Here is a 56,120-nt window from a genome sequence, read left to right as displayed (position 1 = left end):
GCCGGAAATGGCGCGGCAACGGGCACGCGCCGCCTTGTCCTTGGGCAGCATGCCCGCCTTCGGGAATTGCTCGTTGAGGTGCTCGGCGATCGCGAGCGTGTCCCAGACCGAGATGTCGCCCTGCACCAGGCAGGGCAGCAGGAAGGAGGAGGCCCGCATCAGCAGCTCGGCCTTGGCCACCGGATCCTCCGGCGAGACCACGGACACCTCGAAATCCAACCCCGCGAGCCGGCACAGCAGCCAGCCACGCAGCGACCAGGAAGAGTAATTACGGCTGCTTATGAGCAGCTTCGCTTCCGCCATGCGGCCGGCTCCCTCGTTCACACCCCATCACGGCGATGCCCGGCGGGTGCCGCGGACGGCGCCGCGCACGATTCCGGGTCATCACAGGGCCGTTCGCTGTAGCACGAACGGTGCCGTCGGCACGAACGGCGCTGCCAGCACGAACGGCGCTGCCAGCACGAGCGGTGCCGCCGGCACGAACGGCGCCATCATCACGGGCGGTGCCATCAGCACAAACGACGCTCTCAGCACGAACGGTGCCACCGGCACGAACGGCGCCGCCGGTGCGGGCGACGGCGACGCGGATCGCAACCCTGCCCATGCCGTTTGGGCTTCCCCGGACGCTGCACTGCGATAGAGTGGCGCCAGCATGCAGGAGCGGCGGCGCAGCCGGAGCGCCGCCCGCGCTGATCCCGGGACACCGCCCTCGAATGAATTACGAGCTATTCCAGGCGCAGGCCGATTTCATGGCCCCCTACCAGGACTACGCACGCGGCATGGCGCGCCTGCTGTGGCCCTCCCACCCGCACCAGTACGGCGCCTCCAGCATGCGCCGGATGTCGGCGGCGCTGGACGTGATGGGGAATTTCCGGGTCACCCACAGCCGGCCGGACTTCGGCATCAGCCGCGTGCGCGTGGGCAACCGGATCGTGGACGTGCGCGAGGAGGTGGCGCACACCACGCCCTTCGGCAAGCTCCTGCACTTCCGCAAGGACATCGACGTGCGCCAGCCGCGCCTGCTGGTGGCGGCGCCGATGTCGGGGCACTTCGCCACGCTGCTGCGCGGCACGGTGCGCACCCTGCTGCAGGACAACGACGTCTACATCACGGACTGGACCAACGCGCGCGACGTGCCGCTTTCCGCCGGGCGCTTCGACCTCGATGCGTTCGTCGACCACATCATCACCTTCCTCGAGGTGATGGGCGAGGACCCGAACGGGCAGGGCACCGAGGGCCCGGGCAGCCACGTGCTGGCGGTGTGCCAGCCGACGGTGCCGGTGCTGGCCGCCGTCTCGGTGATGGCGCAGACGCGCAGCCGCTTCCAGCCGCGCTCCATGACGCTGATGGCCGGCCCGATCGACACGCGCATCAGCCCGACCAAGGTGAACGAGCTGGCCCGGGAGCATCCGATCGAGTGGTTCGAGCGGAGCATGATCGACACCGTGCCCTGGCGCTTCCAGGGGGCGGGGCGGCGCGTCTATCCCGGGCTGACGCAGCTCACCGCCTTCATGTCGATGAACATGGAGCGGCACATGCGCGCGCACCTGAACCAGTACAAGGCGCTGGTGGAGGGCGAGCTGGCGGCGGCCGAGGCGCACCGGCGCTTCTACGAGGAGTACTTCGCGGTGATGGACCTGCCGGCGGAGTTCTTCCTGCAGACCGTCAAGGCCATCTTCCAGGACGACGACCTGCCGCTCGGCCGCATGAAGCATCACGGCGAGACGGTGCGGCCGGCCGCGATCCGGCGCACCGCGGTGCTCACCGTGGAGGGGGAGAACGACGACATCTGCTCGGTGGGGCAGACCATGGCGGCGCTCGACCTGTGCGAGGGCATCCCGGTGACCATGCGCCGCCACCACCTGCAGACCGGCGTCGGCCACTACGGCGTGTTCAACGGCAAGCGCTGGAACGCCCAGATCTATCCGGTGGTCCGCGACCTGATCCAGGCGACGAACTGACGCCCGCCCGCGGCCGCCGCGGGCGGTTCGCCGCAGCTCGTTGTTCCCGGCGCCCGCCTCTCGCCCGCCCCCCGCGCCGTCCCGCCCGCCCCGCTCCCCCGCCCCCGCCCCCCCCCCGCACGCGGGGATCGCGCAGCCGTGACCCCTGGCCGCGCCCGCCCGCCATCATCGCGCCGCGATGCCGAACGATATTGCCAGGCGTCACACGGTCCGCCCGAAGGGCTGGCACGGGAGCGCCCGCCCCCGGCCGGTCGCAACGGTTGCGCAACGCGCACGCTTGTCGCCAACTGGGGGCGCTGCTAGGCTAAGATTATGGAAAGTCTCGATTAAGCAAGCGGCCGGTAAGCTCCGGCGACGATGCTGGGACGACCCGGGGGCAGGCCGCCGATCTGGCGGATCGTTTCCGTCGTCACGGGCCGCCCCCCGGCAGGGCGGGACGGCGTACAGGCCGGGAGGGATGAGCAGGTGAGTACGACCGTCGATCTGGAAGCCGAAGTCGCGAAGCTGATCGTCGAATCGCTGCATCTCGAGGTGCAACCCGCCGAGATCGCCCCCGACGCCCCGCTGTTCGGCGAGGGCCTCGGCCTCGATTCGATCGACGCGCTCGAGATCGCGCTGGCGATCTCGCGCCGCTACGGCTTCCAGCTCCGCTCCGACGACGAGCGCAACCACCGCATCTTCGCCTCGCTCCGCTCCCTCGCCGCGCATATCGAGCAGCACCGGACCCGCTAGGCCATGGATGGGCCGGCAACGGCACCGCACACGCCAGGGGACACGCCAGGGGAACGGAACCGGGACCCGGCGCCGGCCTCGGCGCGGCACCCGGTATCCTGCCCACCCCGCGCCGACGGCCCCAGCCACCCGCCGGCCCTGTCCCCGCGGCCGACGGGGCGGATGCCGGGCAGGCTGGTCGTGGCGGCGCTGGGCGGCCTGCTCCTGTTCCTGGCGCGCCTCGCCGGCGTGGCGGATCTGGCCGTGGCCGTGCTGGCCGGGCTCGCCGTGGCCTTCGCCCCCTCCTGCATCCCCTGGAGCCCCATCGGGAGTGCCGCCGGCGGCGTCCGGGAAAGCGCCCGGGCGGGCCGGGCGCGGCTGCTGGCGGGCCTGGCGACGGCGCTGGCGCTGGCGCTCTGCGGCCACTGGCTCTGGCCGCGCCTGGCGGAACGGGCGCTGCCCCTGCTGCCGGCGCTGGGCCTGCTGGCGGCGTCGCTGCATTTCGCCTCGACGCTGCGGCCGGGACGGGAGGCGCTCATCATCCGCTACATCCGCCTCGACCACGGGCGGGTGCCGCCGGAATGCGTCGCCTATGCGCGCGGGCTGACCGGCTTCTGGGCGGCCGTGCTCCTGGCCCTGGCGGCCTTCCAGGGGGCGTCGCTGCCCGCGTCCGCCGGCACGGCGGGCCCGGTCCCGGCGTTCACGCCGGTCCTGCTGGCGGGGCTGTTCCTCGGCGAGCACCTGGTGCGCCGGCGGCGCTTCCCGCACCTGGCCGCCTCGCCGCGGCGCACCCTCGGTGCCGTCTGGCGGTTCCATGCCGGGCAGGGCCGGGCCGCCCCGGGCGCGCTTCCCCATGCCGGCTGAGCTGCCCCTGCTGGGCCGCGCCGCCGACGCGGTTCTGGTGCGGCGCACCGCCGGCCTGCCGGCGGGGCAGGCCGAGGCGATCACCGGCCATCGCTTCCTGGCCGAGGTCGCGCTGCTGTCGGCGCGGCTGCCCGCGGACGGCGCACCGGCCTCGGTGGCCGACGACGCCCCGGCTGCCGGGGGCGCCGCGCGTCACGCCATCAACCTCTGCGCCGACCGCTACCACGCCATCCTCGGCTTCGCCGCCGCGCTCGCCCGTGGCCACGTCACGCTGCTCTCCTCGGACCGCTCGCCGCGCCGCCTGCGCGAGCTGGCCGCGGCCTATCCGGGCGCCTACGCGCTGTGCGACGAGCCGATCGACGACGCGCCGCTGCCGGTGGTGCCGGTGTCCTCGGCGCCGCAGCCCGGCGGGATGCCGGCCGGAGCGACGGCCCCCAACCCCGCCATCCCGGCCGGGCGCGTGGCCGCCATCGCCTTCACTTCCGGCAGCACCGGCGTGCCGGTGGCGCACCGCAAGCCCTGGGGCTCGCTGGTCACCGGCGCCGGGGCCGCGGCGGCCCGCTTCGGGCTCGACGACCCGGCGGACCCCGCCACCGTGGTCGCCACCGTGCCGCCGCAGCACATGTACGGCTTCGAGACCTCCGTGATGCTGCCGCTGCAGGCCCCCTGCGCCGTGCATGCCGGGGCCGCCTTCTATCCGGACGACGTGGCGCGGGCGCTCCGGGCGATGCCGGGCCGGCGCGTCCTGGTCACGACGCCGCTGCAATTGCGCAGCCTGCTGGTCGCCGCCGAGGGCGCGACCGACCGGGCGGCGGGAGAGCGGGGCGGGTCCGGCCAGGGCGAGGAGGGCCAGGATGAGGGGAGCCGGGGCACGGGCGGCCTCTCCCTGCCGCCGCTCGGCGCGCTGATCTCCGCCACCGCGCCGCTCGCGGCCAGCCTCGCCGAGGCGGCGGAGGCCGCCCTCGGCGCGCCGGTGCTGGAGATCTACGGCGCCACCGAGGTCGGCTCGATCGCCAGCCGCCGCACCCTCGCCGGGCCGGACTGGCTGCCCTACCGCGGCACCACGCTGCGCCTCGACGGGGCGGGCGAGGCCTGGGCCGCCGTGCCCGGCCTGCCGGAAACCGCGCTCGCCGACGAGATCGCCCTGACCGATTCCGGCGGCTTCCGCCTGCTCGGCCGACGCGCGGACATGGTCAAGCTGGCGGGCCGACGCACCTCGCTCGGTCATCTCAACCGGCTGCTGAACGCGATCCCCGGCGTGCAGGACGGCGCGTTCATGGCGCCGGACGATCTGGAGCGGAACCCGGCCGCGCGCCTGGCCGCCTTCGCCGTGGCCCCGGGGCTGACCGCCGCCGACATCCTCACCGCGCTGCGCGAGCAGGTCGAGCCCGTCTTCCTGCCGCGCCCGCTGCTGCTGCTGCCGCGCCTGCCGCGCGACGCCGTCGGCAAATTGCAGCGCGGCACGCTCGACTCGCTGCGACGCGGTGCCCTGTCGGGCGTTCCGGCCTTCCCATGACCCCGCCCCCGGCAACGGTCCCGATGCCCGGGAAGGGCGGCACGCGCCGCGCGCAATTCACCGTGCCGGCCAGCCATCCGTCGCTGCCCGGCCACTTCCCCGGCCATCCGGTGGTGCCGGGCGTGGTGCTGCTGGACGCGGTGCTCGCCGCCCTGACGGCCCCGGGGGCGCTTCCAGGGGATCTCCCAGGGGATCTCCCGGGGGCGGTCCCGGAGGCGGGACCGGCGCCAAGCCTGCCGAGCGGCCCGGTCCGGCTGCACCGCGCCAAGTTCCTGGCCCCGGTCGGCCCCGGAGAGACGGTGACGCTGGAATTGCGCGTCGGCGCGCCGCGCATCGCCTTCACCGCGCTCTGCCGCGGCACGGTGGTGCTGACGGGCGAGTTGGAGGCGGCGGACCCCGCCCCGGCGTGGGGCGGGGCGTGAGCCGCTCCCTCACCCTGCCCGCCGCCACCCATGCCGGCTGGGCGACGCAGCGCGAGCGCGGCAGCCTGGGCGGGATGCGGCTGATGGCCCGCCTCGCCCTGCGGCTCGGCTGGGGCGCCGTGCACTGGCTGCTCTACCCCGTCACCGCCTACTTCCTGCTCTTCTCGCCGGCGCCGCAGCGCGCGGCGGCGCGCCGCTACCTCGCCCGCGCGCTCGGCCGCGCCCCGGCCCGGCGCGACCTGTTCCGGCTCTACTTCACCTTCGCCTCCACCATCCTCGACCGCGTCTTCCTGCTCAGCGGCCGCCTGCGGGGCTACGAGATCCGGGTGAGCGGGCTGGAGGCGGTGCAGTCGCGGGTGGATGCGCGGGAGGGCTGCATCCTGCTCGGCGCGCATCTCGGCTCCTTCGAGGTGCTGCGCGCGCTGGCCGCCTCGGGCTGCCCGGTCGAGGTGCGGGCGCTGATGTACGAGGACAACGCGGCGCAGGCCAACGCCTTCTTCAACGCCATCGCCCCCGGCGTCGCCGCCATGGTGATCCCGCTCGGCCGGCCGGACACCATGCTGCGCGCCAAGGAGTGCCTGGAGCGCGGCGGGCTGATCGGCATCCTCGCCGACCGGGCGCCGCACGGGGAGCGGACGGTGCCCGTGCCGCTGCTCGGCGCCCCCGCCGCCCTGCCGGTCGGGCCGCACCTGCTGGCCAGCGTGCTCGGCGCGCCCGTGGTGCTGGCCTTCGGCCTGTGGACCGGCCCGCGTCGCTACGAGATCCGCTTCGAGTCCTTCTCCGAGCGCATCCGCCTCGACCGCGCCGACCGCGCCGCGGGCCTCGCCGCCAGCGTCGGCCACTACGCCGCGCGCGTCGAGGCGCTGTGCCGGGAACACCCCTACAACTGGTTCAACTTCTACGACTTCTGGCAGGAGCTCGACCCGCCATGCGCGCCCGCCGACGCGACCTCCTGAGGGCGGCGGCCCTGCTCGCCCTCCCCGTGCCGGCAGCGCGCGCCCGGGCGGGGGGAGCCCCGGCAGCGGCCCTGGAACCGGCCCCGGAAACGACGAGGATCGAGACGCTGATGCGCCGCTTCGCCGCGGTGCGCGAGAGCCGCGCCACCTTCACCGAGGAGAAGGCGATCCCGGAGCTGGAGCTGCCGCTGCCCAGCCGCGGCACGCTGCGCTGGTCCGCGCCCGACCACCTGGAGAAGATCACCACCGACCCGAGCCCGGAGCGGCTGATCGTCGCCGGCGACCGGCTGCTGCTGGAGCGGCCGGACCAGAACGTCCGCACCGAGCTGAGCCTGGACCAGGCGCCCGAGATCCGGCCGCTGGTGGAGGCGATCCGCGCCACCCTGGCCGGCGACCTCGCCACGCTGCGCCGCTACCACGAGGTCGGCTTCACCGCCTACGCCGACGACAACTGGAAGATCACCCTGGTGCCCCTCTCGGTGCGCGTGCGCGCCGTGGTGCAGCGGATCGTGCTGAGCGGCACGGGGCCCTTCGTGGCGGCGATGGAGACGGACGGCTCGGGCGGCACCACGCGCATGTGGATCCGCCCGGCGGGCTGAACCCCGCCGCCGCGCGGGAGACGGAGGCAAGGGCCCCGCCCGCGCCCGCCGCCTGCCCGCCCCGCCTGCCCCCCCCCTGTCCGTCGGCCTCCGCTCAGCGCCCGCGGAACCGCGGCGCCCGCTTCTCCATGAACGCCGCGCGCCCCTCGGCGGAATCCTCCGTCGTGAACAGCAGGCCCTGGGCGTCCGCCTCGGCGCGCAGCGATTCCTCCAGCGGCGCCAGCGCGCGGTTGAGCAGCGACTTGCTCATCGCCGCCGAGAGCGGCGCCGTGGCCGCGAGGTCGCGCGCCAGCGCCCGCGCCGCCTCCAGCGCCCCGCCCGCCTCGGCGAGCCGGTCGACGATGCCGAGGCGCTCCGCCTCCGCCGCCTCGACCGACTTGCCCAGCAGCATCAGCGTCTTGGCGCGGCCGAGCCCCATGCGCCGCGACAGCGTCCAGGCGGCGCCGAGATCCGGCACCAGGCCGATCCTGTTGAAGGAGCAGGTGAAGACCGCCGCGCGCGAGGCCACCACGATGTCGCAGGCCGCCGCCACCGAGAGCCCCGCCCCCGCCGCGTGCCCCTCCACCGCCGCGATCACCGGCTTGTCGCCGTTGACCAGCAGCTTGATGAGGTCGTGGCCCCAGCTCAGCCGGTTGCGCGTCTCGATGCCGGAGTTGCTGCTCATCCCGGAGATGTCGCCGCCGGCGCAGAAATGCCCGCCCGCGCCGGTCAGGATGATGGCGCGGCAGTCCGGGTCGGCCATGCCGCGCTCCAGATGCGCCACCAGCGCCTCGCGCAGCTCGCGCGCCAGCGCGTTGCGCCGGCGCGGGTAGCTCATGGTCAGCTCGAGGATGCCGTCCTCGCGGTGCGCCAGCGTGGTCGGCGCCTCGTCCCTGCTCTCGCTCATGCCTGTCTTCCTCCCCTGTCGGAAACGCGGGATCGCCCGCCCTGCGCCCTCGGCCGGCGGCGTCTCCTCCGATGGCCGCTCCCGGGGGGCGCTGCTATGCTGGCCGGACGCCAGCGGAAGGGAGCCGCATGCACGAGGACGTCGCCGCGATCCGGGCCGTTCGGGCCATCATGATCCTGTACCGCGAATTCGAGCAGGCGGCACGCGGCAGCGAGATGAACACCGGCCAGTACCGCACGCTGCTGTTCCTGCGCTCCGGCCCCAAGCGCGCCGGCGAGATCGCCGAGGCGGCGATGCTGAAGAAGCCCACCGTCACCAGCCGCCTGAACGGGCTGCGCGAGAAGGGCTGGATCCGCGACAGCGCCGACCCGCGCGACGGCCGCGCCGCGCGCATCGAGATCACCCGCGCGGGCGTCGCGGAGATGAAGTCGTTCGAGCGGCTGCTGCTGCGCCGCTTCGCCGAGCTGTTTCCCGGCGACGAGCTCGACGGGATGCTCGCCATGCTCTCGCGCATCTACATGCTGCTCGGCGAATCCAAGGAGGCGCGCATGCTGGAGGTCGAGGAGCTGTGGCTGCGCTGAACGCGCGCCGCGCCGAAGCATCCCGATCGCCCCCTGCCGCAGCCGCCTCGCCGCATCGATGACCAGCCTCTCCCCGGCAGGCCGCCGTTTCCCCGGCGCGGCCCGGCGCGGACCGTCCGCGGCCGGCGGCCGCGCCGCGATCCGCCGTCCCGGCGGGCACGGCATGCCGCTGTAGAGGCAACCGGTTCCAAGCAGCAAACTATTTTTTGCGCGGGCCACGGCCCTGTCCTACGCTTCGCCGCCGCGGCCGCCCCTGGCCGGCGAGGTCGGGCGGAGCCTGCCTGCGCCCGCCGATTCGCAGGGTGGCGGACACCCCCGACCAAGCGGGGCCCAGGCAGCGGCGCACGGGAGGAGAACGGCATGATCGACGCGCGAGGCCCCGGGGGCCGACCATCCGCAGCCTCGTCGGGGCGGCCCATCCGCACCCCGGCGCGCCGCCGGTGAGCGCCGACCAAGGCGTGCCCGCCTCCACCCCGGCCGCGCCGGGCCCGCTTTCCGGCCTGCGCGTGGTGCAGATGGCCGCGATCGGCCCGGTGCCGCTCTGCACCATGCTGCTGGCCGATCTCGGTGCCGAGGTGCTCTGCATCGAGCGGCCCCAGGCCGATACGCCCCAGGCCGGCACGTCCCAGCCCGGCACCTCCCAGGCCGGCACGTCCCAGCCCCGCCCCCCCGGGACCGGTCCGGGCAGCGCCGGCGGCCCCGCGCGCATCGACATCATGCGGCGCGGCCGCACCTTCGTCGCGGTCGACCTCCGTCGCGACGAGGGCCGCGCCCTCGCCGCCGCGCTGCTCGACCAGGCCGACATCGTGCTCGAGGGCTTCCGCCCCGGCGTGATGGAGCGCCTCGGCCTCGGCCCCGAGACTGCGCTCGCGCGCAACCCGCGCCTCGTCTACGGCCGCATGACCGGCTGGGGCCAGGAAGGGCCGCTCGCGCGCAACGCCGGCCACGACATCAACTACATCGCCCTCTCCGGCGCGCTGCACGCGATCGGCCGTGCCGGCGAACGGCCGGTGCCGCCGCTCAACCTCGTCGGCGACTACGGCGGCGGGGCGCTCTACCTCGCCTTCGGGGTGGTGTGCGCGCTGCACGAGCGCGCCCGCTCCGGCCGCGGCCAGGTGGTGGACGCGGCGATGGTGGATGGCGCCGCGAGCCTGATGACGGCCTTCCAGGGCATGCTCGCCGATGGCCGCTGGCGCGACGAGCGCGGCGTGAACCGCCTCGACGGCGGCGAGCCCTGGTACGACACCTACGAGACCGCCGATGGCCGCCATGTCGGCGTCGGCGCGCTGGAGCCGCAATTCTGGGACGAGCTGCTGCGCCGGCTCGACATCGACCCTGCGAGCCTGCCGCCGCGCGACGACCGCGCCGGCTGGCCGGCGATCCGCGCCCGGCTGACGGAAACCTTCCGCGCCCGGCCGCGCGACCACTGGGCCGCCGTGTTCGCCGAGAGCGATGCCTGCGTCGCGCCCATCCTCTCGATCGGCGAGGCGCCGTCGCACCCGCACCACCGCGCGCGCGGCACCTACGCGACGGTGGACGGCGTCACGCAGCCTGCCCCGGCCCCGCGCTTCGGCCGCACCCCCGGCGCCATCCGCCCCGCCACCGTTCCCGACGCCGCCGGATTGCCGGCGCTGCTGCGGGACTGGCAGGTACCGGAGGCCGTCATCGCCGCCGCGCGCGACGCCGCGGCGCTGCCGGGCGGGTAGCAACGGGGGCGGCGTTCGCGCCGGCCCGTCCCCGTGCACCCCACCCGCGGCCAAGGCGATGCGGCGGGCAGGAACGCAGGCCCGCCGGAGCCGCGAACCGGGCAGGCGGCCCGGCGACGACCGCCCGCGCCTGCGGCGGCCGGGCCGCTACGGTTCCGGCCGCAGCGGCGCCTCGAAGCCGCGCAGCGCCAGGATCGCCTGTCCTTCCGGCGAGAGCAGGAACAGCGCCAGCCGCGACGCCTCCGGCCGGTCCGACAGCACCGCCATCCCGTATGCCGACACCACCGCCAGCTCGGCCGGCAGCGGCAGCACGCGCGCTCCGGCCACCTGCCGCGCCGCGGCGGCGGCGGCCGAGCAGCGCGCCAGCACCAGGTCGGCGCGGTCGGTCGCCAGCGGGGCCGCCTCCGGCAATTGGCCGGGCGGCGGCGGCGGGCTGCCGACCAGGCGAAGCGCCTTCTCCTCCAGCATGACACGTGCCCCGGTCCGGACCGCCTCGGCACGGGCGAACAGCGCGAGCGCGTCGTCGCCGGCCGGATCGCTTCCCGGCGGCGCGATGGCGAGGCGCGTGCCCCGGTTCAGCAGCCTGTCCAGCAGCCCGTCCTCCTCCACCAGCAATCCCTGGCGCACCAGCACGCAGAGCCGGTCCCGGGCGAGCAGCACCGCCGGGCGTCCCTGCGCCTCGGCTAGCGCCGCCGCCGGCGCCATCCCGGCGGAGAGGAACAGGTCCGGCCCGTCCCCGGCGGCGATGCGTGCCGCCACCGCCGGCGCGCCGCCGAAGGCCACGCCGATCGGCGCGGTGGGCGCGCCCTGCCGGAACGCCTCGATCGCCTCGGTCAGCGCGGTGCGCAGCGGCGCGGCGGCGACGACCCGCAGCGGCGCGGCCACGGGCGACGCCGCGACGGCCGGCGGCGCGCCGCGCGCCTCACCGCCCGTTGTCTCCCGGTCGGGCGTCTCCCGGTTGGGCGTCTCCCGGTCGGGCGCCTGCCCATGCGCCGGTGGCGGCAGCGCGGCCAGCAGGAACAGCGGCAGCAGGGCCGCCCGCAGACGCGGGCGTGGCGACGTTCGGCGGCGGATCATCCTCGGGACTCCGGCTCGGGCGCCGGCAGGGCTATCACGGCGCTTCGCCGGGCCGGAAGGCGCCGGGATGCACGGCGCCGCCTCCCGCGACGGCGCGGGGCGCCGCTACGCTCCGGCCCCGCCCGACAAGGCCCCGGCTCCCACGCGCGGCCGCGCCGGCTGCCCCACGCGCGATCGCCCCGCACGGGTCGGGGCGTGTGCGGGGCGGTGTCCGGGACCCGCGCGGACCGGCCTCAGCGCCTGAAGTCCACCTTGGCGACCTCGCCCGGATGCGGCGGCTCGCCGGTCAGGCGCGCCTTCAGGTAGCCGTAGGCGTAGACCATGGTGGAGGAGGGCGCGTCCCAGTACTCCGCGCCTTCCACCGTCACCTTGAGCAGCGCGAGGCCCGGATCCTCGGCACCCTTGGGGAACCAGGTCCGCATCCCTTCCGACCACAGCTTCTTCTGCATCGCCGCGTCGCGCACGATCTCGCCCTTCCCCGCGACCGAGACATAGTCCTGCGAGGAGGGGTTGCTGTAGCTCAGCAGCAGCTGCGGATCGCTGCCGATCTCGTCGGCGACGCCGCCTTCCGCGGGCGTGAAGAACCAGAGCGTGTCGTTGAACGGCTCGTCCTGCACCGCGACCATCGGGCGTCCGTGCAGGTGGCCATCCGCGCCGTTGGTCACGAGCACCGCGACCTTCACGTCGCGGATCATCTCCCAGACCTTGGCCTTGGCGTCGCTGTCGCTGCGTGTCTCCGGCATGGCTTCCTCTCCCGGATGTCGGTCGGGAGAAGGAGCGTCGGGAGCGGGGCCCGGTTCCCTGGGAGGGGCGCGGGTGGCGTCGCGTCAGCCCGCGGTGGTGACGTATTCGCGCAGCGCCTGCGCCTCGTGCTCGGCCGCCTCGATGCGCGCCTTCACCAGGTCGCCGATCGAGACCATGCCGCACAGCTTGCCGTCCTCCAGCACCGGCAGGTGGCGGACGCGCCGTCCCGTCATCATGCCCAGCGCCTCCACCACGCTGGTCTGCGGCGTGACGGTGTGCAGCACCTTGGTCATCAGGTCGTCGGCGCTCATCTGCAGGGTCGCCTCGGCGCGACCGGCCAGGGCGCGGACGACGTCGCGCTCGCTGACGATGCCGAGCACCGCGCCGGCCGCGTCGCGCACCAGCGCGGCGCCGATCCGGTGCTGCGCCAGGGTCCGCACCACCGCGGCGCAGGTCTCGCCGGGCCCGATGGAGACGACCTGCGAGCCCTTCTGCTTCAGGATCATGGCGATGTTCATGGAAGGCCTCCCGATTATGGCGGCCGGCATCCTCCGCCTCGCCCGGAGCCGGGCGGGCACGGGCCGGCGGGGCGACGCAGGGCGATCACCGGTCATGGGTGGATGCGCATGGGCGCACGCCCTGGACCACCCCCGGACCGCCCCCTGGACCGCCCGGCTGTCGATACGCGTGCGAGCGTGCCAGGATCGCGGCCGGCAATGCAAGCATCGCGCGACCGGCCGGAAGGAAAATCGCCTTGTCGTGCGAGGCACGATGCCGAAAGCGTGAAGCGCGGCGGGAGAGGCGCGCGGCCCGTCGCCCCGGCCGCTGCCGGGTCGCGCGATTCCGCCGACGCGGCCCGGGCGCCGGCGGCGGACCGGGCTGCCGGCCGGACGCGAGAGCCCGGCCCCGGCGGGTGGACGGTAAGGGCAGGCCCGCGGGAAGGCGGCGCCGCCCCGCCGTCACGCCGCCGCGTGCGCCTGCGCCGCCGGGTCGGTGGCGAGCTGTGTCCTCACCAGCTCGGCGAAGCGGCCGCCCTGGCGCACCAGCGCGTCGAAGGTGCCGCGCTCCACGATCCGCCCGCCCTCGAACACCATGATCTCGTCGGCATCCCGCACCGTGGAGAGCCGGTGGGCGATGATGAAGGTGGTGCGCCCGGCCATCAGCGCCTTCAGCGCCCGCTGCACCCGCGCCTCGGTGGCGGCATCGAGCGCGCTGGTCGCCTCGTCCAGGATCAGCACCGGCGGATCCTTCAGCAGCGCGCGCGCGATCGAGAGGCGCTGCCGCTGGCCGCCCGAGAGCGTGGCGCCGCGCTCCCCCACCATCGTGTCGTAGCCCTTGGGCTGGCGCAGGATGAAGTCGTGCGCCTCGGCCATGCGGCAGGCGCGCTCGATCTCCTCCTGCGTCGCGTCCGGCCGCCCGACCAGCAGGTTCTCGCGGATGGTGCGGTTGAACAGCATGCTCTCCTGGAACACCACGCCGATGTTGCGCCGCAGCGACTCCAGCGTGATGTCGCGCAGGTCGTGCCCGTCCAGGGTGATGCGCCCGTCCACCGGGTCCCACATGCGCTGCAGCAGCGCCATGGCGGTGGACTTGCCGGCGCCGGTCTGCCCCACCAGCGCCAGGGTCCGCCCCGGCGCCGCGGCGAAGGAGACGTCGGCCAGGATGCGCGGCCCGCCCGGATAGGCGAAGGAGACGTTCTCGAACGCCACCTCCCCCTTGATCCGGCCGATGTCCACCGCGTCCGGCTTCTCCGGCACGGAGGAGCGCGCATCCATGATGCCGAAGAAGTCGCGCAGCGAGGGCATCTGCAGCACGAGGCGGGAGATGAAGCCGACCGCCCCCTCCAGCTTGCCGATCAGCAGCGTCGCGAAGCCCATGAAGGAGACGATCTCGCCCACCGTCGCCTGTCCGCGCAGGTGCAGCACGGTGCCGAGCATGAAGATCGAGATCACCGTGATGGTGCTGGCCGCGCGCGTCATCACCGTGACCACGGCCCACCAGTTCAGCACCGGGAACTGGTTCGCCAGCACGTTGCGGCTGATCTCGCCGAACTGCCGCGCCTCGTACGTCAGGCGCGTGAAGGACTGCACCACCACCACGTTGGAGAGCGCGTCCTGCACGTTCCCCGCGAGCTGCGAGTGCAGGTCCTCCACCCGCCCCTGCGCCGCCTGGGTGCGGCTGATGACGTAGGCCGTCAGCGCCGCGAACAGCACCACCAGCACGATCAGCAGCAGCCCGAGGCGCCAGTTCATGGTCAGCGTCAGCGGCAGCAGCACCAGCACGCCGATGATGGTCATCAGGTGCTCGCGGAACAGCGCCAGCCACAGGCCGAACAGGTTCTCCGCCCCGACCAGCATCATCTTGATCAGCCGCCCGGACTGCGTGTCGCCGTGGAAGGAGAGCGGCAGCGCCAGCACGTGCTGGAAGTAGCGCGCCATCACCGCCAGCCGGTTGCGGTGCGACATGCGGTCGGCCAGCAGCGAGACCGCCACGTTGGCGCCGATCGCCGAGAGCCCCACCGCCGTCCAGAGCGAGAGCAGCGACAGCGCCTCGGACCACACCATGGCCGGCGTCTGGGTCGCCGCGTGGGCCAGCACGTCCACCACCCGGCCGAACAGCACCGGTTCCAGGAATTGCAGCCCGGCCAGCGCCAGGTTGGCGAAGGCCAGCCCGATCGCCACCCCCTTGTCCGGCGCCAGGGTCGCGAGACCACGGGCGTACACCTTGACGAACTGCATCTGGTCCCAGTCCCCCGCTGCGCCGCCCGGCGGGCGCCGCCCTGTTGCCATGCCCCTTCGCCGCGACGCCGCGCGCCACGGATCGTTCCGTCCCGCCACCGGGCCCGCCACCGGGCCCGCCACCCTGGCCCGCCACCCTGGCCCGCCACCCTGGCCCACCGCCCCGGACGGACGATCCCGGAGCGACCGCCCCCCGGGACGACCGGCCCTGGGGCGGCCGGCTCCGGAACGGATGGCGGCGCCGGGCCGCGACGGTGTGGCCGCAGCGGCATTCCCGGCCATTGCGCGGCGTTCCGCCGGCATGGACTCTGCGGCCGACAGCCCGGCGGGCCCGCGCGCGGGCAGCATCCGGTGAAGGTCCGGCCAGCGCAACCCGGGCCGGCGGCCGCACCGGTCGCCGGCCGGCCGCCAAGTCCGCCCGGGCCGGATGACGGCCACATCAGGTCCGGGCCGGATGACGGCCACATCAGGTCCGGGCCGGATGACGGCCACATCAGGTCCGGGCCGGAGACGGCCACACTAGGTCCGGGCCGGAGACGGCCACACCAGCAGGAGGAAACCATGCACCCGACCCACCGCGACGCACTCGGAACCATCCTGGGGACCACCCTGTGGACCGCCCTGGGCGCCGCCCTCTCCGGCGGCCGCCCCGGCGCCGCCGCCGCCCAGGAGGCCCCCCGGGACGCGTCGAGGGACGCGCCGTGGCCGTCCCGCCCGATCCGGCTGATCGCCCCCTTCCCGCCGGGCGGCACGGTGGACCTGATGGCGCGCCTGGCGGCGGAGCGGCTGCAGCCGCGCCTCGGCCAGTCCATCGTGATCGAGAACCGCGCCGGCGCGGGCGGCAACCTCGGCACCGAGGTGGCGGTGAAGGCCGAGCCGGACGGCTACACGCTGGTGCTGGCCACCATCGGCGGCAGCGCGATCAACTACGCGCTCTACGGCGCCCGCATGCCCTACCGGCCGGAGGACCTCGCGGCGGTCGGGCTCATCAGCACCGTTCCCAACGTCCTGCTCGCCACGAAGGACCTGCCGGCGCGCGACGTGGCCGGGCTGGTGGCGCTGGCGAAGGCGCGGCCGGGCGCGCTCAACCTCGGCAACACCGGCGTCGGCGCCAGCACCCATGTCACGGCGGAGATGTTCAAGCTCGCCGCCGGCATCGACATGGCCAGCGTGCCCTTCCGCGGCGCCGGCCCGATGCTGACCGAGCTGATGGCCGGCCGCGTCGAGGCGGGGGTGGACAACCTGCCCTCCTCGGTCGAGCACATCCGCGACGGGCGGGTGCGCTGCCTCGGCGTCACCTCGGCCACCCGCTCCTCGGCGCTGCCCGACGTGCCGACCCTGCGCGAGCAGGGCCTCGCCGGCTTCGAGGCCACCGCCTGGTTCGGCCTGCAGGCGCCGGCGCGCACGCCGCGCCCGGTGGTGGAGCAGGTGGGGCAGGCGCTGGACGCGGCGCTGCGCGAGCCGGCGATGCGCGCGCGCCTCGCCGCCCTCGGCGCGGAACCCGCCGCGCTGCCCCCGAACGGCGGCACCTCGCCGGCGGGCTTCGAGGCCTTCCTGGAGTCCGAGCGCGGGAAATGGGCCGAGGTGGTGCGCCGCGCCCGCGTCACGGTGGAATAGCGATGGCGGCGCCCGCACGATCGATCCCGAAGGCCGTGGCGATCCCGGAGGCCGTGGCGATCCCGCCCGGCCGCTTCCGCATGGGCTCGCCGGACGACGAACCCGGCCACGAGGACAGCGAGTCCCCGGTGCGCGAGGTCGCCATCCGCGCCTTCGCGCTCGGCCGCACCCCCGTCACCTTCGCGCAATGGGATGCCTTCGCCGACGCGACCGGCGGCTGGCGCCCGCCCGACGAGGGCTGGGGACGCGGCGGGCGCCCGGTGGTCAACGTCTCCTGGCACGATGCGCGGGCCTACTGCGCCTGGCTCGCCGACCGCACCGGGCAGCCCTGGCGGCTGCCGGGCGAGGCGGAATGGGAATACGCCGCCCGCGCCGGCACCGGCACGCCCTGGTACTGGGGCGCCAGCTTCGAACCCGGCCGCGCCCACTGCTTCGCGCCGGGCTGCGCCCTCGGCGGCGAGCGCACCGTGCCGGTCGGGCAATTCCCGCCCAACGCCTTCGGCCTGCACGACATGCTCGGCAACGTCTGGGAATGGGTCGAGGATTGCTGGAACGAGTTCCACCTCGGCGCCCCGCCCGACGGCACGCCCCGGCTGGAGGGCGATTGCGGCCGCCGGGTGCTGCGCGGCGGCTCCTGGCTCGACGTGCCGCGGCAGATCCGCTGCGCCGCGCGCAACCGCAACGGGCGCGACTTCCGCTGCGACGACTACGGCTTCCGGGTGGCGCACGACACCTGAGCCGCGCGACCGGCGGCAGGCGTCGCGCCGCCCCGCCCCGGCGCGGCCGGCGACGGCCCGCGCCCCCGCCGGTTGACATCGCCCCGGCCGGCTCCTTGGCTGCCCACCCGCCTTCCCCACCAGCGGAGTCCGCCATGACCACGCTCGAACGCATCCGCGTCCCCGGCCACTTCAAGGTGTCCGCGCCGATCACCCCGGCGGTCCGCGCCGGCAACCTGCTGTTCGTCTCCGGCATCCCCGCCTACGACGCCGAGGGCCGGCTCGCCATCGGCGACTTCCCGGCGCAGATGCGCCAGGTGATGCGCAACGTCGGCGAGATCCTGGCCGAGGCCGGCACCGGCTGGGAGCACGTCGCCAAGGTGAACATCCTGCTCACCCGGCGCGAGGACTTCGAGGAGATGAACCGGATCTACGCGGCGCACTTCCCCGACGGCCAGTACCCCGCCCGCACCACCGCCATCGTCTACTCGCTGCCGCGCGCCAACTTCCTGCTGGAGATCGAGTGCACCGCCGTGATCCCGTGACGGCGGCCCGCAGCCCCGCCCGCAGCGCCTCTGGGATCGCCCCCGACGGGGACGCCCCTCAGCCCGCCTCCAGCATCGGGCAGCCGCCCCAGGCGGCGGCGCGCTCGTAGGCCGCCGCCACGCCGAGCAGCCGCGCCTCGGCGAAGTACGGCGCGACGAACTGCACCGAGAGCGGCAGCCCGCCGGCCGACAGCCCCGCCATCATGGCGACCGCGGGATGGCCGGTGACGTTGAACGGCGTGCGCGCCTGCCGCGGATAGGTGCGCGCCACCTCGGCCGCGTCGTCGATCGGCGCCGAGGCGTGCATCGAGCTCGCCGTCAGCAGCAGGTCCGCCTCGCCGAACGCCGCCTCCACCGCGGCGATCATCCGCCCGCGCGCCCGCTGCGCCCGCACGTAGTCCTCGGCGGTCAGGAAGGCGCCGGTCAGCAGCGCGGTGCGGGTGATGCGCGCGTAGTCCCCCGGCCGCCCGCGCAGCCAGGGCGCGTGCAGCGCGAAGGCCTCGGCGTGCAGCAGCACGCGGTTCACCGCCGCGAATTCCCCGAGCGGCGGCAGCGACACGTCCCGCACCGACGCCCCCGCCTGCCGCAGCCAGCCGGCCACCGCTTCCAGCGCCGCCGCCACCTCGGCATCCGCCGGCAGGTCCGTCTCGTGGAAGTGGCGCACGAAGCCGACGCGCAGGCCGCGCACCCCGCCCGCCGGCAGCGCCGCCGGTACCGCCGCCGGCGGCGCGACGCTGCCCGGGTCCAGCGGGTCGTGCCCCGCGATCGCCGCCAGCAGCAGCGCCACGCCCGCCACGTCGCGCGCCATCGGCCCGACATGGTCGAGCGTCCAGGCCAGCGGGAACACGCCGCGCCGCGAGACCAGCCCGTAGGTCGGCTTCAGCCCGACCACGCCGCACTGGCTCGCCGGGTTGCGCACCGAGCCGCCCGTGTCGGTGCCGAGCGCCAGCGGGAACAGCCCCGCCGCCAGCCCCGCGCCCGAGCCGGAGGAGGAGCCGCCGGGATGGTGCGCCGTGTTCCACGGGTTGCGCGCCGGCGGGAAGGGCAGGTCGAAGGCCGGCCCGCCGATGGCGAATTCGTGGGTCGAGAGCTTGCCGAAGGGGATCGCGCCCGCCGCGCGCAGCCGCTCCACCACGGCCGCGTCGGCGGCGGCGACGTCGCCGAGCCGCAGGCGCGAATGGCAGGTGGTGGGCAGGCCGGCGACGTCGATGATGTCCTTGATGCCGACCGGGATGCCGTGCAGCGGCCCGCGCCGCCGCCCCGCGCGCAGCTCGCCCTCCGCCACCGCCGCCGCCGCCAGCGCCGCCTCTCCCTCGACGCGGATGAAGGCGTTCAGCCGCGGGTCGAGCGCCGCGATCCGCTCCAGCAGGTGCCCGACCAGCCGCGTCGGCGTCAGCGCGCCGGAATCGTAGGCGGCGGCGATCTCGGCCGCCCCGAGCCGGTGCGGCGGCCTCACCGCGCCGGTCCCACCCGCAGCGGCGGGAAGGGCTCGGCGGCCGGGTCCGGCGCCGCCGGCGCCGCCCCGGGCAGCGCCCGCCGCAGCGCCCCGGCCTTCGCCGCCGCCTCGGCGACGTCGGCGGGAAAGTCGCGCAGCGCGGTCCCGAGCCCGAGCGCCCGGGCCTGCGCCTCGATGAGGTCCCTGTCCATCGCCGCAGGCTGGCCCGGCGCGGCCGGGGAAGGCAAGCCGACCGGGAAAAGCCGCGCGGGGAATGCCCGCGCGGGCCCGCCCGGTCGGCGCGTCGCTCAGGCCAGGTAGTCGTGCAGCACCCGCCCGAAGGGCAGCACGAAATCCACCACCTGGTGCCGCCCGCCGACGACGCGCCGCACCGGCAGGTCCGCCACCCGGCAGTTCACGTGCGGGATCAGGTGCAGCCGCGCCTCGCCCTCCCAGGCGCCGTGCACCACGATCTCCTCGAGGTTGTAGCCGACGAGCTGCGCCACCTTCGGCTTCCCGTCCACGTCCGGTATCAGCTTCAGGTTCACCTGCAGCTTGCCGAGGCCCTGCCTCACCTCGTCCAGCCGGTCCGCCAGGCTGTGGTGCTTGTAGGTCATGGTGCCGAGCGCCACGCGCTCCTCGTCGTAGTACAGCGCGCCGGTCAGCGTGTCCTTCATCACCTTCAGGCGCGGCTGCCCCCACTTCTTCGGAAAGCCCCAGATCTCGCGCCCCGCCGTGATCGGCGGCTCGTCGTCGACGTACATCTGCACCGAGAACAGGCAGGGCTCGCCCTTGTACAGCGCGTGGATGCCGCTGCCGCTCTCCTCGTAGTCGCCGAAGCCCGAGGAGTCCGGCATCTTCATCCACTCGTAGAAGGCGAGGTTGCCCGGCGCCGGCTCCAGCGGCTCCGGCAGCGCCGCGCGCAGCGCCGCCGGGTCCGTCTCGTAGGTCACGATCAGGTACTCGCGCCCGACGAAGCGGTAGGGCCCGTGCGGGTAGCTCGGCGAGAAGGCCGGCATCGAGGATGCCTTGAGGATCTCGTCGCGGGTCATGTCGGGTTCTCCTCGAAGCAGGCCCGGGCCGCGCGGGCGCCCGTCGTCCCGGGGACTGCGTGTGTGGGGGGTGGCGACGGCGGCGGAGACGGCCTCAGGGGTCCCTGCCGGGGTCGATCACCAGCACGCCGCCATCCTCGGGCAGGGGCGGCCGCGCCGGCCGGCGGGCGAGGTAGCGCCGCGCGTCGGCGACGCCCGCCGACCAGTGCTCCAGCATGGTCTGGCGCGAGAATTCGTAGTCCTTCACGCCGCCCTCGTAGGGCTGCTTGCGGTAGATGAGGTGCACGACGACCACCGAGTTCTCGCGCGCCAGCTCGTGCAGCAGCGCCGCGTCCTCGCTGTCGGCGAGCTCCGGCGGCAGCTGCCCGATCACGCGCCGCAGCGCCGCCTTCGCCGCGTGCAGCCGCATCTGGGCATCGGTGTTGAGCCGGGTGCGGCTGGAGTAGCGGATGTCCTTCTCGCGCTCGTCGGCCTCCAGCAGCGTGCGCGGCACCGGCCCACGCGCGCTGAACAGGTCCACCTGGCAGATGACCAGGTCGCAATCCGCCGCGTCCATCACGAATTCCAGCGGCGTGTTGGAGACCACGCCGCCGTCCCAGTAGAGTTCGCCGTCGATCTCCACCGGCGGGAAGCCCGGCGGCAGCGCGCCCGAGGCCATCACGTGCTCGGGCCCGATCCGCATCCTGGTGTTGTCGAACACCGCGTAATTGCCGGTGCGGATGTTGACCGCGCCGAGGCTCACCCGCACGCCGTCGTCGTTCAGCCGGTCGAAATCCACCAGCCGCAGCAGCGTCTCGCGCAGCGGCGCCGTGTCGTAGAGGCTGAGCGCCGCCGGCGTGCCGGGGGCGGCGAGCAGCGGGCCGAGCAGCTGCGGCCGGAAGAAGCCGGGCGCGCCGAGCGTCGCCACCAGCGCCGCGCTGAGGTGGTTGACGGTGGCGCGCGCCCCCACGCCCAGCGCCGCCGGCACCTTCGGCGCCACGCCGCCGGAGACGCCCTCCCAGAACTCGCGCAGCCGCGCCACCCGGTCCTCGGGCCGGTTGCCCGCGATCAGCGCCGCGTTGATGGCGCCGATCGAGACGCCCGCCACCCAGTCCGGCGGCGCCGTGTCGCCCTGCGCCAGCGCCTCGTAGACGCCCGCCTGGTAGGAGCCGAGCGCGCCGCCGCCCTGCAGGACCAGCGCCCGGCGCAGCGGCCGGTCGGGCGCGGCCCCGGCCGGCGAGGCGCCGGGCGACGCGGCAGACGGCGCCGCGGGGCTTCCGGCGAACGGCGCGGCGTGGCTGCGTGGCTGTCTTGTCCGGGCGCTGCGCCCGATCCGGTCCGTGCTGTCCATGCCGGCCATGCTGCACCGCGCCACGGCCGTTGCGGAAGCCTGCCAAGTGTGAATCGGTGTTCATCGGACGCGGGCAGCCGGGTTGCACGCCCGATCCGTTCCTCGCGTGTCCGAGTTCGTGCCTTGGCCCGGAGGACCCGCCCCACCGCCCCGCGTCGCGCTCCACGGCATGCGCCTCCGCCAGCGGCGCTCCGACCGTTCCGGCCTGACGCCCTCCGGCCGTTCCGGCCTCGCGCCCTCCGGCCGTCCCGGCCCTGGCGCATCCCGGCCGTCCCGGCGGCCCTAGCGCATCCCGGCCGTCCCGGCCCTGCCGGCCCCCGTCCGGCACGGCCATGCGCCACCTTGACCGCGCCACGCCGCCGGTCCCTCCTGGCCGCCCGGATTTCCCACCCGCCGCGCCGGACCGGCGCGCAGGACCAACGCCATGACCCTTCCGGCCCCCGCCCCGCTCGCCCTCACCATGGGCGAGCCCGCCGGGATCGGCGCCGAGATCGCGGCCGCCGCCTGGCGCCTTCTGCGCGCCACCGGCCCCGCCTTCGTCCTGCTCGACGACGCCGCCCGCATCGCCGCCCTCCCCGGCGGCTGCCCCGTCGAGCGCGTCGCCACGCCCGAGGACGCCGCGCGCGCCTTCCCGCAAGCCCTGCCCGTGCTGCACCGGCCGCTGCCCGCCCCGGCCGTCCCCGGCCGCCCGGACCCCGCCAACGCCCCCGCCGTGATCGCCGCCATCGCCGAGGCGGTCGCCCTGGCGCAGGCCGGCCGCGTCGCCGGCCTCGTCACCAACCCGATCCAGAAGGCGACGCTCTACGCCGCCGGCTTCGCGCATCCCGGCCACACGGAATACCTGGCCGAGCTGGCCGGCACCGGCCGCCCGCCCGTGATGCTGCTCGCCTGCCCGAGCTTGCGCGTCGTCCCCGTCACCATCCACCTGCCGCTGCGCCGCGCCATCGAGACGCTGACCACCGGGGCCATCGTGGAGACCGCCCGGATCACCGCCGAGGCGCTGCGCCGGGACTTCGGCATCGCCCGGCCCCGCCTCGCCCTGGCGGGCCTCAACCCGCATGCCGGCGAGGACGGCACCATGGGCACGGAGGACGCCGCCATCGTCGCCCCCGCCGTCGCCGCGCTGCGCGCCGAGGGCATCGAGGCGCGCGGCCCGCTGCCCGCCGACACCATGTTCACCCCGCGCGCCCGCGCCGGCTACGACGCGGCGCTCGGCATGTACCACGACCAGGCGCTGATCCCGATCAAGACCCTCGACATGGATGGCGGCGTCAACGTCACCCTCGGCCTCTCGGTGGTGCGCACCTCGCCCGACCACGGCACCGCGCTCGACATCGCCGGCACCGGCCGCGCCGATCCCGGCAGCCTGGTCGCCGCGCTGCGCCTCGCGGCGGAGATCGCGGCGAACCGGGCGCGCGCCGCTTGAGTCCGACGCCGGGCAGGCCGGGCCCGCGCCGCCTGCCGCCGGTGCCCGGACCGCGGCCCGCCGGGAGGCGGCCCCGCCCTGCCCGGCGGGACACGCCGCCCCGCCATCCTCTCCCGCCCCGGATGCCCCGCGCATGAAGCTGGCGCGCTACCGCGACGAGTGGTTCGGCAACGTCCGGCGCGACGTCCTGGCCGGGCTGGTCGGCACCTTCGCGCTGATCCCGGAGGTGATCGCCTTCTCCTTCGTGGCGGGGGTGGACCCGGCGGTCGGGCTCTACGCCTCCTTCGTGATCGGCGTGGTGATCGCCTTCGTGGGCGGCCGGCCGGCCATGGTGTCGGGGGCGGCGGGCTCGGTGGCGCTGGTGGCGGCGGCGCTGGTGCGCGGGCACGGGGTGCAGTACCTGCTCGCCGCGACTCTGCTGACGGGCCTGCTCCAGCTGCTGTTCGGCCTGCTGCGGCTCGACGTGCTGATGCGCTTCGTCTCGCGCTCGGTGCGCACCGGCTTCGTCAACGCGCTGGCGATCCTGATCTTCTCGGCGCAGGTGCCGCAGATGCTGGGCGTCTCCTGGCCGACCTACGCGCTGATCGGGCTCGGCCTGCTCATCATCTACCTCGTGCCGCGGCTGACCGAGGCGGTGCCCTCGCCGCTGATCTGCATCCTGGTGCTGACGGCGCTCAGCGTCGGGCTGGGCCTCGACGTGCGCACCGTGGCCGATCTCGGGCACCTGCCGGACAGCATGCCGGTGCCGGTGCTGCCCGAGGTGCCGCTTTCCTGGGAGACGCTGGCGGTCATCGGCCCCTACGCCGTGGCGATGGCGACGGTGGGGCTGCTCGAATCGATGATGACGGCCGGGGTGGTGGACGATCTGACCGACACCAACAGCTCCAAGCGCGCCGAGTGCACGGGCCTCGGCATCGCCAACGTGGCGGCCGGGCTGTTCGGCGGCATCGCCGGCTGCGGCATGATCGGGCAGACGGTGGGCAACGTCCGCTATGGCGGGCGGGGGCGGCTCTCCACCTTCTGCGCCGGGCTGTTCCTGCTGGTGCTGATGGTGCTGCTGCGGCCCTGGGTGGCGCAGGTGCCCGTGGCGGCGCTGGTGGCGATCATGGTCATGGTCTCGGCCAGCACCTTCGCCTGGGGCTCGCTGCGCGACCTGCTGGTGCATCCGAGGGTGTCGAGCGCCGTGATGCTGGCGACGGTCGCGGTGGTGGTGGCGACCAGCAACCTCGCCCTCGGCGTGCTGGTGGGGGTGCTGCTCAGCGGCGTGTTCTTCGCCTTCAAGGTGATGCGGATGATGCGGGTGGAAAGCGGATACGACCCGGCCACCGATACCCGCACCTACACCGTCTCGGGGCAGGTGTTCTTCGCCTCGGCCGACATGTTCGCCGACAGCTTCGACCTGCGCGACCCGGCCCGGCAGGTGCGCATCGACCTCCGGGCGGCGCATCTGTGGGACATCACCGCCGTGGGGGCGCTGGAGGGCGTGGTCACGAAGCTGCGACGCAACGGCCGGGCGGTGGAGGTGGTGGGGCTGAACGAGGCCAGCGCCGGCATGGTGGAGCGGCACGGCGGATTCAGCCCGGTGGAGCCGTGAGTGCCCTCGCCCGGGTCCCGCGGCGCGCCACGGCCGCTGCCCGGCCGCGTGCCGGGCGGCCGGCCCCGCGCCGCCCGCCCGTCACGCCGCGCCCGTTCCGCCTGTCGGAAGGGGGTCGCGCATCGGGGCAAGCTGCCCTAACCTCCCCTTCCGTTCCTGCGCTGCAGCAAGAAGGCGGATGCCCATGCCCGACACACTGAGCTTCGACCCGACCCGGATGCGCTTCGGTGTGGGCCAGCCGGTGCCGCGCAACGAGGACCCGGTGCTGCTGCGCGGCGAGGGCCGCTACACGGACGACCTGAGCCTGCCCGGCCAGGCCTGGTGCGTGATGGTGCGCTCGCCCTACGCGCACGGCGTCATCCGCGGCATCGACGTGGAGGAGGCGAAGGGGATGCCGGGCGTGCTCGGCGTCTTCACCGGCGCCGACCTCGCGGCCGAGGGCTACGGCGTGCTGCGCTGCGGCCTGCCGCTGAAGAACCGCGACGGCTCGCCGATGAAGGCGCCGGAGCGCGCGGCGCTGCCGACCGACAAGGTGCGCTTCGTCGGCGACGCCGTCGCCTTCGTGGTGGCCGAGACCAAGGCCCAGGCGCGCGACGCGGCCGAGGCGATCATGCCCGACATCGACGCGCTGCCCGCCGTGACCGAGGCCGCCGCCGCGCTGGAGCCGGGCGCCCCCGTACTCTACGACACCCACCCCGACAACGTGGCGCTCGACTTCCTCTACGGCGACGAGGCGAAGGTGGCGGCCGCCTTCGCGCAGGCGGCGCACGTCACGACGCTTTCCATCCGCAACAGCCGCATCGTGGTCTGCGCGATGGAGCCGCGCAGCGCCATCGGCGACTACGACCCGGAAACGGGCAAGTACACGCTGCGACTCGGCTGCCAGGGCGCCTTCGGCATGCGCGCCCTGATGGCGGGCGACATGCTGAAGGTGCCGAACGAGAAGCTGCGCATCCTGACCGGCAACGTGGGCGGCTCCTTCGGCATGAAGGCGGCGCTGTATCCGGAATATGTCTGCCTGCTGCACGCGGCCAAGGTGCTCGGCCGCCCGGTGAAGTGGACCGACGAGCGCAGCGGCTCCTTCCTCTCGGACGCGCATGGCCGCGACCACGAGATCGAGGCCTCGCTGGCGCTGGACGCGGCGGGCAGGTTCCTCGCCGTGCGGCTCAAGGCCTACGGCAACCTCGGCGCCTACATGACCAACGTCTCGCCGATGATGGCCTCGGCCAACCTCACCAAGAACGTGCAGAGCAACTACACGATCCCGCTGATCGAGGTGGCGACGAAGTGCGTGATGACCAACACCACGCCCGTCTCCGCCTATCGCGGCGCCGGCCGGCCCGAGGGCAACTACATCATGGAGCGGCTGATCGAGGCGGCCGCCGCCGAGATGGGACTCGATCCCATCGAGATGCGCCGGATCAACCACATCCGCCCCGAGCAGATGCCCTACAGCGCCGCCTCCGGCAGCACCTATGACAGCGGCGAGTTCACCGCCGTGCTGGACGAGGCGCTGCGGGAGGCCGACTGGGACGGCTTCGCCGCGCGCAAGGCCGAGAGCGCGGCGCGCGGGAAGCTGCGCGGGCGCGGCATCGGCAATTTCCTGGAGGTGACGGCGCCGCCGCAGAACGAGCAGGGCGGGCTGCGCTTCGAGGCGGACGGCACGGTGACGATCATCACCGGCACGCTGGACTACGGCCAGGGCCACTGGACGCCCTTCGCCCAGGTGCTGCACGCCCAGCTCGGCGTGCCCTTCGAGAAGATCAGGCTGCTGCAGGGCGATTCCGACGAGCTGATCGCGGGCGGCGGCACCGGCGGCTCGAAGTCGCTGATGGCCTCGGGCGCCGCGATCATGAAGGCCGCCGGCGAGGTGATCGAGAAGGGCCGGGCGGCCGCCGCGCACCTGCTGGAGGCGGCGCCCGCCGACATCGAGTTCGACCCCGCCGAGGGGCGATTCGCCATCGCCGGCACGGATCGCGGCATCGGCATCATGGAGCTGGCGGCGCAGCTGCGCGCGGCGAGGGAGCAGCCGGGGGCGCTGCCGGAGGGCGTGCCGGACGACCTCGGCGTGCGCACCGTGTTCGAGAGCGCCCCCTCCGCCTACCCGAACGGCTGCCACATCGCCGAGGTGGAGGTCGATCCGGAGACCGGCATCGCGCATGTGGTGCGCTACGCCACGGTCAACGATTTCGGCGTGATCGTGAACCCGCTGCTGGTGGCGGGCCAGGCGCATGGCGGCATCGTGCAGGGCATCGGCCAGGCGCTGTACGAGAGCGTGGCCTACAGCGAGGACGGCCAGCTCCTCTCCGGCTCCTTCATGGATTACGGCCTGCCGCGCGCCGAGGACGTGCCGAGCTTCGGCTTCGCCTCGCACGCCGTGCCGGCCAGGACCAACCCGGTCGGCGCCAAGGGCTGCGGCGAGGCGGGCTGCGCCGGCTCCCTGCCCGCCGTGATGAACGCGCTGGTGGACGCGCTCTCGGAATACGGCGTGCGGCACATCGACATGCCGGCGACGCCGGAGCGGATCTGGCGCGCCATCCACGAGGGGCGCGCGGCGGCCTGAGCATTCCCGCGGCCGGGCGCGTCCGTGCCCGGCGGCAGCGCCGCCACGGATGCCGCCGGCGGGAGGGGGCGAGGCGCCGATGAGCGAGGCACGGACGCGCCGGCGGATCGGCGCGGCAGCGCGCCGGCTGGATCCGGTCAGCCTGCGCCTGTTCCGCGCCGCCGTGGAGGAACGCAGCCTGGCCCAGGCCGCCGAGCGCGAGGCGATCGCGCTCTCCGCCGCCAGCCGGCGCATCGCCGAGCTGGAGGCGCGGCTCGGCACGGCGCTGCTGCGCCGCCACGACCGGGGCGTCGCGCCCACGGCGGCGGGCGAGGTGCTGATGACGCATCTCGCCACGCTGTTCGACCTGCTGGACCGCATCGGCGCCGACATGGACGCCTTCGCCGCCGGCGCGCGCGGGCATGTGCGGCTGCAGGCCAACATGTCCGCCGTCTCCAGCGTGCTGCCCGAGGCGCTGGCCGGCTTCCTGCCGGCGCATCCCGGCATCCGCCTGACGCTGGAGGAGCGCTACAGCGCGGACATCCTGCACGCGGTGCGGACCGGCTCGGCCGATATCGGCCTGCTTTCCGGCACGGAGCGGGCGGCGGGGCTGCACCTGCTGCCCTGGCGGGAGGACCGGCTGGTGGTGCTGCTGCCCGAGGGGCACGCGCTGCTGGCGCGCGACGCGCTGCGCCTCGCCGATCTCGACGGGGTCGACTTCGTCGGGCAGTCGCCGGAAACCGCGTTGCAGAAGCTGTTCCGCCGGCAGGCGGCGGCGCTGGGGATGGCGCTGCACGAGCGGGTGAACGTCTCGGGCTTCGACGGGGTGCGACGGATGGTGGAGGCGGGGCTGGGCGTCGCCATCCTGCCCGCCACGGCGGCGCTGCCCTATGCCGGGCTGATGCGGATCGCGACCCGGCCGCTGGCCGAGGACTGGGCGAGACGGCCGCTGGTGCTCTGCACGCGCGAGCCGGCCACGCTGCCGGCCGCGGTGAAGGTGCTGGTGGCCTACCTGCTGCGGCCGGCCTGATGCCTCCTTCCCGGAGGGCCCTGGCCGGGATCAGTCCATCCGCAGTCCGGCCGAACGGACCAGCGCCGCATGGCGCTCGATCTCGTCGGCCAGGAGGCGGCGCAGCTTCTCCGGCGGGCCGCCGGAGAAGCGCTCCGTGATCTCGAGCCCCTGCTGGCGCAGCCGCTCCCGCAGCGGCCCCCGGAGCAGCTCGTTCACCGCCCCGTTCAGCGCGGCCACGACAGGCGCCGGCGTGCCGCGGGGCGCGAGCCACGCGAACCAAGTGCCCATCACCACCGCCGGATAGCCCTGCTCAGCCGCGGTGGGCGAATCCGGCAGCACCTCCACGCGCTGCTCCGCCAGCACGGCGAGCACCCGGACCTGCCCACCCTGCAGCAGCGGCACCGTGCCGGGGGCGCCGAGGAACATCGCGTCGAGGCGGCCGGCCAGCAGGTCGGCGGTCGCGGCGGCGGCGGAGGTGTAGGGGACGTGGGCGAGCTGCGTGCCGCTCGCCTGCGCCAGCACCGTGCCGGCGAGGTGCATGGAGCTGCCGTTGCCGGTGGAGCCGTAGGTGACCTCGCCGGGCCGCGCCTTCGCCAGCGCGACGTAGTCGGCGAGCGTCCGCAGCGGCGAGTCCCGCCCGACGATCAGCGTGTTGGAGATGGCGCCGAGCAGCGCGATCGGCTCGAAGTCCCGCTGCGACTGGAAGCCGGGATTCGGGTACAGGGCGAGGTTGGTGGCCAGCGGCCCCGCCCAGCCGAACAGCAGCGTGTGGCCGTCCGCCGGCGCCCTGGCGGCCGCCACCATGCCGACATTGCCGGAGGCGCCCGAGCGGTTCTCCACCACGAAGGGCTGGCCGAAGCGTTGCGTGAACTCCTGCGCGCAGAGGCGCGCCAGCGGGTCCGAGGAGCCGCCCCCGGCGGCCGGCACGATGATCCGCACCGGCTGGCGCGGCCAGGGCGCCGCGTCCACCGGCGCCGTCCCGCCCTGCGCACCCCCGCCCTGCCCGTCCTCGCCCTGCGCGCCCCTGCCCTGCGCCCACGCGCGCCCGACGAGCCCGGCCCCGACCGCGCCCAGCAGGGCACGGCGCCCCGTCCGCATGCCCATTCCCGAAACCTTCCTCCGCTTCCGCCCTGCGGCGGTTTCCGCCGCAATTTCCCGGGCGGCGGCGTTTTGTCCATAGGCGCGCCGGGCCGGCCGCCGCTGGCGATGCAGCGAAACCTGCCTTGCCGAAACAGAGGTGGCCGCGCGCGCCGACCGGCGGCATGGTCGCGGCAAGCAACGCCGCCGGTGCCGTGCGGCACAGGCAGGAGGACCGGTCCATGCACCCGACACGACGATGCCTGCTCGCCACTCTGCCGGCCAGTCTGGCGGCCAGTCTGGCAACCGGTCTGGCGGCCGGGCTGACCGGCCACGCCGCCCGCGCCCAGGGGACGGGCCAGGCGACAGGCCAGGGCGCGCTGCCGTCCGGTCCGGTCACGCTGATCGTGCCCACCGCCGCCGGCACCACCGACTTCGCCGCCCGCCTGCTGGCCGAGCCGCTGGCCCAGCGCCTCGGCCAGCCCGTGGTGGTGGAGAACCGCGCCGGCGCCAACGGCGCCATCGGCAGCGGCGCCGTGGCGCGCGCGAAGCCCGACGGGCTGACCCTGCTGGTGCAGTACTCCGGCTACCACGTCGGCTCGCCGGCCGTGGTGAGCAACCTCGGCTACGACGTGCGCAAGGATTTCGCGCCGGTGGCGCTGCTGATGGACAGCCCGCAGGTGCTGTTCGCCAACCCGCGCGTGCCGGCGCGCACCCTCGCCGAGCTGATCGCCTACGCGAAGGCGCATCCGGGCGAGCTGAACTACGCCTCCTCCGGCAACGGCTCGATGCAGCATCTCGGCACGGAGCTGCTGAAGCAGCGCGCCGGGATCGACCTCGTGCACGTGCCCTATCGCGGCACCGGGCCGGTGACGCAGGACCTGCTCGCCGGCCGCGTCGAGCTGTTCATGACCACGCCGCCGCCGCTGATGCCCTATCTGCGCGACGGCTCGCTGCGGGCGCTCGCCATCACATCGGCCGAGCGCCACCCGGCGCTGCCGGACGTGCCGACGCTGGCGGAATCCGGCCTGCCGGGGCTGACCATCGTCGCCTGGTTCGCCGTCTTCGCCCCCGCCGCCACGCCGGCGCCGGTGCTGGCACACCTCACGCGTGCGATCGACGCGGTGGTGGCGACGCCGGATTTCCGCCGCCGCGCCGAGGAGCAGGGTGCCGTGATCCGCGCCATGACGCCGGCCGAGCTGGGCCGTCGCGTGAACGACGAGCTCGACGAGTGGACCCGCGTGGTCCGTGCCGCCAACATCCGCGCGGAGTGAGCATCATGACCGAACCGAACCGCGACGACGGCTCCAACGACGGCCCCTTGGCCGGTTTCCGCGTGCTGGAGCTGGGCCACTACGTCGCCGCCCCCTTCGCGACGCGCCTGCTCGGCGATCTCGGCGCCGAGGTGATCAAGGTCGAGCCGCCGGGCGGCGATCCGGTGCGGCAATGGGGCGCCCGCTACAAGGGCTCGGCGCCGTGGTGGAGCGTGCATGCGCGCAACAAGCGCTGCATCAGCCTCGACCTCAAGAAGCCCGAGGCGCGCGCCGTGGTGCTCGACCTCGTGAAGCACTGCGACGCGCTGGTGGAGAATTTCCGCCCCGGCCAGCTCGCCCGCATGGGGCTGGGCGAGGCGGAATTGCGCGCCGCGCGGCCCGACCTCGTGATCGCCCGCGTCTCCGGCTACGGCCAGGACGGGCCGGACCGCGACAAGGCGGCGTTCGGCGTGATCGGCGAGGCGATCGGCGGGCTGCGCCACCTGACCGACCACCCGCCCGGCACCTCCGACCTGCCGCCGGTGCGCGTCGGCGTCAGCATCGGCGATTCGGTGGCCGGCATCTACGCGGCGCTCGGCGTGGTGGCGGCGCTGCTCAGGCGCGAGCGCACCGGCCGGGGCGGCGAGATCGACGTGGCGCTGACGGAATCGATCTTCAGCCTGCTGGAAGGCGCGCTGCCGGAATACGGCACGCTGGGCACGGTGCGACAGCCGACGGGCGGCGCCATCGCCACGGCGGCGCCAACCAACGCCTACCGCGCGCGCGACGGCGTGTGGATGCTGATCGCGGCGAATTCCGATCCGCTGTTCCGCAGGCTCGCCGCGCTGATGGGCCAGCCGGGTCTGGTCGAGGATCCGCGCTTCGCCGGCAACCAGGCGCGCTGCGCCAACACGAAGGTGCTGGACGCGATCATCGGCGAATGGGCCGGCGGGCTGGACGCCGACGCGCTGGAGGCGGCGCTGCGCGACGCCAACATCCCGCACACCCGCGTCTACACCGTGGCCGACATCGCGGCGGACGCGCAGTTCCGCGCCCGCGGCATGGTGCAGGAGGTGGCCGACCCGATGCTCGGCGCCGTGCTGCACCCCGGCGTGGTGCCGCGCATGGACCACACGCCGAACGCGCCCCGCTCCACCGGCCCGGCCGTGGGCGCGGACAACGCCTCCGTGCTGGGCGAGGTGCTGGGCTACGACGCGGCGCGCATCGCGTCGCTGAAGGAAGGGGGCGTGCTGTGAAGGCCACGCTGATCGAGGTCGCGCCGCGCGACGGCTTCCAGCCCATCGGGCCCTTCATCCCGACCGACGACAAGGTCGCCTTCGTCGAGGCCGCGCACGCCGCCGGGCTGCGCCGGATCGAGATCGGCTCCTTCGTCAACCCGAAGGCCGTGCCGCAGCTGCGCGACACCGCCGAGGTGCTGCGACGCACCGCCCATCTGCCGGGGCTCGACGCGCAGATCCTGGTGCCGAACCCGCGCGGCGTGGCGCTGGCGCTGGAGGCGGGGGCGCGGCACCTCGTCTACGTCATCTCGGCCTCGGACGCGCACAACCGCTCCAACGTGCGCCGCGACACGGCGGATTCGACGCGCGAGTACGGCGAGGTCATGGCCGGGCTGCCGGCGGGGATCAGGGTTCGGCTGAACCTCGCCACCACCTTCGACTGCCCCTTCGACGGGCGGATGGACCAGGCCCTGGTGCTGGACCGGCTCGCGCGCATGCTCGAGCACCGCGCCGATGTCGAGGTCGGGCTCTGCGACACCACCGGCCGCGCCGATCCGGACCACGTCGCGGCGCTCTCGGCCGAGTGCCTGCGCCGCTTCGGTGCCAGCGGGGGAGAGGGCGGCACGCGCTTCGTGTTCCACGGCCACGACACCTACGGGCTCGGCCTCGCCAACGTCGCCGCCGCCTGGCATGCCGGCATCACCGGCTTCGACGCGGCCTTCGGCGGGCTCGGCGGCTGCCCCTTCGCGCCGGGCGCCACCGGCAACACCGCCACCGAGGACGTGGTGTGGATGCTCCACCGCATGGGGGTGGAGACGGGGGTGGATCTCGACGCGCTGGTGCGGCTGGCGGCGCGCGCGGCGGCCCTGCCGGGCGCCTCGCCGGGCGGGCGGGTGCGCGCGGCGATGACGGGCGCCTGCGCGGCGTAGGGCGGGGGCTTCGCCCCTGCGACCCCACCAGGGAAGGCTCTGCCTTCCCCGGACCCCATCCGCCAGGAACCTCAGGTTCCTGGACCTCCGCCGGCCTTGGGCCTCGCAGGGTGAACCGTCGGGTCTGGAATCCTGACGGGGGGTCCGGGGGGCTTCGCCCCCGGCGGGGATGCAAGGGGCAGCGCCCCTTGCTGGGGTCGCAGGGGCGAAGCCCCCGCACCCCCGCCGGCGCAAACCTCCCCGCGCGCCGCCGGCGCGAAGCCTCCCCGCACCCCCGCCGGCGCGAAGCCTCCCCGCGCACCGCTGGCGCGAAGCCCCCACCCGATGCAACCTCCCCCTGCCGGGCACTGGGGAAGAACGCGATGACCGCCAGACCCTTGCTGGCCGCCCTGCTCGGCGGCGCCCTGCTGCTGGCCGGCCCGGCGCGTGCCGTGGACGAGGACGCGCCGAACCGGCGCCCCGTGCGCGTGGTGGCGCCGGCGCGCCTGCCGGTCGCCACCCCGGCCGGGCAGGGCGTGCTGCCGCTCTACGTCTCGCAGGACTGGTCGCGCCCGTTGCCGGGCGTGACACGCGCGCTGATCGTCATCCACGGCCGGCTGCGCGACGCCGACGTGTACGACGCCACCGGCGAGCGGGCGGTCGCGGCCTCCGGCACCGGTGCCGCCACGCTGCTGGTCACGCCGCAATTCCTGGCCGGCATCGACGTGCCGGCGCATCGCCTGCCCGACGACACGCTGCGCTGGACGCTGGAGGGCTGGCAGGGCGGCGACCCGGCCGAGGGCCCGGCCCCCCTCTCCTCCTTCGACGCGCTGGACGCGATCCTGGCCCGGCTGGCCGACCGCGCGCTGTTCCCGGCGCTGCGGCAGGTGGTGGTGGCCGGGCATTCCGGCGGCGGGCAGGTGGTGCAGCGCTACGCGGTGCTCGGGAAGGGTGGCGAGGCACTGGGGCGGGCCGGCGTGGCGCTGCGCTACGTGGTCGCGAACCCGTCCTCCTACGCCTATTTCGGCCCGGAGCGGCCGGACGGTCCCCCCGGGGAGAATCGCGGCTTCGCGCGGCCGGACGCGGCCGCCTGCCCCGGCTACGACCGCTGGAAGTACGGCATGCAGGGGCTGCCGCCCTATGCCGGCAACGCCGCGCCCGCCGCGCTGGAAGCCGGCTACGTGGCGCGCGACGTGGTCTACCTGCTCGGCACCGCCGACACCAACCCGCGGCATCCGGCGCTGGACCGCTCCTGCATGGCCGAGGCGCAGGGGCCGTACCGCTACGCGCGCGGCCTCGCCTATCTCGCCGACCTGCGCCGCCGGCACCCGGAGGGGCTGCGCCACCGCCTGCTGGAAGTGCCGGGCGTGGGGCATGACGGCAACGCCATGCTCACCTCGGCCTGCGGGCTGGCGGCGCTGTTCGACCGGCCGGGCTGCGGCGGGCCGTAGCGGCCTGCCGCCCTACGGCGAACCGCGGTCCGGTCGGGACTGCGGTTCGCCGTAGCCCGCTGTTCCCGGCGCGGATCCACGCCGCCGGGCGTGTCCGCCCGACGGCGATCCGCCCTATTCCAGCCGCTCGTCGGGCGGGGCGATCACGGTGGCGAGGTCGCGCAGCAGCCGCTTGTTCGGCAGCGGGTCGAGCCGCATCTCGCGCGGCTCGAGGCGCGCGGTGCAGGCGTACACCACGGCCCCGTCCAGCAGCATCATGCACTCCTTGCAGGCGTTCGCGTTGAGGCAGGCGTAGCGCACGGCGAGAGTCGGGTCCTGCTCGGCGCGGATGCGGCGCAGCGCGTCGAGCACGGACTGGCCGGGCTCGAAGGGCACCTCGAAGGCCTCATGGCGGGGCGGCTCGGCGGCGGTGCCGCGCCGGATCAGCAGGCGGGCGGTCTCCATCACGCGGCCTCCGCGAGGACCGGGGCGCGGTCGAGGCGCAGCGCGCCGCCGTCGAGGCGGACGATCTGGTTGAGCGTCCAGCCCGGGTCGGTGTCGGGGAAGTCCTCGCGCTGGTGCGCGCCGCGGCTCTCGGTGCGGGCGGCGGCGGCGAGGACCACGGTCTCGGCGACGAGCAGCATCTGCCGCAGGTCGAACCAGTCGAGCCTTGCGAGGTCGTGCGGCCGGGGCCGGCCGGGCGGCAGCGCGCCGGCCTCGGCGCGGATCGCGGCCAGCGCCCCGGCGGCCCGCGCCAGGCCGTCGGCGGTGCGGAACGGGCCGACATGGTCGGACATCGCCGCCTGCAGCCGCGCCACCAGCGCCGCCATGTTGGGGGCGGCGCCGGCCGCCGGCTCCGGCCCGCCGGCGCCGGCGAGGGCCAGGGCGGCAGCGGCGGCGGCCGGGTCGAGGCGCGGCGCCACGCCGGCGGCGACACGGCGCGCGGCGGTGCGGCCGGCGGCGCGGCCGAAGGCCAGCGCCTCGGTGATGGCGTTGCCGGAAAGCCGGTTGGCGCCGTTGGCGCCGCCCACCACCTCGCCGGCGGCGAGCAGGCCGGGCACGCCGGTCTCCATGTCGGTGTCCACGCGCACCCCGCCCATGTGGTAGTGGGCGATCGGCGCCACCTCCACCGCGTCCCGCGTCAGGTCGATGCCGTTGCCGGCCAGCCGGTCGATCACCGGCCCGAAGGCGGCGCGCAGCTCGGCCTCCGGGATGTGGGTGAAGCTCAGCCACGCCCCGCCATGCGGCGAGCCGCGCCCGGCCGCCACCTCGCGCGTGATGGCGTAGGTGGCGAGGTCGCGCGTGGCGCGGTAGCGGCCGCCATCCTCGGCGCCGTAGCGGTCGATGAACTCCTCCATCGCGCCGTTCAGCAGCCGGCCGCCCAGCTTGTAGCGGAACGGGTCCCACATGATCGGGTCCATGCCGACGAGCCGCGGCGCGAGGTGGCCGATCGGGAAGAACTGCACGAATTCCATGTCGAGCAGCGCGGCGCCGGCGCGCAGCGCCAGCGCGTAGCCGTCGCCGCCCATGTTGGAGGAGGCGCTGTTGCGGCGGTAGAGGCGCGTCAGCCCGCCCGTGGCGAGGATGGTGGCGGCGGCGGCGATGGCGAGCGGCGCGCCCGTCGTCATGTCGAAGCCGACCGCGCCGGTGACGGTGCGGCCCTCGGGGCCGTCCTGCAGCACGAGGTCGGTGACCACCACGTCGCCCAGCCGGCGGATCGCCTTGTGCCGCTGCGCCTGGGTGCGCAGCGTGCGCGAGACGGCGGGGCCGGTGCTGAGGAAGTCGACATAGACGCAGCGCGGCCGGTCATGGCCCGGCGCCTGCACCTGCCGCAGGCCGTCCCCCTCGCGTGCCCAGCCGACGCGCCAGCGATCCATCTCCAGGATGCATTCCGGCCCCTCGCGGCAGAGCAGCGCGGCGAGGCGCGGGTCGCACAGGCCGCGCCCGGCGGCCAGCGTGTCGTGGAGGTGCCGGCGCCAGTCGTCGTCGGGCGCCACGGCGGCGGCCACGGTCATCTGCGCCATCACCGTGGCGCCGCCGCGCCCGATCAGCGAGCGGTCGAGCAGCAGCACGCGCGCCGCCCCTTGCCCCTCTCCCAGGCCCTCTCCTTGCCCCTCTCCCTGGCCCTCTCCCTGGCGGGCCGCCTCGATCGCGGCGTAGAGGCCGGCACCACCGGCGCCGATGACGAGGATGTCGGTTTCCATCTGGATCGGTGCTGCGGGCAACGCGCCTGGTCCTTCTACGTGCCGATGCCGGGCCGGGCACGCAAGATATGTGCCGGCAACCACCCATCCACCGGGTCCGGAATCCTCCCGGCCCCGCCGTCACGGACGATTCGGCCAGGCCGGAAGGCGGCATGGCCGCCGGGTCCCGGAAGGCGGCGCCTGGAGGGACTCGGGAAGGCCCGTGCGGCCTCAGCGGGCCGGCAGCAGGGCGACGACCGGTCGCCGGAGCGCCGCCGCCGCGCCGGCCCGGACGAGCTGGTCGGCATAGCCGTCGTCCGGCACGCGGTGGCGCGGGGTGGTGCGCTGGCCTTCCGGCAACGGGTGGTACCAGGCCGGTCGCTGCGCCTCGTCCGCCATGTCGGCGCACCCGGCCAGGGTGGCCGATGCCAGGACCGCGAGCAGCAGCCTGCGAACTCCCATGCTGGTCCCGCTCTCCGTCGCCATGCGGGAAACGGCGGATGCCGGGCCGGCACGCATCCCGCAACGCGCCGCCGGCCGGCCCGGACAGGACCAGGGCGCCGGCCTGCCGCCATGCTAGCCCAGCCGGCGGATGCGGGATACCGCCCGGGCCGCGGCGGCGGCGTCCGCGACGGGGCGGCGGGTCATTCCGGCCGTGACGCTTCCGGCCGGGCCGCCCCCACAGGCGCCACCCCGACAGGCGCCGCCCCCACAGGTGCCGCCCCCACAGGTGCCGCCACGGCGGGAGACGCGCCGGGAGTGGCCGTGCCGGGGCGGGGTGCCTCCGGCCTCGGCGGCTCGCCGCGCAGACAGGCGAAGCGCGGGCGGCGCGGCGAGACGAACAGCATGCTGGGCGGGCGGCGCTGCGCCTCCGGCGTCAGGAAGCGCCGCGCCTCCTCCGGGCCGCCGACCAGCAGGGTGGCGACGTAGCCCGCCGCGCAGCTCGGCGCCACGGCGGGCGGCAGCGGCACGGCGCCGCCGCGGTCCCAGGCGTTGCCGAGCTGCGCCATGGCGACCCGCCGGTAGTAGGCGGCGCCGCGCACCACCTCGCCGGAGTGGTAGCGCGCGATCGCCAGGCCCCAGTCGCCGGTGCGGCTGCGCAACGTGTTCAGGAAGCGGATCGCGTAGCGGACGTTGGCGAGCGGGTCGAACGCCTCCTCCAGCGTGGCGAAGGCGGCGGGGTGGCTCTGCAGGTTGATCTGCATGCAGCCCACATCCACCGAGCGGACGCCGCGCCCGAGCAGCGCCGCCACCTCGGCCACGGCGCGCGCCTTGCCGGGCGGCACGTTGCCGTCGCCGGCGGCGTTGTAGGCCCAGGGCCAGGGCTCGGCCCGGCCGGCGCCGGGAATGGCGCGGCCGCTCTCCACCAGCGCGATGGCGCCGAGCAGGCCGGGCGGGATGCCGGAGCCGGGCTCCAGCGCGGCGATGGCGCGGCGGCAGAGCGTCCAGTCCTCGCCGGCCGCCGGCTGGGCGCGGGCGGTGCCGCCGGCCAGGAAGGGCAACGCCAGGAAGGGCAGCGCGAGAAGGGGCGGAAGCCGCGGCATGGCCCTGTTTGGCCCGCCCGGCGCGGGGTTGGCAATCGCGCCGCGGGCCGGGGCCGAGGCGGGGGCGGGGGCGGGGGCGGCGCTACAGGGGCAGAGGCCCGTCGGACTTCACCTCCTCCATCACGGCGTAGGTGCGGGTCTCGCGCACGCCGGGCAGGCTGAGCAGCACGTCGGAGAGGAAGCGGCGATACGCGGCCATGTCGCGCACCCGCGTCTTCAGCAGGTAGTCGAAGCCGCCGGCCACCATGTGGCACTCCAGCACCTCGGGCGCCCGGTTCACCGCCGCGGCGAAGCGGTCGAAGACATCCGGCGTGGTCTTGTCGAGCAGCACCTCGACGAAGACCAGCAGGCCGAAGCCCAGGCGCCGCGTGTCGAGGCGGGCGCCGAAGCCCGTCACCCAGCCTTCCTTCAGCAGCCGCCGCATCCGCTCGCTGGCCGCCGCCGGCGACAGGCCGACGCGCTCGGCCAGCGCCAGGTTGGTGATCCGGCCCTCGCGCTGGAGGATGCCGAGGATCATGCGGTCCGTCCGATCCACATCCTGCATCCGTTTCGGCTCCTCCGCCGCCCGACCGTCGATGATTCGGACAGACTGCCGAATAGCCGATGGAGATTCGGCGCGGTCAACACCAGAGTCGTCGCCACCTGCTCCCGGGTGTCCTCCTGCCGGAACGAGGCCGACGATGTCCCCCGACGCCCTGCCCATGCCGGCCGCGACCGCCGCCCCGCCCCCCTTCGACGCCTTCGCCCGCGAGGTGCGCGATCAGGCGGAGCGCCGCACGGGGCTGCGCGCCGCCGTCACCGCCGCCTGCCGCCGGCCGGAGCCGGAATGCCTGCCGCCGCTGCTCGACGCCGCCGCCCTGGCGCCGGCCGAGGCGGACGCGGCCGCCGCGCTGGCGCGCCGGCTGGTGGCCGCGCTGCGCGGCCGGCGGCGCGGCGGCGGGGTGGAGGCGCTGGTGCAGGAATTCTCGCTCTCCTCCCAGGAGGGCGTGGCGCTGATGTGCCTGGCCGAGGCGCTGCTGCGCATCCCCGACACGGCGACGCGCGACGCGCTGATCCGCGACAAGATCGGCGGCGGTGCCAAGGGGGGCATGGACTGGCGCCGGCATCTCGGCCATTCGCCCTCGCCGTTCGTGAACGCCGCCACCTGGGGGCTGGTGGTGACGGGCAGGCTCGCCGCGACGAACAGCGAGGCGGGGCTGGGCGCCGCGCTGACGCGGCTGATCGCGCGCGCCGGCGAACCGGTGATCCGGCGCGGCGTCGACCTCGCCATGCGGCTGCTGGGCGAGCAGTTCGTCACCGGCCAGACCATCGGGGACGCGCTGGCGCGCAGCCGCGCCATGGAGGCGAAGGGCTTCCGCCACTCCTACGACATGCTGGGCGAGGCGGCGACCACGGCGGCCGATGCGGAGCGCTACCGGCGCGACTACGAGGCGGCGATCCACGCGATCGGCCGCGCCTCGGCGGGGCGGGGGATCGTCGAGGGGCCGGGAATCTCGATCAAGCTCTCGGCGCTGCACCCGCGCTACGCCCGCGCGCAGCGCGGGCGGGTGATGGCCGAGCTGCTGCCGCGCCTCGCCGATCTCGCCGCGCTGGCGCGCCGCTACGACATCGGGCTGAACATCGACGCCGAGGAGGCGGACCGGCTGGAGCTGTCGCTCGACCTGCTGGAGGCGTTGTGCCACGACGCGCGCCTCGCTAGCTGGAACGGCGTCGGCTTCGTCATCCAGGCCTACCAGAAGCGCGCGCCCTTCGTGGTGGACTTCGTGATCGACCTCGCGCGCCGCACCGGGCGGCGGATGATGGTGCGGCTGGTCAAGGGCGCCTACTGGGACGGCGAGATCAAGCGGGCGCAGGTGGACGGGATGCCGGGCTTCCCGGTCTTCACCCGCAAGGTCCACACCGACGTCTCCTACCTCGCCTGCGCCCGCCGGCTGCTGGCCGCGCCCGACGCGGTGTTTCCGCAATTCGCCACGCACAACGCGCACAGCCTGGCCGCGATCCACGAGATGGCCGGCCCCGCGCACCACACGCCCGGCCAGTACGAATTCCAGTGCCTGCACGGCATGGGCGAGCCGCTCTACGAGGAGGTGGTCGGCCCCGGGAAGCTGGACCGCCCCTGCCGGATCTACGCGCCGGTCGGCACGCACGAGACGCTGCTCGCCTACCTCGTCCGGCGGCTGCTGGAGAACGGCGCCAACTCCTCCTTCGTGAACCGGGTCAACGACCCGGCGGTGCCGGTGGAGGCGCTGGTCGCCGACCCGGTGGCGGCGGCGCGCGCCCTCGTGCCCGTCGGCCGGCCGCATGACGGCATCGCCCTGCCGCGCGACCTGTTCGGCGCGTCGCGGCGGAATTCCGCCGGGCTCGACCTGAACGACGAGGACCGGCTGGCCGCCCTCGCGCCGGTGCTGGCGTCGGCGGCGCCGTTGCGCGCCACGCCGCTGCCGCCGGCCGAGGGAATGGCAGGGGGGGCGATGCGCGAGGTGCGCAACCCGGCCGACATGCGCGACCTGGTCGGCCACGTGGCGGAGGCGACGGCGGAGACCGTGGCGGCCGCCCTGGCCCGCGCCGAGGCCGCCGCCGCCGGCTGGGCCGCGACGCCGGCCGCCGAACGCGCCGCGGCGCTGGAACGCGCGGCCGACGCGATGGAGGAACGGATGCCGGCGCTGCTCGGCCCGCTGGTGCGCGAGGCCGGCAAGTCGCTGCCCAACGCGGTGGGCGAGGTGCGCGAGGCGGTGGACTTCCTGCGCTACTACGCCGGCCAGGCGCGCGGGCTGGATGCCCCGGCGCACGCGCCCCCGGGAAGGCCGCTGGGGCCGGTGGCGTGCATCTCGCCCTGGAACTTCCCGCTGGCGATCTTCACCGGGCAGGTCGCGGCGGCGCTCGCCGCGGGCAACCCGGTGCTGGCCAAGCCCGCCGCGGAGGTGCCGCTGATCGCGCACCTCGCCGTCTCGCTGCTGCACGGGGCGGGCGTGCCGGCCGGGGCGTTGCAGCTCCTCCCCGGCGACGGCGCGGTGGGTGCGGCGCTGGTGGGCGACGCGCGGGTGCAGGGGGTGATGTTCACCGGCTCCACCGAGGTGGCGCGGCTCATCCAGCGCGAGCTGGCGCGGCGCCCGGGCGCCGGCGGCCGCCCCGTCCCGCTGATCGCCGAGACCGGCGGGCAGAACGCGATGGTGGTGGATTCCTCGGCGCTCGCGGAGCAGGTGGTGGCGGACGTGCTCGCCTCGGCCTTCGACAGCGCCGGGCAGCGCTGCTCCGCGCTGCGCGTGCTCTGCCTGCAGGAGGACGTGGCGGACCGCGTGCTGACGATGCTCAGGGGCGCGATGGCGGAGCTCGCGATTGGCAACCCGGACCGGCTCGCCACCGATATCGGCCCGGTCATCACCGGGGAGGCGCGCGCCGGCATCCAGGGCCATGTCGACGCCATGGCCGCGCGCGGCCACGCGGTGCATGCCATGCCGCTGCCCGGACCCTGCCGCCACGGCCATTTCGTCGCGCCGACGCTGATCGAGATCGGCCGGATCGCGGACCTCGAAGGCGAGGTGTTCGGCCCGGTGCTGCACGTGCTGCGCTTCCGCCGCGACGGGTTGGCGGCGCTGATGCGCGACGTCGCGGCGACCGGCTACGGCCTGACCTTCGGCGTGCACTCGCGCCTCGACGAGACCATCGGGCGGCTGTCGGCGCTGAGCACCGCCGGCAACCTCTACGTCAACCGCAACCTGATCGGCGCGGTGGTCGGGGTGCAGCCCTTCGGCGGGCACGGGCTATCCGGCACCGGCCCCAAGGCGGGCGGGCCGCTCTACCTGCGCCGCCTGCTCGCCGTCGCCCCGTCGGCGCCCGACCTGCCGCCGGTGCCGCCCCGCCCGGCGGTGGCGGCGCTGGACGCCTGGCTGCGCGGGCGCGGCGAGACGGCGCTGGCGGCACGCTGCGCGGCGCAGGCCGCGGCGTCGCGCGTCGGGCTGGAGATCGCGCTGCCCGGGCCGGTGGGCGGGCGGAACCTGTATTCGCTGCACCCGCGCGGCACGGTGCTGTGCCGGGCGGAGACGGCGGCGGGGCTGCTGTGCCAGCTCGCCGCCTGTCTGGCCACCGGCAACGCGGCGCTGGTGCGCGCGCCGGAGGCCGTCGCCGCCGTGCTGCGCGGCCTCCCGCCCGCCCTGGCCGCCCGCATCGCCCCGGCCGCGGACGTTGCCGCCTGCGACGCGGTGCTGTTCGAGGGCGACGACGCGGCGCTGCGCGCGCTGCTGCGCGAGGTGGCCGAGGCGCCGGGCGCGGTGCGACCGGTGCTGGCGCCCGAGGCGGACGGGAACTGGCGCCTCGACATGCTGATGGCGGAACGCGCCGTCAGCACCAACACCGCCGCGGCGGGCGGCAATGCCAGCCTCATGAGCCTCTGACACCGGCGGCGGGACCGCCCGACCGGCCCCGCGGAAAGGCGGGCGAAGGGTCTTTCAGTTCTTCGCGGGTGCCGGGGCGGAGCCCCGGGCGGTTCGGCCGGCGGCGAAATCCACCTCGGTGCACGCGCGGCGAATCAGGCGATCCTGCCGGCACGGCAGTCCAGGACCGCCCGCGCGAACGCCTCCGGCGCCTCCTGCGGCAGGTTGTGGCCGACGCCGGGCACGGCGCGGTGCGCGTGCGGGCCGGTGAAGCGGCGGGCATGGCTGGCGGTGCCGCCGATCGAGGAGACGCCGTCGGCGTCGCCGTCGAGCGTGATCGCCGGCACGGCGATCGGGGGCTGCGCGGCGAGGCGGCGCTCGATGTCGAGGCAGGCCGGGTCGCCTTCCACCAGGGCGAAGCGGTGGCGGTAGGAGTGGATCACCACGTCGACGAAGTCGGGGTTGTCGAAGGCGGCGGCGCTGCGTTCGTAGGTGGCGTCGTCGAAGCGCCAGGTGGGGGACCAGAGCTGCCAGAGCAGGCGGCAGAAGGCGCGCCGGTCCTTCTCCAGCCCGGCGCGGCCGCGCTCGCCGTGGAAGTAGTACTGGTACCAGAGGCGGTGCTCCATCGCCGGCGCGGCGGGGCGCGCGGCGCGGGCGATGTCCTGGATGTTGTAGCCGTTGACGGAGACGAGGCCGCTCGCGCGCTCCGGCCACAGCGCCGCGACGACGCAGGCGGCGCGGCCGCCCCAGTCGTAGCCGGCCAGCAGCGCGTGCCCCAGCCCCAGCGCGTCGAGCAGCGCCAGCAGGTCGGCGCCCAGCGCCGCCTGCTCGCCGGAGCGGAGCGTCGCGGGCGAGCGGAAGCGGGTCGGGCCGTAGCCGCGCAGCCAGGGCACGATCACGCGCGCGCCCTCGGCGGCGAGTCGGGGCGCGACCTCGGCATAGGCGTGCACGTCGTAGGGGAAGCCGTGCAGCAGCACGACCGGCCACCCGGCGGGATCGCCGGTCTCGAGATAGGCGACGTCCAGCGTGCCGGCCTCGACGTGCTTCAGCATGGCGTGTCCTCCCGGCCACCGTGGCGGCGCGGCGTCGCGCCGGCGCGTGGCGGCCATGCCCGCGCCCGGGGCCGGCGCCGGTTCATGGCACGGCATCCTCGGCCGCATCCCCGGGCACGCCGTCCCCGGGCACGGTGTCTCCGCGCGCGGCATCGAGCAGGGCGCGCATGCGGGCGATCGCGGCGGGCAGGCCCTCGAACACGCTCTGCGCGATCAGGAAATGGCCGATGCTGACCTCGGAAAGTTCCGGCAGGGCGGCGACGGGGGAGACGTTGCCGTAGGTCAGGCCGTGGCCGGCGTGGCAGGACAGGCCGGCGGATCGCGCGGCGGTGGCGCCGTTCCGCAGGCGGGCGAGATGCGCCTCGCGCGCCGCGCCGCCGGCCTCGGCATAGGCGCCGGTGTGCAGCTCGACGGCGGCGGCGCCGATCAGGTGGCAGGCGGCGATCTGCGCGGCGTCCGGCTCGACGAAGATCGCGACCTCGATGCCGGCGGCGGCGAGTCGGGCCACCTGCGGCGCGAGGGATTCGGCGAAGCGCAGCACGTCGAGCCCGCCCTCGGTGGTCAGCTCGGCGCGCTTCTCGGGGACGATGCAGCACGCCTCGGGGCGCAGCCCGCAGGCGAAGGCGACCATCTCCTCGGTCGCCGCCATCTCGAAGTTCAGCCGCGTCGGCACCTCGGCGCGCAGGCGGAGCACGTCGGCGTCGCGGATGTGGCGGCGGTCCTCGCGCAGATGCACGGTGATGCCGTCGGCGCCGGCCTCGATGGCGAGGCGCGCGGCCTCGACCGGATCGGGGAAGGTGCCGCCGCGCGCGTTGCGCAGCGTGGCGACGTGGTCGACGTTCACCGAGAGTCGGAGTCGCTGCATCGGGCCGGGAGCTTCCTTCGGGGCTTTCATCGGCAGGGGGCGCCGCGTCGGGGCCCGGCCGGCGCGTGCCGGCGGCGCGGCGGCACCCCCGGCCGCCCGGCGGCGACACGCGGCGGGCGGCGCGGACCGGAGGATGCGGGAGGCGCGCCCGGCGGTCTACAGCGGAACGCGGTCCGGCGCGGGCGGGCGCTCCGTGGCCTTCCTTCGCGTCCCGTGCGGCCTCGCGGCCGCGGGCGCTGCCGCCTTCCGGCGGTTCGCGACGGCAGGTCGGGCTGGCAGGTCGGGCCGACCGGTCGGGCCACCTGTCGGGCCACCGGGCGGCCGGCCAGGGCGCGGCACCCGCCCGGCGTCCCGGCCGCCGCGCCCGGCCCCTGCCCCGTCAGCCCGTCACGTGCACCGCCGGCCGCCGCCCCGCGTTCCAGCGCCCGTCGAGCGCCCGCTCCATCTGCGCCGCCAGCTGCAGCAGCAGCCCGTCGCCGGCCTGCCGCGACAGCGCCTGGATGCCCATGGGCAGTCCGTTCTCCAGCATGCCGAAGGGCAGCGAGATGCCCGGGATGCCGCAGAGGTTGGCCAGCGGCGTGTAGGCGAAGTGGCGCCAGAGGTTGGCGAACCAGTCGTGCACCGAGGGATTGTCGCTGATCGTCAGCAGCTCGGTGGTGCCGACCGGCGGCGTCGGCGCGGCCATGGTCGGCGTCAGGATCACGTCCCACTTCTCGAAGAAGTCGCCGAAGGCGCGCGAGGTGGTGTTGAACACCGCCTGCATCCGCGCCCGCTCCGTGTAGGAGGTGCCGATGCCGGCCTCCCACAGCCTTATGTTCATCGGCTCCACCAGCCCCTCGGGCGGCCGCTCCAGCCCGCGCGGCGCCAGCAGGTTGGCGATGGTCTGCGCGAAATTGCTGATGTAGCAGGTGGTCTGCGCGGCGAAGGCGGAATCGAAGTCGATCGGCGGCAGGACATGCTCGACATGGTGGCCGAGCCCTTCGAGGAAGCGGCCGGCGCGCTCCAGCTCGGCCACGATGTGCGGCGTCGGCCGCGCCGCGCCCCATTCGTGCGAGAGGGCGATGCGCAGCGGCCGCGGGTCGCGCTCGATCAGCGTCGAATACGGCTCCTCCGGCTGCCAGAAGGGCATGAACTCGCCCGGCGCGCCGCCGCGGCAGGAATCGACGAACAGCGCCGTGTCGCGCACCGTGCGGCTCTGGCAGCCCTGGATCGAGACCAGGCCGGAGAGGTCGGAAAGCCCGGGCGCGATCGAGAACACGCCGCGCGAGACCTTGAGGCCGATATTGCCGCACACCCCGGCCGGGATGCGGATCGAGCCGCCGCCATCGGTCGCGTGGCTGAGCGGCAGCACGCCCGCCGCGACGGCCGCCGCCGTGCCGGCCGAGGAGCCGCAGCTCGTGTAGCCCGTGTCCCACGGGTTGCGCGTGACGTAGACGGCCGGGTTCTCGGCCGAGGAGCAGACGCCGAATTCCGGCGTGGTGGTGCGGCCGATGATGTTGAGCCCGGCCTGCCGGATGCGCCCGGCGAGGAAGCTGTCCGCCGCCGCGCGGTTACCGCGCATCAGCAGCGAGCCCATCTCCTGCAGCCGCCCCTTCAGCGTCGGGCCGAGATCCTTCATCAGGTAGGGCACGCCGGCGAAGGGGCCGTCCAGCGCGGTGCCGTTCCCCGCCGGGTCGGCGACCGCGTCCCCGAACACCTCGACCACGGCGGAGACGGCCGGGTTGACCTTGGCGACGGCGGCGGCGGCCTGGGCGGCGATCTCGGCGGGGGTCAGCTCGCCCGCGCGCACGCGGCCGGCCAGCGCCACCGCATCGTGCCGCGTCCACTCGTCCCAGCTCATCGCCAATGTCATGTCGCGTGCCGCTCCGGATCGTTCGGGGCGGGGAGCGTAGGGCATTTCCGGGCCGGGCGCGCGGGACGGGGCGGAAAATGCGCCGGGGGGGGGCGGCGCGGCGCCAGGGCGCCGAGGGCCTGTCGGTCGCCTTCCGTGAAGGCCGGAGGACGGCGCGCTCGACGGCGCAGCCTTCGAGCCGTCGCCCACGGAAAGGGCGAATGCCGGGATCGACGCGCGGAAGCGCGCCGGCCGCCGGAACCGGCCTGCCGCCCGCACGGCGCCGTCCCGGGCCACGGATGGCGGCGCCCGCCGCCTGCCGGCAGGGGCACGGACGGGGAATCAACCCGGCGGGGCGACCGGCGTTCATCGACCGTGCCCGCGGGAGAGCGCCGACGAGCCGGCGGTCGCCCAACGAGGCAGCGGGGCTGGTGCGTGGCGCGTCCCGCCGCCCCTCCGGCGCCACCCTTCAACGACGGACCCTTCCCGACCATGATCCCGCGCACATGAAGATCGCCATCATCGCCCACCTGAAGTATCCGATCTCGGACCCGTTCCAGGGCGGGCTGGAGATGCACACGCATCTCATCGCGCGGCACCTCATCGCCCGCGGGCACGAGGTCACGCTCCACGCCTCGGAAGGATCGGACCCGGCGCTCGGCCTGTGCCCGGTCGGCCCGCCGACCGGCACGCCGCGCGACGACCGCGAGGAGCACGCCATCGCGCTGGCCGAGGCCGCGGCCTACGCGGAGATCCTGCGGCGGATCGCCGCGGGCGGTGCCCCGGGCAGCAGCCCGGGCGGCTGCGACCTCGTCCTCAACAACAGCCTGCACTACCTGCCGCTACTGGAGGCGCACCGGATTCCCGCGCCCATGGTCACCGCCTTCCACTGCCCGCCCTTCCACGAGCTGGAGAACGGCGTGGCGGAACGGTCGCGCCGCGACCTGCGCTTCGTCGCGGTCTCGGGCGTCGTGCGCGGGATGTGGGAGCGGTTCGTCGCCGTGGACGAGGTGATCCCCAACGGCATCGACCTGGACCTGTTCGCGGCCCGGCTGGCCCCGGGCGGCGGGCGCCACGCGATCTGGTCCGGGCGCCTGGTGCCGGAGAAGGGGCCGCACCTCGCCATCGCCGCCGCCCGCCTGGCGGGGGTGCCGCTGCGCATCGCCGGGCCGCGCAGCGACCCGGCCTACTGGGCCGGGCGCATCGCGCCCGCCCTCGGGGACGGCATCGAGTATGTCGGGCATCTCGACCACCGCTCGCTGGCGCGGGAGGTGGCGGAGGCGGCCGTCGCCGTGGTCACGCCGTGCTGGGAGGAGCCCTACGGCCTGGTGGTGGCGGAGGCGCTGGCCTGCGGCACGCCCGTCGCCGGCTTCGCCCGCGGCGCCCTGCCGGACCTGACCGACGCCGCCACCGGCCGGCTCGCCCCGGCGGACGACCTGGACGCCCTGGCGCGGGCGATCCGGGAGGCGATGACCCTCTCCCGCCCCGCCTGCCGGGCCAGGGCCGAGGCGATGTGCGACGCCCAGGTGATGATGGACCGCTACGAGGCGCTGTTCCGCGCCGAGATCGACCGCCACGCGCGGTCGCGCGCCAGCGTGGCGACGGCATGATCCCGCACGTCGTCTGCGTGCCGGCCCGCGACGAGGCCGCGGCGATGCCCGGCCTGCTCGCCGCCCTGGCGGGGCAGGAAGGTGTCGGGCCGGTGCGGGTCGTGCTGCTCGCCAATGGCTGCACGGACGGGACGGCGGCGGCCGCGCGCGAGGCGGCGCGGCGCCACCCTGTGCTGGCGCTGCGCGTGATCGAGGCCACGCTGCCGGCCGGGCAGGCGACGGTCGGCCGGGCGCGCGGCATGGCCATGGAAGCGGGCGCCGGATGGCTCGGCGCGGCGGGAGGCGGCGGCGAGGGCCTGCTGCTCGGCACCGATGCCGACGCGCTGCCGCCGCCGGGCTGGATCGCCGCCAACCTGCGCGCCGTCGCGGCGGGGGCGGAGGCGGTGGGGGGCGAGATCCGCCTCGCGGGGGAGGAGGGCCTGCCGGGCTGGCTGCGCGAGCGGCGCGCGCTGGTCGCGCGCTATTGGTCGGCGGTGCGCGCCCTGTCGGACCGTCTGGACCCGCTGCCGCACGACCCGCCGCCGCGCCACGGCGACCATACCGGGGCGAGCCTCGCCGTCACCGTCGCCGCCTACCGCGACGCGGGCGGCGTGCCGCCGCTGGCGACGGGCGAGGACAACGCCCTGGTCGCGGCGCTGGAACGCAACGGCGCCCGGCTGCGCCACGCGCCGGATGCCTGGGTGGCGGTCTCGGCGCGCGAGGATGGCCGGGCGCCCGGCGGCATGGCGGCGGAGATGCGCCGCTGGCGGCGGATCGCGGAGACGGGCGAGCCGCACCTGCTGCCCGGCCCGGAATTCTGGGCCGGCCTGTTCGCCCGCCGGCGGGCCCTGCGGGACGGCTTCGCCGGCGGCGCGGGAAGTGGCCCGGGGGGTGGACCGGGGAGCGGGCTGGAGACGGCGGCGGCCGCGACCGGCATCGACGTGGCGGTGCTGCGCGCCGTTGCGCGCGAGAGCGTCAACGCCATCGCCTTCGTCGCCCGCGCGACGCCGCTGCTGCCGCCAGCCGACACCGCCGAGGCGGAGATCGTCGCGGCGACCGCCGCGCTGGAACGGATGGCGACCGCCGCGCTGGAACGGATGGCGACCGACGCGCTGGAGGGAATGGCGACCACTGCGCCGGAAGGAGTGGCGACCGCCGCGCCGGAGGCGGCGACCGGACCGGCGGAGCGAGGGACGGCGGTCGGCCCGGCGGGACGGGCGGCGGCCGGTTCCCGCGCGGCATGAGGCCGGTCGGCTACTACGTCCACCACCAGGGCGCCGGCCATCTGGCGCGGGCCGTCATCCTGGCGCGGCGGATGCGGCGGCCGGTGACGCTGATCGGCACGATGGACGCGGCCGCGGCCGCCGCCGCGCCGCTGCCCGTCCTCGCCCTGCCGGACGACGCGCCGGCCCCGGATCCCGGTGCCGGCGAGGTGCCGGGGCTGCACTACGCCCCGCGCGGCCATGACGGGCTGCGCCGGCGCGGCGCCGCGATCGCCGCCTGGATCGCCGCGCACCGGCCCGCCCTGCTGGTGGTGGACGTCTCGGTGGAGGTGGCGATGCTGGCGCGCCTGCTCTCCACCCCCGTGGTGTACGTCCGCCTGGCGGGGCGGCGGGACGATGCGCCGCATCTCGGCGCCTTCCGCGCGGCCGAGGCGCTGCTGGCCCCCTTCCCGGCCGCGCTCGAGGATGCCGCGACTCCGGGCTGGGTGCTGAAGCGGAGCTTCCACGCCGGCTTCCTCGCCGCCCCGCCGCCGCGGCCCGCGGCCGAGCCGGACAGCGTCGTGGTCGCCTTCGGGCGCGGCGGGGCGGGCGGGGACGGCGAGGCGCTCGCCGCCGCCGCGCGCGCCGTGCCCTGGCGGCGCTGGCGCGTCCTCGGCCCCGCCACGATGCCCGCCGCGCTGCCGCCGAACCTCGAATTCCTGGGCTGGCGCGAGGACGCGCCGACGGTGCTGGCGCGGGCCGGGCTGGTCGTCGGCGGCTGCGGCGACGGGCTGCTGGCCGAGGTCGCGGCGCTGGGCCGGCCCTTCCTCTGCCTGCCCGAGCCGCGCCCCTTCGACGAGCAGGGGGCCAAGGCGCGGCGGCTCGCGGCGCTGGGCGCCGCGGTGGTGCGGGAGGCGTGGCCGGCGGCGGGCGACTGGCCGGCGCTGCTGCGCGAGGCCGAGGCGCTCGACACCGCCCGAATCGCCGCCCTGTACGACCCCGACGCGCCCCGCCGCGCCGCCGACTTCCTCGACGAAACGGCGGACCGCGCGGAACGCCACGGGCAGCGGGCATTCCCGGGCCGGGCGTCCTCGCCCGGCGACACGGAAGACGCGCCCGATCGGGGGCCGGGACCGCTCCGGGGCGGTCAGTAGACCCGTTCGGGTCCCTGGCGCGCGGCCGCCACCTCCGCCGCCGTCGGCGGCCGCAGCACGCGGAGCGGGCCGTCCCCCGGCGGGTCGATCAGGCCGAGCCGGGCGAAGGCGTCGAGCCAGCCGTCCATCGGCCAGAAGCCGTGCCGTTCCCGGAAGCGCGAGGCGTTGGCCACGATGTCCGCGAAATGCTGCAGCGGCGGGTCGTACACGCCGTGATGCTGGTGGAACGCCACGGTGGAGGCGGTGAACAGCAGCGGCACGCCCGCCGCGCGCGCGCGGAAGGCGAAGTCCGTGTCCTCCGCGCCGTAGCCGGTGTAGCCGGCGTCGAAGCCGCCGATCCGCCCGAAGGTCGCGTGCCGGACGGCGAAGGCCAGCGACCAGAAGAGGCCGGCATTCGGCTCCGCCCGCATGCCGGCCGCCGGGAACGGGCGGACATGGTGCCGGCGGCCGAGCGCGCGCAGCCGCGCCTCGGGCGCGTCCGCCGCGCCGGCCGGCAGGTAGAGGATCTCCGGGCAGACCAGCGCGTCCGCCGCCGCCACGTCGGCGGCGAGCGCGGCGACGAGGTTCGCGGCGGGGATGCAGTCCACGTCGAGGAAGATCAGCGTCGCCGCCCCCGCCCCCGTCTCCGCACCCGTCTCCGTTCCTGGCCCCATCCCCGCCAGCCGCGCCGCCGCGTTCCGCGCGGCGGCGAGGGGCAGCCCGGCGGCGGGCAGGCGGTGCAGCGTCAGGGGCAGGGTTGTCGGGCCGATCGCGGCGGGCGACTCGCCCATGTCCACCACGACGAGGCGGTCCGGCCGGCGCGTGCCGCGCTCCAGCGCCGCCATCACGCGGCGCAGATGCGCGTCGCGTCCCTTCACGAGGGTGAGGACGGCGACCCCGGGCTCCGTCATCCTCGCCTCCCGCCTGGACCGGCGCGACCCATACCAGGGGCGGCGCATCGGCGCGAGGGATGCCCGGGACGGGGCGACGCCGCCGCGGGAGCCCGCGCACCGGCGGTGGCCGGGCAGCCGCTGCCCGACGCCGACCGGGCCGCGCGCGGCGCGGCTCTCCCGGCCGCACGGCCTCGTCAGACGCCCGCCGGCTTCCAGCTCACCCGCGCGCCCAGCACCATCTCCGTCACCCAGGACATCAGCAGCGCCGCGTAGGCGCGCTGCGCCTCGGGGCTGGAAAGCCCGTGATCGGCCCCTTCCATGCGGCGGTAGCTCAGCGAGCGCACCTGCGCGAAGGCGCCGAGGTAGTTCGCCACCACGGCATGCGGGATGCGGTCGTCGTGCTCGGACTCGACCACCAGCACGTCGCCCCGGAACTCGGCGCAGGCGGCCAGGGCGCGGTTCTGCGACGGGCTCACCCGGGCGCGCCGGTAGGCGTTCAGCGAGTCCCGGCTGAGCCCCTGCTTGGGCACCGTCCAGTCCTCGTCGCGGTACAGGGCGGGCACGCGCAGCGTCAGCCAGCGCACCGGCCGCAGCGAGGTCAGGATCGCCGCCAGGTAGGCACCGTAGCTGCTGCCGATCACCCCCATCGCCGAGGCGTCCACGCCGGGCTGCGCGGCCAGCGTGTCGTAGGCGGCGACGAGGTCGCGCAGGTTGTCCTCGCGCGTCACCGTCTCGTGCCGCGGGTCGTCGCGCGCGACGCCGCGCGGCTCGAAGGTCAGGCCGATGCAGCCGAGCGCCGCGATCTGGCGGGCCCGGGGCAGGTAGACATCCTGGCTGCTGCCCCAGCCCTGCACGAACAGGATGCCCGGGATCGCCGTCGCCGGCGCCACCAGCGTACCCGGGATGCACCGGCCCTCGACCGGAATCTCCACCGCCTCATCGCGCGTTGCCATGGGCCTCGACCGTTGCGTACTTGCTGACGAACCCCACCGCCGGATCCAGGCCATGGAAGTAGACGGTGGCCCCCGGCGGCGGCTCCCCGGCCGCACCATAGACCTCGACCGTGGCGGCCCGCACCACCGGCGGCGCGTCCCCGGCCAGGAGGGCGGCCCGGAAGGCGGCCAGCGCCGCGACCTCCGCCCCGCTCGCGCCGCCGATGCGCCAGGACTGCTCCAGCACGCCCGAGCGCCAGCGCCCCGCCGCGTCCCGCCCGCCCAGCACGTCGTAGTTGCGCCGCGACAGGATCAGGCCGGGGAAGCAGGCGGCCGCGGCCTCGTCGTAGAGGCGGGCCTGGGCCACGGCGACACGCAGGGCCGGCGACGACACCTGCCCGAGCAGCGCGTCGAATTCGCCGCACACGCAGAACAGGCGGGAGCCGCCATACACCTCGGCGCCCTCGTTGTTGCGCGTCAGCCGCTGGGTGCCGACGTAGCTGCAGACGAGGTCGTCCACCCGCACCTGGCCGACGCTGTAGGTGGTGACGTCGTCGAGGTTCGGCTCGAACACCAGCCCGTCGCGGGCGATCGACTCCGGATCGAGGCGCGCGAGCACCGCGTCGAGCCCGTCGGGGCCGGTCAGCACGACCTGCCCGAGCCCGCCCGTGGCGCGCACCTCCTTCAGCCGCATCGGCCCGCCTTCCAGCAGGCGGCGGCCGGCCAGGCGCGCATCCCCGAGGTCGAAGGCGGACCAGCCCGGATGCACGGCCTGCCGCACCCGCTCCGGGAATTCGTGCGACCAGCCGGGCGGCGCGGCGGCCGACCCGGCGACCAGCGGGTGGGTGATGGCCTTGGTCGCGGCGACCGCGCAGGGCGCCACGCCGCCGAACAGGTCGTGCGGCCCGGCGAGGCCGAGCCGGGCGGCGGCGGCCGCGCCGATCACCGTGTCGCTCGGCACGAGGTAGGTGGGGCCGGCCGGGCTGGCGTCGAGGTCGAGCGCGCCGCCGAAGCCGAAGCCCTTCAGCGCGGCGAGCTGGCGGGCGATGCCGGCGCGGCTCGCCTGCTCATGCGCGCGGGCGTAGTGGCGCGGGTCGAGCGCGTGCACGAGCACCGTGCCGCCCGCCCGCGCCGTTGCCGTCCCGGCGGCGCCCATCCGGTCCGTTCCCGTGCGAGACGGCTCCGCCCGTGGCTGGGCCGGCTGTGGCTGTTCTGGGGGCAGTCCCGGCATGCGCACCGCCAATCGGTCCGAGGGCGCGGCGGGCCCGGCGCCGCCGCCGGCGGCGGAGCGGCCTTGGCTGCCGGACATGGACGCGTGTGCATCAAAGGCCGCGCCGGGCGGTTCGTTCGAGGCCGCCCGATCACCTTTCAGGCAGGCAACGAGGCGCGGACGGGCCACCCGGCCGACGGCGACGGACGATCCGTCGCGGATCGCGGTCCGGCCGGGCGCGCGGCCTGGCGCGGGTCCCTGCTTCCGTCGGGGCGGCGGGGCTGCCCGAGCGGTCCGCGGGGGAGATTCCAGGGGGCTTCGCTTCCAGCGATTCCCCGTCGGGGGCCGGAGCGGGGCCCGGTACGGGCCTGGACGGGTCGGCGAGCGCCGCCGCGGCCATCGGAGCGGCGCCATGCCGCCGGGCATCGCCGCCCGCCGGCGATCCGCCTCGGCATCCCGCGCCGCGGAACCCGATGGATGCCCGGGCGGGGAACCTCAGCCGGCCGCGGGCAGCTCGCGCAGCGCTTCCCGCAGCCCCGCGGTCAGCTCGTACACCGCGGGCTTGCGCACGATCTGGTAGTGGTCCGTGTCGATCGACCTGGTGCGGATCTCCCCGTCCAGGAAGGCGTGCCAGCCGAAGGCGAGGCGCGTGTGCAGCCAGTTCCGGAACCGTGGTGCCGTGCGGTCGAACCAGCTCCGGCCGCAGGTCACCAGGATCGTCCTGCCGTGGAAGCGGCGGGGCTGCCAGTCGCGTTCGGCCTGCAGCATGGCCGCGGTGATGTCCCGGTAGGCGGGCGGGATCCATTCCGGCACGTGGCGCTCCAGGAAGACCTGGCGGGCCGCCTTCGGGCCGCGGGTGCAGAGCGCGTAGGCGGCCTGCCGGGTCCGCTGCCTGATCTCCCGCATGTCGACCGAGAGGCGCTGGGCGATCGGGTCGATCAGGATCAGCGTGACGGTGCGCCCCGCGGCTTCCAGCGCGCAGGCCAGGTCGACGGCCGGGATCGCGCCGGCCGAGTACCCGACCAGGAGGCAGGGCCCGTCCGGCCACAGCTGCTCGATCTCCCGCCGGTAGGCCCGCGTCAGCGCCTCCAGCGAGGGCGACGCGATGACCTCCGCCTCCAGCGGCCCCGGCAGCAGCCCGTACACCGGGCGCTCGCCGCGCCACTGCTGGGCGAAGCTGAGGAAGCTGACCGGGCGGCCGAACACGTCGGGCAGGCAGAACAGCGGCACCCCCTCCCCGAGCGGCTGCATGACCGTGAGGTGGCCACGCGCCTGGTCCTTGCTTTGCAGCATCGGCGCCAGCGCCGAGGCGGTGCGCCCGTGATGCAGCAGCGCGCTCGGCACGACGAGGCCGAGCAGCTCCTCGAGGCGCAGGGCGGCGTTCACGGCCAGGAGGGAATCGCCGCCATGGTCGAAGAAGTCGTCGTCCTTGGTGAGGCCGGGCTGGCGGAGCACCGCGCGGAAGACGGAGAGGATCACCTCCTCGAACGGGCTGAGGATCGGGTCGGCGACGCCCTCCGCCTCCTGCCCCGGCGCCTCCTCGACGGCGGGGAGCACGAGATGGCGCAGGGCCTGCCGGTCCGTCTTGCCCGATGGGGTGAGCGGCATCGTGGCGACGGTGACGAGCTTGGTGGGCAGCATGGCCGCGGGCAGCGATTCGCGCAGCGCCTGGCGCATGGCAGGCAGGGTCAGCGGTGCCCGGGCGGTGACGACGGCCACGAGGTCGTCCACCGTGCCGTTCCGCTCGACCGGCAGGATCACCGCCTCGGCGACGAGGTCCAGCCGGCACAGCGCGGCCTCGATCTCGTCGAGCTCCATGCGCACGCCGCGGAACTTCACCTGCTGGCCGCTGCGGCCGACGAAGTGGAGCGCGCCGTCGGGCGCGCGCCGCACCAGGTCGCCGGTCCGGTACATCCGGGCGGCGCCGCCGACGAAGGGATCGGGCAGGAAGCGTTCGGCGGTCAGGTCGGGCCGGTTCAGGTAGCCGGCCGCCAGGGAGGGACCGCCGATGAACAGCTCGCCGACCTCGCCCGCCGCGACCGGCTGCAGCTCGTCGTCGAGCACGTGCAGGAGGGCGCCGGCGATGCCGTGGCCGATGGGCGGGTCCACCTCGGCATCCGGCGTCACCAGCGCGACGCAGGTGCAGATCGTGGCCTCGGTCGGGCCGTAGTGGTTCCAGACCTGCTCGACGCGGGAGGCGGCGTAGATCTCGCGCGCCAGCCGCGCCGTCAGCCGCTCGCCGCCCACGTTGATGACCCGGACCGAGTCCGGGATCCGCCCGGCCCTGGCCAGCTCGGCGAAGGCGGAGGGCACGCCGTTCAGCAGCGTCGGCCGCTCGGCGGGGTCGAAGGGCTGGAGCAGGTCCTTCTTCAGCACCATCGTGCCGCCCAGGCTCAGCGGCGCGAAGATCTCGAACACCGACGGGTCGAAGCAGATGGAGGTGGTCGCCGCGACGCGGGAAAGCTCGCCGCTGGTGAAGATGCCCGCGGCCCACTCGATCATGGCCGTCGCCGTGTGGCGCAGCGCCACGCCCTTCGGCCGCCCGGTGGAGCCCGAGGTGTAGAAGACGCAGGCCAGGCCGTCGGTCGCGGCGTCGCGCTCCGGCGCCTCGCGGGGGCAGTCCTCCACGCGGCGCGGCGGCCGGTCGAGATCGAGGACCGTGCCGTCGTAGCCGAGGCGGTCCCGCGCCTCGCCGCGGGTGAGCAGCACCGAGGGCCGGCTGTCGGCGAGCATCAGCCCCAGCCGCTCGGCCGGATAGGCTGGGTCGAGCGGCACGTAGGCGGCCCCGGCCTTCAGCACGGCCAGGACGGCGGCGACCAGCATGGGCGAGCGGTCGAGGCAGAGGCCGACGAGCGAACCCGGCAGGGCCCCGTTCTCGCGCAGCAGGTGGGCCAGCTGGTTGGACCACTCGTCGAGCTCGCGATAGGTCCAGCGGCGGCCGTCATGCAGGATGGCGGTGTCGTTGGGCCGCGCCCTCGCCCAGCGGACGAACTTGTCGTGCAGCCGCTCGTTCCTGGCGGCGGCGGATGGCGGCGTGGCCGTGGTGCCGGGGCCCGGCTGCCCCGCCGCCAGCAGACCGTCGGCGCGCCATGGCGCCGGGAACGTGCTCGCTGCAGCCTGGTGCATCTGGCGACCAATCCTTGCCAAGCCGGAGGGGAGTCGCCGCCGGCAGCCCCGGATGTGTGCAGGCCGGCGGCGGATCGGCCTCCGTGCCGTCAGGCCTCGGCGGCCACCAGTCGCGACGTGCCGGCCCGCTCGGCGAGCAGTTGGCCGATGGCCTCCGCCCGGTGCGGCGGGCAGCTGCCGTCGGCCAGCATCCGAGCCAGCCGCTTCGCCCCGTCCTGGCCGAACTCGTCCAGGTAGCTCCGCACATAGCAGTC

General features: G+C 75.6%; 49 protein-coding genes (2 of these 49 running past the window's edge). 24 read left to right on the top strand and 25 right to left on the bottom strand.

The genetic code is table 11. The annotated features are described in order from the left end of the window. Both M0638_RS10560 and M0638_RS10555 read right to left on the bottom strand, forming a co-directional pair. On the bottom strand, positions 1–303 hold the 5' portion of the coding sequence (locus M0638_RS10560) for a glutathione S-transferase (RefSeq protein WP_248666945.1). It extends 360 nt beyond the left edge of the window; only the first 303 of its 663 coding nucleotides appear in the window; it begins with the start codon at positions 301–303; its stop codon lies beyond the left edge, outside the window. 81 nt (positions 304–384) lie between these two features. Beyond that, complete coding sequence (locus tag M0638_RS10555; protein ID WP_248666944.1) at positions 385–654, bottom strand: hypothetical protein; 270 nt, start codon at positions 652–654, stop codon at positions 385–387. Positions 655–713: 59 nt separating this feature from the next. On the opposite strand from M0638_RS10555, the gene M0638_RS10550 reads away from it, so the two are divergent. The 7 genes from M0638_RS10550 to M0638_RS10520 all read left to right on the top strand — a co-directional run bounded on the left by M0638_RS10550 (position 714) and on the right by M0638_RS10520 (position 7,029). Beyond that, positions 714–1,961, top strand: coding sequence for a polyhydroxyalkanoate depolymerase (locus M0638_RS10550; protein ID WP_248666943.1), 1,248 nt, complete (start codon positions 714–716; stop codon positions 1,959–1,961). A 465-nt stretch (positions 1,962–2,426) separates the two neighbouring features. Then, positions 2,427–2,693: a phosphopantetheine-binding protein gene (locus M0638_RS10545; RefSeq protein WP_248666942.1), complete on the top strand. Its 267-nt coding sequence runs from the start codon at positions 2,427–2,429 to the stop codon at positions 2,691–2,693. 162 nt (positions 2,694–2,855) lie between these two features. Then, the gene (locus M0638_RS10540; RefSeq protein ID WP_248666941.1) at positions 2,856–3,536 is read left to right on the top strand and encodes a hypothetical protein; all 681 of its coding nucleotides are present in this window, start codon (positions 2,856–2,858) and stop codon (positions 3,534–3,536) included. Further along, positions 3,526–5,052 (top strand): AMP-binding protein, encoded by a 1,527-nt coding sequence (locus tag M0638_RS10535; RefSeq protein WP_248666940.1) that lies wholly within the window; start codon positions 3,526–3,528, stop codon positions 5,050–5,052. Before M0638_RS10540 ends, M0638_RS10535 begins: the two co-directional genes overlap by 11 nt. A gap of 23 nt (positions 5,053–5,075) precedes the next feature. After that, positions 5,076–5,474, top strand: a complete 399-nt coding sequence (locus M0638_RS10530; protein ID WP_248666939.1) for a 3-hydroxyacyl-ACP dehydratase FabZ family protein — start codon at positions 5,076–5,078, stop codon at positions 5,472–5,474. Beyond that, positions 5,471–6,430 carry an LpxL/LpxP family acyltransferase gene (locus tag M0638_RS10525; RefSeq protein WP_248666938.1) on the top strand — a complete coding sequence of 320 codons (960 nt, stop codon included), beginning with the start codon at positions 5,471–5,473 and terminating at the stop codon, positions 6,428–6,430. Before M0638_RS10530 ends, M0638_RS10525 begins: the two co-directional genes overlap by 4 nt. Positions 6,431–6,540: 110 nt before the next feature. Further along, positions 6,541–7,029, top strand: coding sequence for an outer membrane lipoprotein carrier protein LolA (locus M0638_RS10520; protein ID WP_248666937.1), 489 nt, complete (start codon positions 6,541–6,543; stop codon positions 7,027–7,029). A 94-nt stretch (positions 7,030–7,123) separates the two neighbouring features. On the opposite strand, the gene M0638_RS10515 is transcribed toward M0638_RS10520, so the two are convergent. Then, on the bottom strand, positions 7,124–7,915 hold the full coding sequence (locus M0638_RS10515) for an enoyl-CoA hydratase/isomerase family protein (protein WP_248666936.1): 792 nt from the start codon (positions 7,913–7,915) through the stop codon (positions 7,124–7,126). 128 nt (positions 7,916–8,043) lie between these two features. Between M0638_RS10515 and M0638_RS10510 the strand changes: the two genes are divergently transcribed. Together M0638_RS10510 and M0638_RS10505 are read left to right on the top strand one after the other, a co-directional pair. Continuing rightward, positions 8,044–8,496, top strand: a complete 453-nt coding sequence (locus M0638_RS10510; protein ID WP_248666935.1) for a MarR family winged helix-turn-helix transcriptional regulator — start codon at positions 8,044–8,046, stop codon at positions 8,494–8,496. Positions 8,497–8,936: 440 nt separating this feature from the next. Beyond that, positions 8,937–10,202, top strand: a complete 1,266-nt coding sequence (locus tag M0638_RS10505; RefSeq protein WP_248666934.1) for a CaiB/BaiF CoA transferase family protein — start codon at positions 8,937–8,939, stop codon at positions 10,200–10,202. A gap of 147 nt (positions 10,203–10,349) precedes the next feature. Here the strand turns inward: M0638_RS10505 and M0638_RS10500 are convergent, their stop codons facing one another. From M0638_RS10500 to M0638_RS10485, 4 genes are all read right to left on the bottom strand, one after another. Continuing rightward, on the bottom strand, positions 10,350–11,279 hold the full coding sequence (locus tag M0638_RS10500; protein ID WP_248666933.1) for a substrate-binding domain-containing protein: 930 nt from the start codon (positions 11,277–11,279) through the stop codon (positions 10,350–10,352). A 233-nt stretch (positions 11,280–11,512) separates the two neighbouring features. Next, complete coding sequence (locus M0638_RS10495; RefSeq protein WP_248666932.1) at positions 11,513–12,022, bottom strand: pyridoxamine 5'-phosphate oxidase family protein; 510 nt, start codon at positions 12,020–12,022, stop codon at positions 11,513–11,515. An 84-nt stretch (positions 12,023–12,106) separates the two neighbouring features. Continuing rightward, a complete protein-coding gene (locus tag M0638_RS10490; RefSeq protein ID WP_248666931.1) occupies positions 12,107–12,541 on the bottom strand; it encodes a CBS domain-containing protein in 435 nt (144 codons plus the stop codon). Between the two features lie 441 nt (positions 12,542–12,982). After that, on the bottom strand, positions 12,983–14,761 hold the full coding sequence (locus M0638_RS10485) for a glucan ABC transporter ATP-binding protein/ permease (protein ID WP_248666930.1): 1,779 nt from the start codon (positions 14,759–14,761) through the stop codon (positions 12,983–12,985). Between the two features lie 561 nt (positions 14,762–15,322). Here M0638_RS10485 and M0638_RS10480 point away from each other — a divergent pair. The 3 genes from M0638_RS10480 (at position 15,323) to M0638_RS10470 (ending at position 17,639) form a co-directional block, all read left to right on the top strand. After that, complete coding sequence (locus M0638_RS10480; protein ID WP_248666929.1) at positions 15,323–16,378, top strand: Bug family tripartite tricarboxylate transporter substrate binding protein; 1,056 nt, start codon at positions 15,323–15,325, stop codon at positions 16,376–16,378. Between the two features lie 2 nt (positions 16,379–16,380). Further along, positions 16,381–17,115 (top strand): formylglycine-generating enzyme family protein, encoded by a 735-nt coding sequence (locus tag M0638_RS10475; protein ID WP_248666928.1) that lies wholly within the window; start codon positions 16,381–16,383, stop codon positions 17,113–17,115. A 134-nt stretch (positions 17,116–17,249) separates the two neighbouring features. After that, positions 17,250–17,639 (top strand): RidA family protein, encoded by a 390-nt coding sequence (locus M0638_RS10470; RefSeq protein ID WP_248666927.1) that lies wholly within the window; start codon positions 17,250–17,252, stop codon positions 17,637–17,639. A gap of 58 nt (positions 17,640–17,697) precedes the next feature. Here M0638_RS10470 and M0638_RS10465 read toward each other — a convergent pair whose 3' ends face one another. From M0638_RS10465 to M0638_RS10450, 4 genes are all read right to left on the bottom strand, one after another. Then, complete coding sequence (locus M0638_RS10465) at positions 17,698–19,095, bottom strand: amidase (RefSeq protein WP_248666926.1); 1,398 nt, start codon at positions 19,093–19,095, stop codon at positions 17,698–17,700. Continuing rightward, positions 19,092–19,286 (bottom strand): hypothetical protein, encoded by a 195-nt coding sequence (locus tag M0638_RS10460; protein ID WP_248666925.1) that lies wholly within the window; start codon positions 19,284–19,286, stop codon positions 19,092–19,094. Before M0638_RS10460 ends, M0638_RS10465 begins: the two co-directional genes overlap by 4 nt. 96 nt (positions 19,287–19,382) lie before the next feature. Beyond that, on the bottom strand, positions 19,383–20,126 hold the full coding sequence (locus M0638_RS10455; RefSeq protein WP_248666924.1) for an acetoacetate decarboxylase: 744 nt from the start codon (positions 20,124–20,126) through the stop codon (positions 19,383–19,385). A gap of 94 nt (positions 20,127–20,220) precedes the next feature. Continuing rightward, positions 20,221–21,456 carry a patatin-like phospholipase family protein gene (locus M0638_RS10450; protein WP_248666923.1) on the bottom strand — a complete coding sequence of 412 codons (1,236 nt, stop codon included), beginning with the start codon at positions 21,454–21,456 and terminating at the stop codon, positions 20,221–20,223. Positions 21,457–21,880: 424 nt separating this feature from the next. Here M0638_RS10450 and pdxA point away from each other — a divergent pair, with 424 nt between their 5' ends. The 4 genes from pdxA (at position 21,881) to M0638_RS10425 (ending at position 28,048) form a co-directional block, all read left to right on the top strand. Then, on the top strand, positions 21,881–22,882 hold the full coding sequence (gene pdxA / locus M0638_RS10440) for a 4-hydroxythreonine-4-phosphate dehydrogenase PdxA (RefSeq protein WP_248666922.1): 1,002 nt from the start codon (positions 21,881–21,883) through the stop codon (positions 22,880–22,882). 133 nt (positions 22,883–23,015) lie between these two features. Then, positions 23,016–24,476, top strand: a complete 1,461-nt coding sequence (locus tag M0638_RS10435; RefSeq protein WP_248666921.1) for a SulP family inorganic anion transporter — start codon at positions 23,016–23,018, stop codon at positions 24,474–24,476. Between the two features lie 184 nt (positions 24,477–24,660). After that, positions 24,661–27,039, top strand: coding sequence for a xanthine dehydrogenase family protein molybdopterin-binding subunit (locus M0638_RS10430; protein WP_248666920.1), 2,379 nt, complete (start codon positions 24,661–24,663; stop codon positions 27,037–27,039). Positions 27,040–27,118: 79 nt separating this feature from the next. Next, entirely contained in the window at positions 27,119–28,048 is a 930-nt protein-coding gene (locus tag M0638_RS10425; protein ID WP_248666919.1) for a LysR family transcriptional regulator, read from the top strand. A 30-nt stretch (positions 28,049–28,078) separates the two neighbouring features. Here M0638_RS10425 and M0638_RS10420 read toward each other — a convergent pair whose 3' ends face one another. Further along, positions 28,079–29,134, bottom strand: a complete 1,056-nt coding sequence (locus M0638_RS10420; RefSeq protein ID WP_248666918.1) for a Bug family tripartite tricarboxylate transporter substrate binding protein — start codon at positions 29,132–29,134, stop codon at positions 28,079–28,081. 215 nt (positions 29,135–29,349) lie between these two features. Here M0638_RS10420 and M0638_RS10415 point away from each other — a divergent pair, with 215 nt between their 5' ends. From M0638_RS10415 to M0638_RS10400, 4 genes are all read left to right on the top strand, one after another. Next, positions 29,350–30,381 (top strand): Bug family tripartite tricarboxylate transporter substrate binding protein, encoded by a 1,032-nt coding sequence (locus tag M0638_RS10415; protein ID WP_248666917.1) that lies wholly within the window; start codon positions 29,350–29,352, stop codon positions 30,379–30,381. Positions 30,382–30,386: 5 nt separating this feature from the next. After that, positions 30,387–31,616 carry a CaiB/BaiF CoA transferase family protein gene (locus M0638_RS10410; protein WP_248666916.1) on the top strand — a complete coding sequence of 410 codons (1,230 nt, stop codon included), beginning with the start codon at positions 30,387–30,389 and terminating at the stop codon, positions 31,614–31,616. Beyond that, positions 31,613–32,527 carry a hydroxymethylglutaryl-CoA lyase gene (locus M0638_RS10405; RefSeq protein WP_248666915.1) on the top strand — a complete coding sequence of 305 codons (915 nt, stop codon included), beginning with the start codon at positions 31,613–31,615 and terminating at the stop codon, positions 32,525–32,527. Before M0638_RS10410 ends, M0638_RS10405 begins: the two co-directional genes overlap by 4 nt. Before the next feature lie 362 nt (positions 32,528–32,889). Further along, positions 32,890–33,957, top strand: a complete 1,068-nt coding sequence (locus M0638_RS10400) for a hypothetical protein (RefSeq protein WP_248666914.1) — start codon at positions 32,890–32,892, stop codon at positions 33,955–33,957. Positions 33,958–34,071: 114 nt separating this feature from the next. Here the strand turns inward: M0638_RS10400 and M0638_RS10395 are convergent, their stop codons facing one another. From M0638_RS10395 to M0638_RS10375, 5 genes are all read right to left on the bottom strand, one after another. Next, complete coding sequence (locus M0638_RS10395) at positions 34,072–34,401, bottom strand: 2Fe-2S iron-sulfur cluster-binding protein (protein ID WP_248666913.1); 330 nt, start codon at positions 34,399–34,401, stop codon at positions 34,072–34,074. After that, on the bottom strand, positions 34,401–36,161 hold the full coding sequence (locus M0638_RS10390) for an FAD-binding protein (protein WP_248666912.1): 1,761 nt from the start codon (positions 36,159–36,161) through the stop codon (positions 34,401–34,403). The genes M0638_RS10395 and M0638_RS10390 overlap by 1 nt, the downstream gene beginning before the upstream one ends. 189 nt (positions 36,162–36,350) lie before the next feature. Continuing rightward, positions 36,351–36,581, bottom strand: a complete 231-nt coding sequence (locus M0638_RS10385) for a hypothetical protein (protein WP_248666911.1) — start codon at positions 36,579–36,581, stop codon at positions 36,351–36,353. 182 nt (positions 36,582–36,763) lie between these two features. Then, a complete protein-coding gene (locus M0638_RS10380) occupies positions 36,764–37,663 on the bottom strand; it encodes a transglycosylase SLT domain-containing protein (protein ID WP_248666910.1) in 900 nt (299 codons plus the stop codon). 82 nt (positions 37,664–37,745) lie between these two features. Then, entirely contained in the window at positions 37,746–38,207 is a 462-nt protein-coding gene (locus M0638_RS10375) for an Lrp/AsnC ligand binding domain-containing protein (RefSeq protein ID WP_248666909.1), read from the bottom strand. A 136-nt stretch (positions 38,208–38,343) separates the two neighbouring features. Between M0638_RS10375 and putA the strand changes: the two genes are divergently transcribed. Beyond that, positions 38,344–42,054: a trifunctional transcriptional regulator/proline dehydrogenase/L-glutamate gamma-semialdehyde dehydrogenase gene (gene putA, locus M0638_RS10370; protein ID WP_248666908.1), complete on the top strand. Its 3,711-nt coding sequence runs from the start codon at positions 38,344–38,346 to the stop codon at positions 42,052–42,054. A 134-nt stretch (positions 42,055–42,188) separates the two neighbouring features. Here the strand turns inward: putA and M0638_RS10365 are convergent, their stop codons facing one another. The 3 genes from M0638_RS10365 to M0638_RS10355 form a co-directional block, all read right to left on the bottom strand. After that, the gene (locus M0638_RS10365; RefSeq protein ID WP_248666907.1) at positions 42,189–43,085 is read right to left on the bottom strand and encodes an alpha/beta fold hydrolase; all 897 of its coding nucleotides are present in this window, start codon (positions 43,083–43,085) and stop codon (positions 42,189–42,191) included. 82 nt (positions 43,086–43,167) lie between these two features. Next, positions 43,168–43,950, bottom strand: coding sequence for a pyridoxine 5'-phosphate synthase (locus tag M0638_RS10360; protein ID WP_248666906.1), 783 nt, complete (start codon positions 43,948–43,950; stop codon positions 43,168–43,170). A gap of 379 nt (positions 43,951–44,329) precedes the next feature. Next, positions 44,330–45,790, bottom strand: a complete 1,461-nt coding sequence (locus tag M0638_RS10355; RefSeq protein ID WP_248666905.1) for an amidase — start codon at positions 45,788–45,790, stop codon at positions 44,330–44,332. Between the two features lie 497 nt (positions 45,791–46,287). Between M0638_RS10355 and M0638_RS10350 the strand changes: the two genes are divergently transcribed. Genes M0638_RS10350 through M0638_RS10340 form a run of 3 tightly spaced genes read left to right on the top strand, consistent with a single transcriptional unit; the run spans position 46,288 to position 49,726 of the window. Then, positions 46,288–47,391 (top strand): glycosyltransferase, encoded by a 1,104-nt coding sequence (locus M0638_RS10350; RefSeq protein ID WP_248666904.1) that lies wholly within the window; start codon positions 46,288–46,290, stop codon positions 47,389–47,391. Beyond that, positions 47,388–48,614, top strand: a complete 1,227-nt coding sequence (locus M0638_RS10345; RefSeq protein ID WP_248666903.1) for a glycosyltransferase — start codon at positions 47,388–47,390, stop codon at positions 48,612–48,614. Before M0638_RS10350 ends, M0638_RS10345 begins: the two co-directional genes overlap by 4 nt. Continuing rightward, entirely contained in the window at positions 48,611–49,726 is a 1,116-nt protein-coding gene (locus tag M0638_RS10340; RefSeq protein WP_248666902.1) for a hypothetical protein, read from the top strand. The genes M0638_RS10345 and M0638_RS10340 overlap by 4 nt, the downstream gene beginning before the upstream one ends. Here M0638_RS10340 and M0638_RS10335 read toward each other — a convergent pair. The 5 genes from M0638_RS10335 to M0638_RS10315 form a co-directional block, all read right to left on the bottom strand. Continuing rightward, positions 49,720–50,616: a glycosyltransferase family 2 protein gene (locus M0638_RS10335; RefSeq protein ID WP_248666901.1), complete on the bottom strand. Its 897-nt coding sequence runs from the start codon at positions 50,614–50,616 to the stop codon at positions 49,720–49,722. The two genes, M0638_RS10340 and M0638_RS10335, sit on opposite strands and share 7 nt — an antisense overlap. A gap of 176 nt (positions 50,617–50,792) precedes the next feature. Continuing rightward, on the bottom strand, positions 50,793–51,551 hold the full coding sequence (locus M0638_RS10330) for an alpha/beta hydrolase family protein (protein WP_248666900.1): 759 nt from the start codon (positions 51,549–51,551) through the stop codon (positions 50,793–50,795). Continuing rightward, positions 51,535–52,686 (bottom strand): DUF3182 family protein, encoded by a 1,152-nt coding sequence (locus tag M0638_RS10325; protein WP_248666899.1) that lies wholly within the window; start codon positions 52,684–52,686, stop codon positions 51,535–51,537. Before M0638_RS10325 ends, M0638_RS10330 begins: the two co-directional genes overlap by 17 nt. A 549-nt stretch (positions 52,687–53,235) precedes the next feature. Beyond that, on the bottom strand, positions 53,236–55,866 hold the full coding sequence (locus M0638_RS10320; protein WP_248666898.1) for an amino acid adenylation domain-containing protein: 2,631 nt from the start codon (positions 55,864–55,866) through the stop codon (positions 53,236–53,238). Positions 55,867–55,955: 89 nt separating this feature from the next. Beyond that, positions 55,956–56,120, bottom strand: partial view of a DUF6875 domain-containing protein gene (locus tag M0638_RS10315; RefSeq protein ID WP_248666897.1) — the end only. The gene runs 564 nt beyond the window's last position; only the last 165 of its 729 coding nucleotides appear in the window; its start codon lies beyond the right edge, outside the window — the gene reads right to left on this strand; the stop codon is at positions 55,956–55,958.

This window comes from Roseomonas acroporae (assembly GCF_023223525.1).
GTDB classification, from domain to species: Bacteria; Pseudomonadota; Alphaproteobacteria; order Acetobacterales; family Acetobacteraceae; genus Roseomonas_E; species Roseomonas_E acroporae.
The sequence above is the reverse complement of the archived record's forward strand: the minus strand, read 5'-3'. Positions and strand labels throughout refer to the sequence as shown.

Excerpts from the sequence above, each read along its gene's own strand:
- M0638_RS10555 (WP_248666944.1), bottom strand. The coding sequence starts at position 654 with ATGCTGGCGCCACTCTATCGCAGTGCAGCGTCCGGGGAAGCCCAAACG.
- M0638_RS10550 (WP_248666943.1), top strand. The coding sequence starts at position 714 with ATGAATTACGAGCTATTCCAGGCGCAGGCCGATTTCATGGCCCCCTAC.
- M0638_RS10540 (WP_248666941.1), top strand. The coding sequence starts at position 2,856 with ATGCCGGGCAGGCTGGTCGTGGCGGCGCTGGGCGGCCTGCTCCTGTTC.
- M0638_RS10535 (WP_248666940.1), top strand. The coding sequence starts at position 3,526 with ATGCCGGCTGAGCTGCCCCTGCTGGGCCGCGCCGCCGACGCGGTTCTG.
- M0638_RS10530 (WP_248666939.1), top strand. The coding sequence starts at position 5,076 with ATGCCCGGGAAGGGCGGCACGCGCCGCGCGCAATTCACCGTGCCGGCC.
- M0638_RS10520 (WP_248666937.1), top strand. The coding sequence starts at position 6,541 with ATGCGCCGCTTCGCCGCGGTGCGCGAGAGCCGCGCCACCTTCACCGAG.
- M0638_RS10515 (WP_248666936.1), bottom strand. The coding sequence starts at position 7,915 with ATGAGCGAGAGCAGGGACGAGGCGCCGACCACGCTGGCGCACCGCGAG.
- M0638_RS10510 (WP_248666935.1), top strand. The coding sequence starts at position 8,044 with ATGCACGAGGACGTCGCCGCGATCCGGGCCGTTCGGGCCATCATGATC.
- M0638_RS10500 (WP_248666933.1), bottom strand. The coding sequence starts at position 11,279 with ATGATCCGCCGCCGAACGTCGCCACGCCCGCGTCTGCGGGCGGCCCTG.
- M0638_RS10495 (WP_248666932.1), bottom strand. The coding sequence starts at position 12,022 with ATGCCGGAGACACGCAGCGACAGCGACGCCAAGGCCAAGGTCTGGGAG.
- M0638_RS10490 (WP_248666931.1), bottom strand. The coding sequence starts at position 12,541 with ATGAACATCGCCATGATCCTGAAGCAGAAGGGCTCGCAGGTCGTCTCC.
- M0638_RS10485 (WP_248666930.1), bottom strand. The coding sequence starts at position 14,761 with ATGCAGTTCGTCAAGGTGTACGCCCGTGGTCTCGCGACCCTGGCGCCG.
- M0638_RS10480 (WP_248666929.1), top strand. The coding sequence starts at position 15,323 with ATGCACCCGACCCACCGCGACGCACTCGGAACCATCCTGGGGACCACC.
- M0638_RS10475 (WP_248666928.1), top strand. The coding sequence starts at position 16,381 with ATGGCGGCGCCCGCACGATCGATCCCGAAGGCCGTGGCGATCCCGGAG.
- M0638_RS10470 (WP_248666927.1), top strand. The coding sequence starts at position 17,250 with ATGACCACGCTCGAACGCATCCGCGTCCCCGGCCACTTCAAGGTGTCC.
- M0638_RS10460 (WP_248666925.1), bottom strand. The coding sequence starts at position 19,286 with ATGGACAGGGACCTCATCGAGGCGCAGGCCCGGGCGCTCGGGCTCGGG.
- M0638_RS10455 (WP_248666924.1), bottom strand. The coding sequence starts at position 20,126 with ATGACCCGCGACGAGATCCTCAAGGCATCCTCGATGCCGGCCTTCTCG.
- M0638_RS10450 (WP_248666923.1), bottom strand. The coding sequence starts at position 21,456 with ATGGACAGCACGGACCGGATCGGGCGCAGCGCCCGGACAAGACAGCCA.
- pdxA (WP_248666922.1), top strand. The coding sequence starts at position 21,881 with ATGACCCTTCCGGCCCCCGCCCCGCTCGCCCTCACCATGGGCGAGCCC.
- M0638_RS10435 (WP_248666921.1), top strand. The coding sequence starts at position 23,016 with ATGAAGCTGGCGCGCTACCGCGACGAGTGGTTCGGCAACGTCCGGCGC.
- M0638_RS10430 (WP_248666920.1), top strand. The coding sequence starts at position 24,661 with ATGCCCGACACACTGAGCTTCGACCCGACCCGGATGCGCTTCGGTGTG.
- M0638_RS10425 (WP_248666919.1), top strand. The coding sequence starts at position 27,119 with ATGAGCGAGGCACGGACGCGCCGGCGGATCGGCGCGGCAGCGCGCCGG.
- M0638_RS10420 (WP_248666918.1), bottom strand. The coding sequence starts at position 29,134 with ATGGGCATGCGGACGGGGCGCCGTGCCCTGCTGGGCGCGGTCGGGGCC.
- M0638_RS10415 (WP_248666917.1), top strand. The coding sequence starts at position 29,350 with ATGCACCCGACACGACGATGCCTGCTCGCCACTCTGCCGGCCAGTCTG.
- M0638_RS10410 (WP_248666916.1), top strand. The coding sequence starts at position 30,387 with ATGACCGAACCGAACCGCGACGACGGCTCCAACGACGGCCCCTTGGCC.
- M0638_RS10400 (WP_248666914.1), top strand. The coding sequence starts at position 32,890 with ATGACCGCCAGACCCTTGCTGGCCGCCCTGCTCGGCGGCGCCCTGCTG.
- M0638_RS10395 (WP_248666913.1), bottom strand. The coding sequence starts at position 34,401 with ATGGAGACCGCCCGCCTGCTGATCCGGCGCGGCACCGCCGCCGAGCCG.
- M0638_RS10385 (WP_248666911.1), bottom strand. The coding sequence starts at position 36,581 with ATGGGAGTTCGCAGGCTGCTGCTCGCGGTCCTGGCATCGGCCACCCTG.
- M0638_RS10380 (WP_248666910.1), bottom strand. The coding sequence starts at position 37,663 with ATGCCGCGGCTTCCGCCCCTTCTCGCGCTGCCCTTCCTGGCGTTGCCC.
- M0638_RS10375 (WP_248666909.1), bottom strand. The coding sequence starts at position 38,207 with ATGCAGGATGTGGATCGGACGGACCGCATGATCCTCGGCATCCTCCAG.
- putA (WP_248666908.1), top strand. The coding sequence starts at position 38,344 with ATGTCCCCCGACGCCCTGCCCATGCCGGCCGCGACCGCCGCCCCGCCC.
- M0638_RS10365 (WP_248666907.1), bottom strand. The coding sequence starts at position 43,085 with ATGCTGAAGCACGTCGAGGCCGGCACGCTGGACGTCGCCTATCTCGAG.
- M0638_RS10360 (WP_248666906.1), bottom strand. The coding sequence starts at position 43,950 with ATGCAGCGACTCCGACTCTCGGTGAACGTCGACCACGTCGCCACGCTG.
- M0638_RS10355 (WP_248666905.1), bottom strand. The coding sequence starts at position 45,790 with ATGAGCTGGGACGAGTGGACGCGGCACGATGCGGTGGCGCTGGCCGGC.
- M0638_RS10350 (WP_248666904.1), top strand. The coding sequence starts at position 46,288 with ATGAAGATCGCCATCATCGCCCACCTGAAGTATCCGATCTCGGACCCG.
- M0638_RS10345 (WP_248666903.1), top strand. The coding sequence starts at position 47,388 with ATGATCCCGCACGTCGTCTGCGTGCCGGCCCGCGACGAGGCCGCGGCG.
- M0638_RS10340 (WP_248666902.1), top strand. The coding sequence starts at position 48,611 with ATGAGGCCGGTCGGCTACTACGTCCACCACCAGGGCGCCGGCCATCTG.
- M0638_RS10335 (WP_248666901.1), bottom strand. The coding sequence starts at position 50,616 with ATGACGGAGCCCGGGGTCGCCGTCCTCACCCTCGTGAAGGGACGCGAC.
- M0638_RS10330 (WP_248666900.1), bottom strand. The coding sequence starts at position 51,551 with ATGGCAACGCGCGATGAGGCGGTGGAGATTCCGGTCGAGGGCCGGTGC.
- M0638_RS10325 (WP_248666899.1), bottom strand. The coding sequence starts at position 52,686 with ATGGGCGCCGCCGGGACGGCAACGGCGCGGGCGGGCGGCACGGTGCTC.
- M0638_RS10320 (WP_248666898.1), bottom strand. The coding sequence starts at position 55,866 with ATGCACCAGGCTGCAGCGAGCACGTTCCCGGCGCCATGGCGCGCCGAC.